Genomic DNA, 54,470 nt, shown 5'->3' with positions numbered 1-54,470 from the left:
GCCTGATCGACCTGGAGAGGGGCGGGACGGTGCCGCCGCTCAGAGGCGTCTCGGGCTACTACGACCTCGACTGGTGAAACCGGCCGCAGGAATGGTGAAGGCCCCGCCGGGCCGGGCGGGGCCTCGCGTAAGTCGGTTACGCGCAGTCACTCACGCGAGGGCTCAGAACAGCTTCTTGCCCTTGCCGTAGACGTACTTGCCGGTCTTCTTGCTGCGAGCGCACTCCTGCACCCAGAGGTGGCTGCTGTAGCTCGACTTCGCGCTGATCGACACGGTCGCCGCGCCGTCGTAGTTGTACTGGTTGCCGTTCCGGTCGATGCCGATGATCTTGTGGCGCGACCAGTACTGCTTGTTGCCCTCGGTGAACAGGAACCGCACGCAGGCCGTCCAGCCGTTGCGCTTCCCGTCGCGGAGGTAGCCCTTCACGTAGGTGGAGCCGCCGCTGCGGGAGTAGGTGCCCCACGCGCTGATGTTCGAGTACGAGTTGTACGGGGCCCAGCTCTTGGCCGCCGCCTCGGCGGGGGCGCCCACGGCCGCCATGCCGGCCATCAGGGTGCCGGCGGTCAACGCCACGGCTGCGATTCGCCGCATAGATCCCTCCATGATCAGTTTTACTCAGCGACGGTTAACCTAGCAGGGCCGACAAGATCATCTTTATCGTATTTTTAGGCGTTGACCAGGGAAGGTCGAAATCTTCGATCTTGCGAACCTGGACGCGGTCGAGCGCGTCCAACGGTCCGGGACGTCGTTCGCGGGCGTCCCGGCGGATCCGGTCCCCTGGCCTCGCGGGCAGTATCGGCGCCGTTACGGCGACGCGCGGACCCCGGCGGTGCCACCATGCCTGGCGTGCCTGGCCGTGCCCGGGGGCCCGCGATCCGCGCGGGCGTGCTCCTGCTGACGACCCTCGTCCTCGCGCTGCCCGCGCCCGCCGTCGCGGCGCCGGCACCGGCGCCGATGGAGATCATCCCGACCTACGACGTCGTCCTCACGCTGGGCGGGGACGGGGTGCTGTACGTCCGGGAGACGATCACCTACGACTTCGACCGGAGCGGGCGGCACGGGATCGTCCGGCGGGTGCGGTTCCGGCACGGCGACCGGGTGTACGACGTGCGGGACGTGCGGGCCGGGTCGTCCACGGGCGCGCCGTCCCGGGTCCGCACGACGCGGTTCCTGAACGACGTGCAGATCAGCGTCGGCGACCGGCGCCGCGAGGTGCGCGGCCGCCAGGCGTACGTGATCGAGTACGCCGTGGCCTGGGCCTTCACCCCGCGCGCCGACCACGACGAACTGGTCTGGGACGCGATCGGCACCGGCTGGAACGTCCCGATCGCCAACGCCGCCGTCCGGGTGGAGGCGCCGGTGCCGCTGCGCCGCGCGTCCTGCCGGGCGGGCGCCCCCGGCCGGACGACCCGCTGCCTGCGCGACCGCGACGGCCCCTACGCGGTCGACTTCACGCAGGGCGCGCTCGCCCCGCACGAGGGGATGACGATCAAGGTCCGGCTGCCCAAGCACGCGGTCGCGGTCCAGCCGCCGCGGTACGTCCCGCCGCACTGGACGGGCGGCTGGCCGGGCACCGCGCTGCTCGCGCTGTCGGTCGCGCTCGTGCCGCTGCTGGCGCGCCGTCCGGCGCCCCGCCGGGCGGCCGGGGCGGGGCTCGCCGCGGCCGGGTTCCTGCTGGTCGCGGCGGACGCGGGCGACGACGTCGCGGCGCACGGGGCGTGGGCGTTCTCGCTCGGCGACCGCTGCCTCGCCGGGCTCGGCCTCCTGATCGTCGGCGCGGGGATCCTGTGCGCGGACCGGTCCAGGATGGTGTGAGTCGGGGCGAACGGCCGCGGATGAGGACTACAGTTGGTCGGTCGCGACGTGAACAGATCGTTCCGGCGGTCCGTCTCCATGAGACGGGCCGTCGCAGGTGACGGTCCGCGCGTACGGGGCATCGCAACCGGACAGCGAAGGCGATCGGCGGAGGGAGGCGCTGGAGAGTGCGGGAATACCTGCTCGCCATCCTCGTCGCCGCGCTCGTCTCCTACCTGCTGACCCCCTCGGTGCGCAGGTTCGCGGTGTGGTTCGGGGCGCAGGCCGTGCCGCGCGAGCGCGACGTCCACGTGATCCCGACGCCCCGGCTCGGCGGCCTCGCGATGTTCGGCGGGATGGTGGCCGCGCTGGTGGTGGCGACCGGGCTGCCGGAGATGCGCAAGGTCCTCGCCGACGGCGACATCAACGTGACCAGGGCGTTCCTGCTGTCCGGCGGGCTGATCGTGCTGATCGGCATCGCCGACGACCGCTGGGAGGTGGACGCCCTCACCAAGTTCGCCGGCCAGGTCGCCGCCGCCGGGATCTTCATCATGCAGGGCATCCAGATCTACGCGCTCCCGCTGCCGACCGGGGAGTCGCTCACGCTGCCGCCCGCCTACGGGGTGCCGCTGACCGTCCTCGTCGTGGTCGCGACGATCAACGCCGTCAACTTCATCGACGGGCTGGACGGCCTCGCCGCGGGCGTCGTCGGGATCGCGGCGCTCGGCCTGTTCTCCTACGCCTACCTGCTGTCGCGGGTGAACGGGCTGACCACGCTGTCCTCGGCCACGCTCATCGCCGCGGTGCTGTTCGGGATGTGCGCGGGCTTCCTGCCGCACAACTTCAGCCCGGCCAAGATCTTCATGGGCGACACCGGCTCGATGCTGATCGGGCTGCTGCTCAGCGCGTCCACGATCATGCTGACCGGGCAGTTCGACCCGACGATCCTGACCAACGGGCTGTTCCCGTTCTTCGTCCCGATGCTGCTGGTCCCGGCGGTGGCCGCGATCCCGTTCATCGACATGCTGCTCGCCGTGTGGCGCCGCACCAACCAGGGCCGCTCGCCGTTCGCGCCGGACAAGCAGCACCTGCACCACCGCCTGCTGGAGCTCGGCCACTCCACCCGCCGCGCCGTGCTGATCATGTACCTCTGGGTGGGGCTGCTCGCGTCCGGGCTGATCGGCTTCGCCCTGCTCGACGCCGCCTGGAAGGTCCTCGGCATCACGGTCGCCGTCGCGGTCGTCGCCCTGCTGCTGATGTTCGGCAAGCCGCGCCGCCGGTCCGTCCCGCCGCCGGACGGGGAGCAGCCCGCCCAGCGTCCGGCGATGCGCGTCTGACCAGCGCTGACCGGCGGCCGCGTCCGGGACTGATCGACCTCCCGTTTCGTCCCGGATTTGCCGTGTTTGACCGCGCCTTGTGGCGGTAGGGGTTCGGATCGTCCTCCTCGGTAACCGTGGGCTGGACCCTCGGGCTGGGCTAGGGTCCGGGGGGACGGGTGTGACCCGGAGTAGCGCGTGGGAGCCCGCGCGGCGCATTACCTTCAGGGTAATTGTGGACATTCCGGACGCTTGTGATACCTTTCACGAACAAGAGACGACCACTGAACGTGACCAGCCGGAGCCCTCATGCATACCTCCGACGCCCGGATGCTCCGCGGCGCCGCGATCCCGACCTCGGCCGTCGGGGTGGGCGCCGTACTGATCGGCCTGCTGGCCGCCGGCGCCAAGGGCGCCCTCGCGGCGGCACTGGCCACCGTCGTGGTGATCGCCTTCTTCTCGGTCAGCGCGCTGGCGGTCTCCTGGGCCGGCAAGATCTCCGCGCAGACCATGATGATGGCCGCGCTCGCGAGCTACGTCGTGAAGATCCTCGTCATGATGGTGCTGGTCACCGTGGTGGCGGAGGTGACGATCTGGAACACCACGGTCTTCGGCTGGACGGTGATCGCGCTCGCGATGCTGTGGATCGCCGCCGAGTTCCGGGTGGCCCTCCAGCGCAGGCCCTACATCGACGACCCCCGGACCGCCGCCCCCCGGGCCGACGGATCCGAAGCCCGCGGCAGCCGATCCGGTGAGTCGCGGGACGACGACGCCGCCGAGCCGTCGAACATCTTGGACCGGAGTCCATGATGACCTCGCCACGGACGGTGCGGCGCCCCTTCGGGGACTACTCCAATATGACCACCGCAGGCATGGCCTGCTATCGTCCGGAGCGCGATGAGCGAGCAGAAACGTCGGCCGGAGGACGGCCAACGGGAATTCGCCGACGCCGCCTGGTCCGTGCCCAGCTACCTGCTCTCCGGGATCATCATCTGGGGCGGTCTGGGGTGGCTGCTGGCCGAATTGACGGACCAGACCTGGCTGATCCCGGTCGGCGTGGTCATCGGTGCCGGGCTCGCCATCTACCTGGTCTACCTGAAGTACGGTCGCCACTCCTCCTGAGCGGCGCCGCCGCCGAGGAAGCCTTTGTGACACATCACAACATTGATGAAGGGAACGCCGCGTGAACGCGCTGACGGTCCTCGCCTCCGGAGGGGATAAGTTCGAGGCCCCCGGGACGGAGCTGTTCGACTTCCCGCCCCTCTTCCCCGGCGGCCCCGCCTGGCTCACCAAGCCCGTCTTCTTCTCGGTGTTCGGCGCGCTCGTGGTGTGCGTCGTGTTCTGGATGGCCTTCGCCAAGCCGAAGCTCGTGCCCCGGGGCATGCAGAACGTCGGCGAGGTCGGCTACATGTTCGTCCGCGACCAGATCGCCCGGCCGTTCCTCGGCAAGAACACCGAGCAGTGGATGCCGCTGCTGATGACGCTGTTCTTCGTGATCTGGATCTGGAACATCTTCTCGGTCGTCCCGATCATCCAGTTCCCGATCGCGTCGCACATCGCGTTCCCGGCCGTGCTGGCGATCTTCGTGTACTGCGTCAAGGTGTACCTGGGCTTCAAGCACCAGGGCCCGGTGAAGTACTTCACGAACATGATCCCCAAGGGCCTGCCGCTCCCGGTCTACTTCCTGCTGGTGCCGATCGAGTACCTCTCGACGTTCATCATCGCCCCCTTCACCCACGCCGTCCGGCTCTTCGCCAACATGTTCGCCGGGCACATGATCCTGGCCTTCTTCAGCCTGGTCGGCTTCTGGTTCCTGTTCGAGAAGCCCACGGTCGCAGGGTTCGGCATCGGCATCGTCGGCGTGGTCGTCACCATCCTGCTGACCGCCTTCGAGCTGCTGATCCAGTTCCTGCAGGCGTTCCTGTTCGCGATGCTCGCCGCCATGTACATCCAGAGCGGGCTGCACGCGGAGCACTGAGCCCCAGGGTCGTGCGGCGCCCCCTCGGCGCCGGGCCCGTCCGACAACCTCGTAAGCCAGACCGGCGGAGACTCCGCCGGCCGACAGAAAAGGAAAGAACCCATGACGGGAGCCGTCCTCGCCGCCGGACTCGAAGGCAACGTCACCGCGATCGGCTACGGCCTCGCGGCCATCGGCCCGGGCATCGGCATCGGCATCATCTTCGGCCAGGGCGTGAACGCGATCGCCCGCCAGCCCGAGCTGACCGGCGTGATCCGCACCAACATGATGCTGGGCTTCGTCCTCACCGAGGCGCTCGCCCTGATCGGCCTGGTCGCGCCGTTCATCTTCAAGAGCGTCTGATCACGCTTCCCACCCGAGGAGGGCTGTAGGCATGATCGAAGCAGCTTCCGTCCTTGCGGCGGAGAACAACAACCCTCTGCTTCCGCATCCGTTCGAGCTCGTCGTCGGCATCTTCTCGTTCCTCGTCGTCCTCATCGTGGTCGGCAGGATCCTCGTCCCGCGGCTGCAGCAGACGCTGGAGGAGCGCACCCAGGCCATCGAGGGCGGCCTCGAACGCGCCGAGCAGGCGCAGAAGGAAGCCCAGCAGGTCCTTGACCAGTACAAGGCCCAGCAGAAGGCGGCCGCGGTCGAGGCGTCGAACGAGCGGCGCAAGGCCGAGGAGCAGGGCGCGCAGATCATCGCCCAGGCCAAGGAGCAGGCCCAGGCCGAGGCGCGCCGGATCGTCGAGAACGCCAAGGCGCAGATCGAGGCGGAGCGGCAGCAGGCGCTGCAGTCGCTGCGCGCCGAGATCGGCGCCCTGTCGGTCGAGCTGGCCGGACGCGTCGTGGGCGAGTCCCTGGAGGACAGCGCGCGGCAGAGCCGGGTCGTCGACCGGTTCCTTGAGGAGCTGGAAGAGCGGGCCCGCACGCAGGAGCAGATCACATCATGACCATCACGGGAGCGGTGAGCAGGGCGTCGCTGGCCGAGGCCAGGGAGCGGCTGGAGGCCGTGATCCCCTCCGCCGACCTGGCCCGACTCGGCGGCGACCTGTTCGCGGTGCTGCACCTGATCGACCGCGAGCACGGGCTGCGGCGGGCGGTCTCCGACCCGGCGCGGGACGGGGCCGACAAGGCGCAGCTCGTCCAGATCCTGCTGGAGGGCAAGGTGTCGCCGGCCGCTCTCGGGCTGGTCGCCGACGTCGTCCGGCTGCGCTGGTCGTCCCCCTCGGAGCTGTCGGACGCGGTGGAGGCCCTCGCGGTCACCGCCGAGGCCGCCCGCGCCGAGGCCGACGGGCGCATCGACGACCTGGAGGACGAGCTGTTCCGGTTCTCCCGCGTCGTCGAGGGCGAGCCCGAGCTGCGCGGCGCGCTCGCCGGGCCGTCGCTGCCCGACGACCGCAAGCTCGGCCTGGTCAACGCGCTGCTCGACGGGAAGGTCACCGACGCGACGCTGACGCTGGTCACCGAGCTGGCGCTGCGTCCGCGAGGACGTAGCCTGGAGACGGGGCTCGCCGAGTACGGCAAGCTCGTCGCCCAGCGCAGGCAGCGGCTGGTCGCGCTCGTGCGGACGTCCGCCGAGCTGCCGGAGGCGCAGCGCACGCGGCTCGCCGCGGTGCTCGCCGCGGCCTACGGCCACGAAGTACACCTGAACATCGAGATCGACCCCACGGTGATCGGCGGCCTGTCGATCGAGATCGGGGACGAGATCATCGACGGCACCATCGCCGGACGGCTGGACGACGTCCGCCGGCGGCTCGGCACCGGCTAAGACCGGTAGAGCTGACTCTAGGGAGCAAGAGAGGAATCATGGCGGAGCTGACGATCCGTCCGGACGAGATCCGGAACGCGCTGGAGCGCTTCGTCCAGTCGTACGAGCCCGAGGCCGCCGCGCGCGAAGAGGTCGGCACCGTCGTCGATTCCGGCGACGGTATCGCCCACGTCGAGGGCCTGCCCTCCGCGATGGCGAACGAACTCCTTGAGTTCGAGGACGGTACCCGTGGCCTGGCTCTGAACCTGGACGTGCGCGAGATCGGCGCCGTTGTCCTTGGCGACTTCAGCAAGATCGAGGAGGGCCAGAAGGTCCGCCGGACCGGCGAGGTGCTGTCCGTCCCCGTGGGGGACGGCTTCCTCGGCCGCGTCGTCGACGCGCTGGGCAACCCGCTGGACGGCAAGGGCCCGATCGAATCCACCGAGCGCCGCGCGCTCGAACTGCAGGCCCCCACGGTCGTGCAGCGCCAGTCGGTCAGCGAGCCGCTGCAGACCGGCATCAAGGCCATCGACGCGATGACGCCGATCGGCCGCGGCCAGCGCCAGTTGATCATCGGTGACCGGCAGACGGGCAAGACGACCGTCTGCGTGGACACCATCATCAACCAGAAGGAGAACTGGGAGTCCGGCGACGAGACCAAGCAGGTCCGCTGCATCTACGTCGCGATCGGCCAGAAGGGCTCCACGATCGCCAACGTCCGCCGCTCCCTGGAAGAGGCGGGCGCGCTGGAGTACACCACGATCGTGGCGGCGCCCGCGTCCGAGCCGGCGGGCTTCAAGTACATCGCCCCCTACACCGGGTCGGCGATCGGGCAGCACTGGATGTACCAGGGCAAGCACGTCCTGATCATCTTCGACGACCTGTCGAAGCAGGCCGAGGCCTACCGCGCGGTGTCGCTGCTGCTGCGCCGCCCGCCGGGGCGCGAGGCGTACCCGGGCGACGTGTTCTACCTGCACTCCCGGCTGCTTGAGCGCTGCGCGAAGCTGTCCGACGAGATGGGCGCGGGCTCGATGACGGGCCTGCCGATCATCGAGACCAAGGGCAACGACGTGTCGGCCTACATCCCGACGAACGTCATCTCCATCACCGACGGGCAGTGCTTCCTGGAGACGGACCTGTTCAACCAGGGCGTCCGGCCGGCGATCAACGTCGGCATCTCGGTCTCCCGGGTCGGCGGCGACGCGCAGATCAAGGCGATGAAGCAGGTCGCCGGCACGCTGCGGCTCGCGCTGTCGCAGTTCCGCGACCTGGAGGCGTTCGCCGCGTTCGCGTCCGACCTGGACGCCGCGTCCCGCGCGCAGCTCGACCGCGGCGCCCGCCTCGTGGAGCTGCTGAAGCAGCCGCAGGGCAGCCCGTTCCCGGTCGAGCAAGAGGTCGTGTCCGTGTGGTCGGGCACGTCCGGCGAGCTGGACGACGTCCCGGTCGCCGACGTCCGCCGCTTCGAGCGGGAGTTCCTCGACTACATCGAGCGGGAGGAGAGCGGCCTGCTCACCTCCATCCGGGAGACCGGCAAGCTCTCCGACGACGCCCTGCAGGCCCTGAAGAACGCCATCACGGACTTCAAGAAGGGCTTCCAGACCAGCGAGGGCGAGCTGCTGGCCGAGGAGCCGGTCGAGCCGCTCGCGGACGAGGAAGTCGAGCAGGAGACCATCACCAGGGTCAAGAAGGACTGACGGCGATGGCCCAGATTCGCCAGCTCCGGCAGAAGATCAAGTCGGTCAAGTCGACCGCCAAGATCACTCGTGCCCAGGAGATGATCGCCACCTCGCGGATCGTCAAGGCCCAGCAGGCGGTGGCGGCGTCCAAGCCGTACGCCGACCAGATCACGCAGGCCCTGAGCGCGCTGGTGAGCCATCATGTCGGGATCGACCATCCGCTGCTCCAGGAGCAGCCGGCCGACAACCGCAGCGCGGTCCTGGTCATCACGAGCGATCGCGGGTTCTGCGGCGCCTACAACGCCAACGTGATCCGCGAGGCGGAGGCGCTGATCGCGCGGCTGCGGGAGGAGGGCCGCGAGCCCGTCCCGTACGTCATCGGCAACAAGGGCATCACGTGGTACCGGTTCCGCGGCCGCGAGGTCGCGGAGACCTGGCACGGGTTCACCGACCGTCCGGACTTCGCGAGCGCCGAGCGGATCGGGCGGCGCCTCACCGAGGACTTCCTCAAGACGGACGCGGACGGCGGCGTCGGCGAGATCCACGTCGTCTACACCCAGTTCGTGTCGATGCTGACGCAGGAGGTCCAGGTCAGCAGGCTGCTGCCGCTGGAGATCGAGGAGTCGGCCTCCGAACGCGTGCCGCCCGCCTACGAGTTCGAGCCGTCCGCCGCGGCGGCGCTCGACCTCCTGCTGCCCAACTACGTCGAGAGCCGCATCTTCCACATGCTGCTCCAGTCGGCGGCGTCGTTCCACGCCTCGGTGCGGCGGGCGATGAAGTCGGCTACGGACAACGCCAACGAACTGGTCGGGGTCTACACGCGCCAGATGAACCAGGCGCGGCAGGCCGCGATCACCCAGGAAATCAGCGAGATCGTCGGTGGCGCTGACGCGCTCGCCGAGTCTGGCGGGGAGTGAGAATGACTGCTCAGGTAGAGACGGCGACCGCGACCGGGCGCGTCGCCCGGGTCATCGGCCCGGTCGTCGACGTGGAGTTCCCCGCGGACGCCATCCCGGACATCTACAACGCCCTCACGGTCGAGGCGAACCTCGGCGGCGAGACGCAGACCCTGACCCTGGAGGTCGCCCAGCACCTCGGCGACAACATGGTCCGGGCCATCTCGATGAAGCCGACCGACGGCGTCGTCCGCGGCGGCCCGGTGGTCGACACCGGCGAGTCCATCGCGGTGCCGGTCGGCGACGTCACCAAGGGCCACGTGTGGAACGCCCTCGGCGAGGCGCTGGACGTCCCGACCGCGTCCCTTGAGGTGAACGAGCGCTGGGGGATCCACCGCAAGGCCCCCGCGTTCGACCAGCTGGAGTCGAAGACCGAGATGCTGGAGACCGGCATCAAGGTCATCGACCTGCTGTGCCCGTACGTGAAGGGCGGCAAGATCGGCCTGTTCGGCGGCGCCGGCGTGGGCAAGACGGTCCTCATCCAGGAGATGATCCGCCGTGTCGCCCGCAACTTCGGCGGCACCTCGGTGTTCGCCGGCGTCGGCGAGCGCACCCGCGAGGGCAACGACCTCTGGGTGGAGATGGCGGACGCGAACGTCCTGAAGGACACCGCGCTCGTGTTCGGCCAGATGGACGAGCCGCCGGGCACCCGGCTCCGGGTGGCGCTGTCGGCGCTGACGATGGCGGAGTACTTCCGCGACGTCCAGAACCAGGACGTGCTGCTGTTCATCGACAACATCTTCCGGTTCACCCAGGCGGGCTCGGAGGTGTCGACGCTGCTCGGCCGCATGCCGTCCGCGGTGGGCTACCAGCCGACGCTGGCGGACGAGATGGGCGTGCTGCAGGAGCGGATCACCTCGACGCGCGGCCACTCGATCACCTCGATGCAGGCGATCTACGTGCCCGCCGACGACATCACCGACCCGGCGCCGCACACCACGTTCGCGCACCTGGACGCGACGACCACGCTGTCGCGCGCGATCACGGAGAAGGGCATCTACCCCGCGGTGGACCCGCTCGACTCCACGTCCCGGATCATGGACCCGCAGATCCTCGGCAACGAGCACTACGACGTCGCCCAGGAAGTGATCCGGATCCTGCAGAAGTACAAGGAGCTGCAGGACATCATCGCCATCCTCGGCATCGACGAGCTCTCCGAGGAGGACAAGGTCACCGTCCAGCGGGCGCGGCGCATCGAGCGTTTCCTGTCGCACCCGATGTACGTGGCCGAGCAGTTCACCGGCCAGCCCGGCGAGACGGTCCCGAAGGACGAGACCGTCGCGTCGTTCAAGGCCATCGCGGAGGGCAAGTACGACCACCTGCCCGAGCAGGCGTTCTTCATGTGCGGCGGCATCGAGGACGTCGAGAAGAAGGCCCGGGAGCTGGCGAAGTAGTCCGCTCGGCCCGGGGCCGCCCGCGCGGCGGCCCCGGCCGGGTCGTGGGAGGCCGTGGGAGGAAGCAGACGTGGCAAACCTGAAGGTCGGCCTGGTCTCGCCGGAGCGCGAGATCTGGACCGGCGAGGCCAGGATGGTGGTCGCCCAGACCGTCGAGGGCTCGATGGGCATCCTGCCGGGGCACGCCCCGGTGCTGGGCATCCTCCTCGACGGCAGCGTGGTGAAGATCGAGCCCGCCGACGGCGGCGAGCCGATCTCGGCGATGGTCGGCAGCGGGTTCTTCTCCGTCGCCGCCGACGAGGTGTCGGTGCTGGCCGAGCAGGCCGAGCTGGGCGAGGAGGTCGACGTCCCGGAGGCGCGGCAGGCGCTGGAGGACGCGCTCGCCGCCGAGGACGAGGACGCGACGCGGGAGCGTCGGGCCCGCGCGCGGCTGCGCGCCGCGGGCATCGAGGCCTGATCGAGGTATAGGCGCCCGGCGCGGCGGCACGACGGACGGCGGGGGATTTGGGCGAACACCTGGCACTCGACGCGGGCGGGGTGCTCGCCGCGGTCGTCCTGCTGGCCGCGCTGCTGTTCGTGTCGATGGCGGTGCGCCGCCGGCTGTTCACCCGCGGCGGCGGCGCCGTGGAGTGCTCCCTCCGGGAGCTGTCCCTGGAGGGCGGAGCCCCCGGAGTGTGGCGGCTCGGCATCGGTCGCTACAAGGGCGACGTGCTGCATTGGCACCGCGTGTTCGGATTCCGGACGAGGCCCCGGCAGGTGATCCACCGCCGGGGCCTCGTCGTGTCCAACCGGCGCGACCCGGACCCGGAGGAGGCGGCGGGCCTGCCGCCGGACGTCAGCGTGATCGAGGTCAGGAACGGCGACCTGGTCGTGGAGCTGGCGATGGGCGCGGCGGCGCTGACCGGGTTCCTCGCGTGGCTGGAGGCGGCGCCGCCCGGCCTGCCGGTGGAGCTGCACCCGCCGGAGTGACGCGGGCCGGGAGACGCGGGCGGGCGGCCGCGTCAGGAAGCGGTAAGGCGGCGGTATCGAAACGGCGTGGACGCCGTGCCGCCGCTTGAGGAGATGGGCCCTGACCAGCAGGATCGCTGCTGCCCAGCTCCGTCTCCGACCGCAGGAGTGCATGTGCGCAAGCTGCTCACCGGCGCCGTCGTGGCGTTGCCCGCCGCCGTTCTGCCCGCCGCCCTCGTCCCGGCGGCGTCGCCCGCGTCCGGCGCCGCGCCGGCGCGTCCCGACCTCGCGGCGCTGGTCACGGTCAAGGACGCCGAGGTGCACCTGCGCGCGTTCCAGGAGATCGCCGACTACAACGGCGGGAACCGCGCGGCCGGGACCCCCGGCTACGACGTGTCGGTGAACTACGTGGCCGGACGGCTCCGCAAGGCGGGCCTGACGCCGACGATCCAGAGGTTCTCCTACCCGTACTGGGCGGAGCGGTCGGACCCGGTGCTGGCGCGGACGGCGCCGTCCAGGGCGTCCTACCGGGTGGGCGACGACTTCGTGACGCTCGCGTACTCGGGCGCCGGGGACGTGACCGCGCCGGTGGCGGCCGTCGACCTCCCGGCGCGCGGGGAGGGGACGAGCGGCTGCGAGCAGGACGACTTCCGGGGCTTCCGCAAGGGGTCGATCGCGCTCGTCCAGCGCGGGACGTGCACGTTCGAGACGAAGGCGGACCGGGCGCGGGCGGCGGGCGCGTCCGCCGTCGTGGTGTTCAACGGGCCGGGCGAGCGGGGGCCGGTGCGGGGGACGGTGAACCGGCCGGCGGCGATCCCGGTGGTCGGCCCGAGCCACGCGGTCGGCGTCGCGCTGGCGCGGGCGGCGGCGCGCGGCGGGCTGAGGCTGCGCGTGCGGACCGACGCCGTCCAGGGCAGGCGGACGACGTCGAACGTGATCGCCGACACCGAGCAGGGCCGCCAGGACAACGTGGTGCTGCTCGGCGCGCACCTCGACAGCGTCCCGGCCGGGCCGGGGATCAACGACAACGGCACCGGCGCGGCGGCGCTGCTCGCCGTCGCCGCCAAGATCGAGAAGCTGGGCGAGAGCGGCCTGCGCAACCGGGTCAGGTTCGCGTTCTGGGGCGCCGAGGAGGAGGGCCTGCGCGGCTCGACCCACTACGTGGCGTCGCTGCCGGCGTCCCGCCGCCGCCACATCGCGCTGAATCTGAACTTCGACATGCTCGGCTCGCCGAACGGGGTGCGCGGCGTGTACGACGGGGACGGCTCGACGCGCACCGGCGGCCGCGCGCCCGCCGGGTCGGGCGCCATCGAGCGGATGTTCCGGCAGTACTTCGCCGGGCGCCGCCTCCCGACCGCCGAGAGCGAGTTCAACGGACGGTCCGACTACGGCCCGTTCATCGAGCACGGCATCCCGTCCGGCGGCATCGACACCGGCGCGGACGGGGTGAAGACGGCGGCGGAGGCGAAGGCGTTCGGCGGCCGGGCGGGCCGGGCCTACGACCCGTGCTACCACGCCAAGTGCGACCGGCTGCGGAACGTCGACTCCAAGCTGTTCGACACGGCCCTGGACGGCGTCGCGTACGTCACCCAGCACCTGGCCCGCACGACCGTCGCCGTCAACGGCGGCGCCCGGCTGGGCGCCGCCCGCACGCCGTCGTCCGGCCTGGAGCGGCGCGGCCCCTACCTGGTCCGCTAGGCGGGCGCGACGGTCAGCGCGCCGTCGCCGCTGCGCAGCTGGATGGTGCGCGTGGACCGCGAGTCCTGGTGGACGGCCGGGTCGATCCGCTCGGGCCCGTTGCCGCTGGTCAGCGTGATCGCATAGCCCTCGCCGCGCGGCACCCGGACGCGCACCGGCCCGTTCCCGCTGGTCGCGCGGACGTCCGTGGGCGCGGCGGCGAACCGCAGGTCGATCGGCCCGTCGCTGGTCCGGGCGGTGATCCGGTCGGTGGTGAGGCCGCGCGCGTCGATGCCGCCGTTGGAGGTGCGGACGTCGGCGACGGTCACCCGCCCGGCGATGCTGATGCGCCCGTCGCTGGTCCGCGCGGTCAGCGTGTCGGCGATGAGGCCGGTCGCGGTGATGCGGCCGTTGTCGCTCTGCAGGTCGGCGGTCCCGGTGCGGCCGGAGACCTCGATGGAGCCGTCGTCGGAGCTGAGGTTCACCGACGTCGCGCGCAGGTCGGTGACCTTGAGCGCGCCGTTGTCGGTGTGCAGCTTGACCGTCCCGCCGAGGCCGGACGCGACGATCCTGCCGTCGTCGTTGTCGACCTCCACGGGCGTTCCGCGCGGCACCTGGATCCGGTAGGAGACGCCGCAGCCGGTGCCGCTGAGCCCGACGACGACCTTCGCGCACTTGGACGTCAGCGCCAGCGTCCCGCCCTCCGTCACATGGCGCGGCTCCGGCTTGTTCTTGTCGTTCGACCAGGTCAGCCGCTCCCGCACCTTGATCCCCGGCGAGTCGGATCCGGTGATCTCCACCCGGCTGCCGTTCGACCGGATCTTCAGGGCGGTGACGCCGGCGGGCGCGCTGTAGGTGCGGTCCTCCTGGTGCGCGCCGTAGCTGAGGTTGCCGCAGCCGACCAGCGCCGCCGCGGCCGCCGTCAGCACGGCGGTGAACGTCAGGGTCCTCACGTGGTCACTCCCCGTTGTAGCAGTGCGCCCTCAGGGAACCAGCCTGCACCGCGGGGGGATGCCGTCACCAGGAGGCGAACCGGTCATCCGGGGGTAGGGCTAACCCCACCCCCGGGGCGGCAGCGCGGCGTCAGCGTTCGCCGCCGGGCTTCCACAGGACGTCGCCGTGCTCGGCGTTCGCCACCCGGCACAGGATGAACAGCAGGTCGGACAGGCGGTTGAGGTAGCGGGCGGTGAGCGGGTTCATACCGCCGGCGGGGGCGTCCGGGTCGTCCGCGGCGGCGGCGCCGTGCGCCTCGATCGCCGCCCAGGCGGAGCGTTCGGCGCGGCGGCAGACCGTCCGGGCGACGTGCAGCAGCGCGGCGCCGGGCGTCCCGCCGGGGAGGATGAAGCTGCGCAGCGTCGGCAGCGCCGCGTTGTGCTCGTCGCACGCCGCCTCCAGCCGCTCGACGTAGGACGGCTCGACCCGCAGCGGCGGGTACTGCGGATCGGGGACGACCGGGGCGCACAGGTCGGCGCCCACGTCGAAGAGGTCGTTCTGGACGCGCGCCAGCACCGCCGCGACGTCCGCCGGGAGCGCGCCGAGGGCGATCGCCGCGCCGATCGCGGCGTTGGCCTCCTCGACGTCGGCGTAGGCGGCGAGCCGCGGATCGGTCTTGCGGGTCCGGGACGCGTCGCCGAGCGCGGTGGTGCCGTCGTCGCCGGTCCGGGTGTAGATCTGCGAGAGCACGACGGGGGTGTCCCTGTTCTTCGCCATGGCGATCACACTAGCGCCGGGCGCTGAAGCCCGTTCGGTAGGGTTTCCGGAAATACTCCCGGAGGGCGCCGTGTACGACTACATCATCGTGGGAGCGGGCAGCGCGGGCTGCGTCCTCGCCGCCCGGCTGACCGAGGACCCGTCCGCGAAGGTCCTGCTGCTGGAGGCGGGCCCGCCGGACGACGCCCCCGAGATCCACATCCCGGCGGCGGTGGCCGCGCTGATCAAGGGCCCGTACGACTGGGACTACGCGACCGTCCCGCAGGAGCACGCCGCCGGGCGCAGCGTGTACTGGCCGCGCGGGCGGACGCTCGGCGGCAGCTCGTCCACCAACGCGATGATCTACATCCGGGGCGCCCGGTACGACTACGACACCTGGCGCGACTCGCACGGCTGCGCGGGCTGGGGCTATGAGGACCTGCTGCCCTACTTCCGCCGCGCCGAGGACCAGCAGCGCGGCGACATCCCCTACCACGGCGTCGGCGGCCCGCTCCGCGTCGAGGACCCGCGCTACCGGCACCCGCTGACCCGCGCGTGGGTGCGGTCGGCGAAGGCGTACGGCCTCGCCGCGAACTCCGACTTCAACGGCGCCGAGCAGGACGGCGTCGGCTTCTACCAGGTCACCCACCGGCGGGGGCGGCGCTGGTCGACCGCCGCCGGGTACCTGCACCCGATCGAGCACCGGCCGAACCTCACCGTCGTCACCGACGCGCTCGCCACCCGCGTCGTGATCGAGGGCGGCCGCGCGGTCGGCGTCCGGTACGAGGCGCGCGGCGAGACGATGTCGGCCCGCGCGGGCACCGAGGTGATCCTGTCCGGCGGCGCGGTGAACAGCCCGCAGCTCCTCATGCTCTCCGGCGTCGGCCCCGCCGACCACCTGCGCTCGCTCGGCATCGAGGTCGTCGTCGACTCCCCGGTCGGGCAGGGGCTCCAGGACCACCCGTTCGTGAACGTCATGTTCGCCACGCCCCGCAGCAAGGCCCTCTGGGAGCTGGCCAACGCGCGGACGTTCGCGCTGTACCAGGCGCTCGGACGCGGGCCCTACGCGTCCAACGTCGCCGAGGCGGGCGGGTTCGTCCGGACGGTCGAGGGCCTCCCCGCGCCCGACCTCCAGTACCACGTGCTGCCGACGCCGTTCGTCGACCAGGGGCTCACCGAGTCGTCCGAGCGGGTGCTGTCGGTCCTGGTCACGGCGGTCGCGGTCGCCAGCCGGGGCGCGCTCACGCTGCGCTCGGCCAGCCCGTACGCCAAGCCGCTGATCGACCCGGCCTACCTCGCCGACAAGGCCGACCTGGACATCCTCGTCGCCGGGGTCCGGCAGGCCAGGGAGATCGCCGCGACCGGCCCGCTGGCCGCGCTGACCGGCGGCGAGTGGGCGCCGGGGGAGCAGGTCGACGACGACGAGGCGCTGGTCGCCTACGTCCGCCGCGAGTGCGCCACGCTGTTCCACCCGACGAGCACCTGCGCGATGGGCGGGGACGGCGCCGTCTGCGACCCGGAGCTGCGCGTCCGCGGCGTCGAGGGGCTGCGGGTGGTGGACGCGTCGGTCATGCCGTCCGTCCCGCGCGGCAACACCAACGCGCCGACGATCGCGATCGCCGAGCGCGCCGCCGACCTGATCCGCGGCCGCGCCCCGCTGAAGCCCGCCAACGCGGACAGGTGAACGTCCCCGGAAACGAGTGACGCCCCCGTCCTGGAGGACGGGGGCGCCTGGTCGGCACAGGGCGGCGGGGTCACCGCTTCAGCGCCTTCGCGATGCGGACGCGGCGCGCCTGCTTCGCCTCCTTCCGCAGCACCTGTACTCGGTCCTTGATGATGACGTTGCTGAACTCCGGGCGGATCATCTGCTTCTCCTCGTCGCCGCCGGGCCCTCGTGGCCCGACATGTACAAGGTTCGTCCTAAGGCCCCGCCCCCCACATCGGGACGACGCCTTATCTCAGCGCCTTAGCCCGCCTTAGACGGAGGCGTGGCGTCCTAGGCGGACCGGCCCGCGTCCTAGGCGGGCGGGGCGGGCGCCGTCCTCAGTCCGGGAGGAACACCGCGTGCTTCTTGAGGACGGGGGTGAGGTGCGGGGGCAGGTCGGCGAGCATCGCGAGCTCCTCGGCCGAGGTGAAGCCGCCCGTCTCCCGCCGGAGCCGCACGATGCGCCTGACGTGCTCCTGCGTCAGACCGGGGACGGTCCTGAGCGCGGGCGCGGGTGCGTGGTTGACGTCGACCACGCCGCCGTCGTCGAAGGACCGTTCCAGGTCGGGCCGGCCGATCCCGAGCTCCACCGCCAGCTCGGGAGTCGCGCGGGCGATCTCGACCGCGCGGGCGCGCAGCCGGCGGCGGCGCTCCGCCTCCTGGACGGCGTGTTCGAGGGTGCCGGGGAGGGCGGGCTCGGGGAACACGCGCGCCTTGAGGGCGAACGCCTGGATCGTGGCGGCCGGGCCCGACAGGAGCAGCGCCAGGATGAACCCGCCGTCGGCCATAAAACTGGTCTCGTCGACGGGCAGGAGCATGGACGCGACGAGGACGAAGTAGAAGACGACCGTCGCCCAGACCCACGCGGATCTCGTGCGTAGCGCCGCGTAACCCATCGTGACGGGCGTGGCCAGCCCCAGGGTGATGGTCGGACTGAGCGCCCACGCGTAGCCGACCACTCTGCGCACGGCACGGTCTTCCGCCATGAACCACCCCTGATCGATGACCATGGTACGCGCGCCGCCGTCGATCCGGCGGCCGTGCCCGCCCGCGTTCAGGGGACCTCGACGAAGCCGAGGTCGCGGTAGAGGCGGCGGGCGCGGTGGTTGCGGCGGGTCACCGCGAGGGTGAGCGTGTCGTGGCCCTGTTCGGCGAGGGCGTGCATGACGGCCTGGACCAGCGCCCGCCCGAGCCCGTGCCCGGCGTGGGAATGGGCGACGAACAGGAACGCCAGGAGCGGGACGTCGCGGTAGAGGGTGACGAGGGCGCCCGCGACGGGACGCCCGCCGTCCCCGGCGACGAAGGACGCGGCGGGCAGGAACGTGCCGTACGCGCCGTCCAGGGTGAGCCGCACCTCGCGCGCCGCGCCGAGGAGGCTGCCGACGTCGGGCTCGTCGGGGGTGCCGCGGTAGGCGTCCCACATCGGGGCGGCGAGCGCGGGGAGGTCGCCGCCCGCGAGCGGCCGGACGCCGGGCGCGGGCGGCGGCGGCGTGCCGAGCGCCGCCTGGAGGCGGCTGCGCACGGGCGTCCCGGAGGTCATGGCGGCGGGGTCAGCGCTTGTAGCGGCGGCCGTGGATCATGCTGATCATGCCGAGCACGCGGGCCATCTCCTTCTCGCTCCGGCCGAACGAGGTGAGGTTCATGGTCGCGAACCGCTGCCGCGTGATCGCCTTCGGCCGGGTGAACTCGCGCAGCCCGTCCGCGCCGTGGATGCGGCCGAAGCCGGACTCGCCGACCCCGCCGAACGGCAGCGCGGCGACCTGCGCGAACGCGGCGAACGCGTTGATCGACGTCATGCCGGAGCGCATCCGGCGGGCGACGTCCATGGCGCGGGAGCGGTCGCCGGAGAAGATCGTCCCGGCGAGGCCGTAGCTGGTGCGGTTGGCCTTCTCGACGGCCTCGTCCAGGTCCTTGACGCGGTGGACGGTGATCGTCGGGCCGAACGTCTCCTCGCACACGGCGGACGCGTCGTCCGGCACGTTCGTCAGGACGACCGGCTCCACGTACGGCTTGCGCACCGACTCCGCGCCGCCGACGACGGCCTTGCCGCCCTTGGCGAGGGCGTCCTTGATGTGGCGTTCGATGACGTCGAGCTGGCCGGGCATCGTGATCGGGCCGTAGGCGGCCTCGCGGTCGAAGCCGGGCCGCAGCCCGGCGGCCTTCTCGGTGAGCTTGCCGAGGAACTTGTCGTAGGCGTCGTCCACGACGTAGATGCGCTCGACGCCGATGCACGTCTGGCCCGCGTTGGACATGGCGCCCCACAGCGCGGCGTCGGCGGCCGCGTCGAGGTCGGCGTCGGAGTCGACGATGCAGGCGTCCTTGCCGCCGCACTCGGCGACGAGCGGGGTGAGGTTCTCCGCGCACGCGGCCATCACGCGCTTCGCGGTGCGGGCCGAGCCGGTGAAGGCGAGCTTGCCGAGGCCGGGCGCGGCGGCGAGCGCCGCGCCGGTCTCGCCGAACCCGGTGACCGTCTGCAGGACGGGGTGCTCGGGCACGACCGCCGCGACCAGCTCCGCGAGGTACTCGCCGACGCCGGGCGTGAACTCCGACGGCTTGAACACGACGGTGTTCCCGGCGGCGAGCGCGTAGGCGATCGACCCCATCGGCGTGAAGACCGGGTAGTTCCACGGGCCGATCACGCCGACGACGCCGACCGGCTGGTACTCCAGCACGCACTTCTGGTTGATCGCCATGATGCCCGGGTAGACGCTGCGCGGCCCGAGGACCTTGCGCGCGTTGCGGGCGGCCCAGTCCAGGTGGGTGATCGCCATGATCGTCTCAAGCTGGGCGTCCTGCACCGGCTTGCCCGTCTCCTGGTGGACGAGCTCGGCCATCCGGCTCAGGTTGCGGGTCAGCGACCCCTTGACGTTCAGCAGCCGGAGCCTGCGCTCCTTCCACCCGAGGGCGCGCCACCAGCCCGCCGCCTCCCGGGCGCGCTCGACCGCCGCCGCCACGGCGGCCGCGTCATGGACGGGGTGCTCGGCGATGACCTCGCCGGTGGCCGGGTTCAGCGACCCGAACGTCTCGGTGTTCTCCGTGGCCACGGACATGCGGGACCTCCCGGGAGGAGCCTGGCGTAAGTGACTGCTTGCGGCGGGGTACTGGCTAGTAAACCACCCTATGCCGCTCAGTTGTTCCACCACCGGAACAGGGAATGCCCGACCTGGATCGGCAGCTCGTCGAGGCCCAGCGCGCCCGTGATGTGGTAGATGAAGGAGAAGAACGCCTCGTTGATCGGTCCGAGCCAGAGCAGCGCGATCAGGATGAGGAACGCGTAGCCGCCGACGGACGCGGCCTGGTCGGCCCAGCGGCGCGGCAGGTACGGCTCGATGATCCCGAAGCCGTCCAGGCCGGGGATCGGGAGCAGGTTCAGCACGGCGGCCGTGACCTGGAGGAACGCCAGGAACGCCACGCCCAGCCAGAAGATCCCGTGGTCCTGGTGCGCGTAGTTCTCATACAGCGCCGCGAGGACGATCGCGAACAGCACGTTCGACAGCGGCCCCGCCGCCGAGATCAGGCTGTGCCGGATCCGGCCGGGGATGACGTGCCGGTCGATCCAGACCGCGCCGCCCGGCAGGCCGATCCCGCCGAGCATGATGAACACGACCGGGATCAGGAAGCTCAGCACCGCGTCGGAGTACTTCAGCGGGTTCAGCGTCAGGTAGCCCTTCGCGACGACGCTGCGGTCGCCCGACCGGTACGCCATGTACGCGTGCCCGAACTCGTGCAGGCACAGCGACAGCATCCACGCCGCGAGGACGAACCCGAACAGCGCGATCCGCGCCTGCTTGGACGGGTTCTCCCCGTACCGCCACGCCATCAGCCCGAACAGGACCGTCGCCGCCACGATCACGAGGAAGACCGGGCTCGGCCGGACCGCCGCTCCGCCGCGCGTCCCGCGCGCAGTACCCGTCATCGTCTCCGGCCCCTCATCGTCTCCGGCCCCTCTCGCCACGCCGCCCGCGCGGGAGCGCCGTCCCGCCTGATCCTCGCCGCCATTCCGGAAGCTACCGTCTCCCCGGAGTCATGGCGCCGCGATGACCGGAACGACATAGGTGCGCAGGAAGCGGCGCAGCCCGTCGTCGTCGCGGCCCCGGTCCATGACGATCAGCGAGGTGATGACGCGGAAGAGGAACTCGACCGTCCCCTCCACGTCGATGTCGGGGCGCAGCGTCCGCTGCCGCTGCGCCCGCTCGAAGTGCGGCCGGACGTAGTCGCAACAAAGCGCGAGCACGTGCTCCGACGCCCCGGCCACGGCCGCCTGCATGTGCCCCGCCGCCTCCGGGACGAGGAAGTGCGCGACCGCCGGCACCTCCCGGACGTACCGGACGGCGTCCAGCGTGCCCTCCACGATCGCGTCCGGCACCGCCCGCTCCCGGCGCAGCCGCTCGGCGAGCCGGTCGAGGAACCGGCGCAGGTCGCGCATGACCACCGCGAGGATCAGCTCCTCGCGGCCGCCGGTGACGCTGCGGTACACGGTCGCGCGGGACAGCTTCGCGGCGGCGGCGATGTCCTCCACGGTGGTCTTGGCCACGCCGCGGCGGCCGAAGCAGTCCGCGGCCGCGTCGATGATCCGCTCGCGTGTCGCGTCGGTGGTGGCGGGGGGCATGCCGCTACGTTACCGGCCGTCGCCTCGTCCGATGTCCGACGTGTCGTGCCTAGTCCAGGGTGTACTCCAGAGTCCACGTGTGCGCGCCGTCGGCGCCGACGGTGATCTGGCCGACGCCGCGGATGCCCGCGAGCTCCCCGCCGCCGGACGTCGGGACGATCAGCCAGCGCAGCCACTGGGTGTCCGGCGTGCCGTCCTCGCTGCCCGCGCTGTGCTGCAGGACGAACGTCCCCTCCCGGCCGTGCAGGATGCCCTCGACGTGCTCGACCCCCACGTAGGCGACGGGCCCGGCGGCGGACTCCACGGTGATCAGTTCGCTGCTGCTCGTCCCCACGAGGTCGCCGTGGAACGTCTTGCCGACGTGGACCCGGGTCAGCTTGGCGCCGCCCCGCTCGTCGAAGGGCTTCCCGGCGTCCCACGCGTCTATCTCGAAACTGCCGCTGGCTTGGAAGGTCATGGGGAAATCCTGGCCCAGGAGGACGACCTCCCGGAACCCCCGCGACGGGTGTCAGAAGAGGGTTCCCTCGTGCTCGATGCCGCGCAGCGCGTCGTAGTCGAGGGTGACGCAGTCGATGCCGCGGTCGGCGGCGAGGACGCGCGCCTGCGGCCTGATCTCCTGCGCCGCGAAGACCCCGCGGACGGGCGCGAGGTGCGGGTCGCGGTTCAGCAGCTCCAGGTAGCGGGTGAGCTGCTCGACGCCGTCGATCTCGCCGCGCCGCTTGATCTCGATGGCGACGGTGGCGCTCGCGGCGTCCCGGCACAGGATGTCGACGGGGCCGATCGCGGTGGGGAACTCGCGGCGGATCATCGTCCAGCCGTCGCCGAGGGTGGTGATGTGCTCGGCCAGCAGCTCCTGGAGGTGCGCCTCGACGCCGTCCTTGCGCAGGCCGGGGTCGACGCCCAGCTCGTGGCTGGTGTCGTGCAGGACCTCCTGGATCGTGAGGATGAGCCGTTCGCCGGACTTGCCGTGGGTGACCGTCCAGCGGGCGACGGCGCCGTCCTCCTCCAACGGCTCCTCGCGCAGCGAGCAGGGCGGGTTCATCCAGTTCAGCGGCTTGTAGGCGCGGTCGTCGGCATGGACGCTGACGCTCCCGTCCGACTTGATGAGGATCAGCCGGGGGGCCATCGGGAGGTGGGCGGTGAGCTTGCCGGCGTAGTCGACGCTGCAGCGGGCGATAACGAGACGCACGCCGACCAACCCTAGTGCGGCCGACCGGCTAAGACGTCCGGGTGCCCGATATAAGGCGTCATGCCGATGTGGGGGAGGGGGCCTTAGGACGAGTCTCTTGGATGTCGGGCCATGCGGTTTGGCCCGGTGGGGGGATCTGGGAGGAACCGTGTACCACCACGACATCATGCGATCGATCAGCCGCGAGCGCGCCCGCGACCTGCGGGCCGAGGCCCGGGCCGCGCGCGACGCGCGGCTGGCGCGGCGGGCCCGCGAGTACTGGGCGGAGCTCGCCGAGCGGACCGCCCGGCCGCCGCGCCGGCGCCGCGCCGCCGGCCGGGACGCCGCGACCGCCCGCTGAGCCGCCCCCGGCCCGTCCGGGGGCGGCCGGGGGCCGAGAAGCGCCCACTCTGGCGGCGGGGCCAGAACCGGGGCACCTAGCGGAATGAAAACCTTTGTCAAGCCTGGAAATCTCCGGGGGCCGTGGTTAGCGTCGAGGGCATCCAGCGTCAGCGAAAGGACTCCCGCAATGTCTCTTGACGTGACCCCGGAACTCCTGGAGGCGGCGAAGCAGGGCGAGGTCGACGACGCGGCGTTCGTCGAGTGCGTGCGGACGTCCCTGCCCTACGCGTGGGACATGATCAGCGGCCTGGTGGCCCGGCTGCACGTGGACGGCGGCGAGTTCGCCGACAACACGACGCCGCCGCCGGACGAGCAGGCCCGCGGCCAACTGCTCAGGGTGCTCGCGAGCGACGCCATGCGCGGCGCGCTGGAGCGCTGGTTCGGCGTGCGGCTGGCCTTCCAGAACTGCCACCGCGTCGCCGTCTTCCCCGACGGCGCGTCCGACACCTACCGCGCGTTCGTGACCGCCCGCGAGCAGATCCTCAACCAGTCCCCGGAGTTGCGCGACTGCTGACCCGCCGTCGCCCGGGGGGCGCGGCGCGCTTCGGCGCGCCGCGCCCTTTCACGCGAGGGCGGCCCGGACCTTCGGCAGGACGTCCGCGCCGAGCCGGGCGATGTTGTCCAGCGTGGCGCCGCGCGACCCGGCGCCCTCGACCAGCAGGATCAGCCGCCGGACGCCGGTGCGCTCGGCGGCCGTGACGAGCGACTCGACGCAGTCGTCCGGCGAGCCGACCGGATGCAGGTCGCACATGCGGCGCGTGTAGCCGACGGGGTCGCGCGGCGGGCGCGGACGGTCGTCGACGGCGACGTAGCCGTCCAGGCCGGGGCCGAGCCAGCGCGGCATCTCCGCCATCAGCGTGCGCACGGCCCGCTCGCGCGTGTCCGCGACCTGGGCGACGTGCGCGGAGACGTGCGGGAGGTCCGGCAGCCCGTGCCGGGCGACGGCGGCGGCCTTCTCCTCCGGCCCGACGTGCATGCCGAGGAGCATCGGCAGCCCGCGCTCGGCGGCCAGCCGCTCCGTCGCGGGCGACGTGCACGCGACCGTCACCGGCGGCGGGACGGCGGCGCGCGGCACGACCGGCACCTCCCGGAACCGGAACTCTTCGCCGGACCAGGCGAGCCGGTCCGACCGCAGCCACGCCAGCAGCAGGTCGAGCGACTCGGCGAAGCCGCGCTCGTAGCGGGGCAGGCCGGTGCCGAACACCTCCAGCTCGCGCCAGGGGCCGCCGCGCCCGACCCCGAGCTGGAACCGGCCGCCGGACAGCAGCGACAGCATCGCCGCCTGCTCGGCCACCGCCACCGGGTGCTGGCTGGACAGGACGCTCACCGCCGTCCCGACCCCGACCCGCGCGGTGACGCCGAGCAGGTGCCCGGCGAGGACGGTCGCCGACGGCACCACCCCGTACGACATGAAATGGTGCTCGGCCAGCCAGACGTCGTCGAACCCGGCGCGCTCGGCGGCGACGGCGGCCTCGACGGTGCGGGCCAGGGCGGCGGCGTCGTCCTGACCGGGGAAACGGGCGGCGAGAAGGAAGATTCCGAGGCGCACGCTCCCCGTCCTACCCGGGATCGAGGGCGCGCCGCCGCTCTGCGAGACTGCCCTCCATGACCGAGAGTTCGTTCAGCAGGGTCGGGGTAGTCGGACTGGGGACGATGGGCGCGGGCATCGCCGAGGTGCTGGCCCGCGGCGGGCTCGCCGTCGTCGGCGTCGAGGTGGACCAGGACGCGCTGGACCGCGGCCGCGGCCACCTGGAGGTCTCCACCGGACGCGCGGTCAGGCGCGGGCGGCTCACCGAGGAGGCGCAGCGCGAGATCCTCGGCCGGACCGTCCTTTCCGTCGACTTCGCCGAGCTGGGCGACTGCGACCTCGTGATCGAGGCCGTCCCGGAGCGGCTCGACCTGAAGCGCCGCGTGTTCGCCGAGCTGGACCGCGTGTGCCGGGACGACGCCGTCCTCGCCACCAACACCTCGTCGCTCTCGGTCACCGACATCGCGGTGAGCACCGGCCGTCCCACCAAGATCGTCGGGGTGCACTTCTTCAACCCGGCGCCGGTGATGAAGCTGGTCGAGGTCATCCGGACCGTGCTCACCGAGCCGGACGCCGTCGCCCGCGTCGCCGGGCTCGTCGAGGCGCTCGGCAAGACGCCCGTGACGGTCGGCGACCGCGCCGGGTTCGTCGCGAACCGGCTGCTGTTCGGCTACCTGAACCAGGCCGTGGCCATGCTGGAGTCCGGGCACGCGACCCGCGACGACATCGACGCCGCGATGACGGCCGGGGCCGGGCTGCCGATGGGCCCGTTCACCCTCATGGACCTGATCGGCCTCGACACCTGCCAGGGCGTGCTCGACGCGATCCACGCCGAGACCCGGGAGCGGCGGCACGCCGCGTCCCCGCTGCTCCGCGAGCTCGTCACGGCCGGGCTGCTGGGCCGCAAGACCGGGCGCGGCTTCTACCCGCACGACGGCACGGCGGCCGACGCGCCCGCGGCGCCGTCCGGGCCGCCGCCGGTCGTCGGCGTCGTCGGCGTCGGCCCGCTCGCGGACGCCGTCGCCGCGCTGTGCGAGCGCGCGGGCGCGCCCGTCCGCGACTCCGCCGCCGACCTCGCGAGCTGCGAGCTCATCGTGGAGGCCGCCGAGGACGCCGAGGCGGGCCGCGCGCTGCTGTCCGCCGCCGCGCGGGCCGCGAAGCCGGGCACGCCGCTCGCCGTCACCTCCACCGGCGGCTCGGTGATCGGGCAGGCGATGGCGGTCGGCCGTCCCGCCGACGTCGTCGGGCTGAGCCTGCCCGACCCGGCGGGGACGCTCGCCGAGATCGCCGTCACCGTCGCCACCGCCCCCGACGTCGCCGACCGGGCGCTGGACGCCGTCCGCCGCCTCGGGCTCACCGCCGTCCGCTGCCGCGACCGCGCCGGGTTCATCGTCGACGCGCTCCGCTTCCCCTACCTGAACGACGCCGCCGCCATGCTCGGCGCCGGATACGCCGACGCCGACTCGATCGACGCGGCGATGACGCTCGGCTGCGGCTACCCGTCCGGCCCGATCGCCGACCTGGACCGCCTCGGCCTCGACCGCGCCGTCACCGTCCTGACCGCCCTCCACACCGAAACCCGCGACCCGTCCCTGGCCCCCGACCCCCTCCTCACCGAACACGCGACCGCAGCCAAGCGGTTGCGCGCTTAGCCCAGGGAGACGACCCCCTGGAACCCCCGTCACGGGCCCATATCCTGGAGGCATGAGCCCCCGCAAGAACCGCCGTGCCGAGTCCGGGCCTTCGCGTGCGGGCGGTGGTGGGGCGTGGGCTCAGGAGACCGAGGACGCGCCGGACGGGGAGTGGGTCGTCCGGTCCGTCTCCGGGTCCGGCGCGGTGAAGGCGTACCGGTGCCCGGGCTGCGACCAGGAGATCCCGCCCGGCGTCGCGCACGTCGTCGCCTGGCGGACCGACGACCGCGGCGGCGATGACCGGCGGCACTGGCACCGCCCCTGCTGGCGGGCCCGCGCCCGGCGCTCGCCGCGCGTCCTGCGCGGCCGGAACGCCCCCCGCTACTGAGCAACCCCCGCGAGCACCCCCGAGGTAAGGAGACCCATGCCGGAGATCAGGGCGGCGACGGTGCTGCCGGCGCGGCGCGAGGAGATCACGCTGCACACCTCCGACGGGCTGGAGCTCGTCGGCGAGCTGGCGCTGCCGCCGGACCGGCCGCCGGCCGCGACGCTCGTCTGCCTGCACCCGCTGCCCACCGCCGAGGGCATGATGGACAGCCACGTCCTGCGCAAGGCGTCCTACCGGCTGCCCGCGCTCGCCGGGCTCGCGGTGCTGCGGTTCAACACGCGCGGGACGACGTCGGCGCGCGGCACCAGCCAGGGCGAGTTCGGCGAGGGCGAGACCGAGCGGTTCGACGTGGCCGCCGCGCTGGAGTACACCGAGTACCACGACCTGCCGCGCCCGTGGCTGCTCGGCTGGTCGTTCGGCACCGAGCTGGCGCTGAAGTGGGGGCGCGACCCGCTGGTGGAGGGCGCGATCCTGCTGTCCCCGCCGCTGCACCGCGCCACCGACGCCGACCTGGACGCGTGGGCCGCCGACGGGCGCCCGGTCCTCGCGCTCGTCCCCGAGTTCGACGACTACCTGCGGCCGGACGAGGCGCGGGAGCGGTTCAAGCGCGTCCCGCAGGCCGAGGTGGTCGCGGTGCCGAACGCCAAGCACCTGTGGGTCGGCGAGCCGTACGTCCGGACCGTCCTGAACGAGATCGTGAAGCGGGTCGCGCCGGACGCGGCCCCGCTCCCCACCGAATGGGACGAAACGGCCGGATAGTCCCACGCGGCCGGTGGCGGCCACCCGCGTCACGCCCGCCCCGGGAGCGGGTACCGATGTGCCTATGACCGTGCGGCTGTACGCGAGGGACATCGGCTCCGGCACGGCGATCGTCCTACTGCACGCGTTCCCGCTCTCCTCGGCGATGTTCCTCGCCCAGCGCGAGGGCCTCGCCCGGCGGTTCCGGGTCGTCACCCCCGACCTGCGCGGCTTCGGCGGCTCCGAGCTGGGCGACGACGAGCCGTCGGTGGACGCGATGGCCGACGACGTCGCGCGGCTGTGCGGGCGGCTCGGCGTCGGGCGGGCGGTGGTCGGCGGGCTGTCCATGGGCGGTCAGGTGGCGCTGGCGCTGTGCCGCCGGCACCCGGACCTCGTCCTCGGGCTGGTGCTCGCTGCCACCCGCGCCGCCGCCGACACCGAGCCGGTCCGCGCGACCCGGCTGCGCCAGGCCGACCTTCTGGAACGTGACGGATCGACCCGCGTCCTGCTGGACGAGGTGCTCCCCACCCTCGTCGGGCCGACCACCCTCCGGCAGCGCGCCCTCGTGTACGGGCGGGTGCGCGGGCTCGTCCAGGCGACGCCGCCGCGGGCCGCCGCGTGGGCGCAGCGCGCCATGGCCGCACGCCCCGACGCGTCCGGGACGCTCCGCGCGCTGCGCGTGCCCGCCCTCGTCATGGTCGGGGACGAGGACGCCCTCGCCACCGAGGCCGAGGCCCGCGCCATGGCGGACGAAACGCCGAACGCCGAACTGCTGGTCGTCCCGCGCGCCGGGCACCTGTGCGCGGTCGAGCAGCCGGACCTGTTCAACCAGGCCGTCGCCGAGTTCGCCGCCGCCCTGGCCCGGACGTCCCGCTGAGCGTGCCCGGCCGCTACAGCGTCTCCTGGCGCGGGATCACGACCTCGCGGACGAGAAGCGAGATCGCCGCCGCCGTCGGGATCGCCAGCAGCGCGCCGACGACGCCGAGGAGCGCCCCGCCGATCAGCGCCGCGACGATCGTCACCGCGGGCTGCACGTCGACCGTCCGCTTCATCACCCTCGGATAGACGAGGTAGTTCTCCACCTGCTGGTAGACGAGGTAGAAGATCACGCAGACGATGAGCTTGGTGACGTCCCCGGTGAGGAACGCGACCAGGCACACCACCACCGCGCCGATGGTCGCGCCGATCAGCGGGATGAGGTCGGTCACCGCGACGATCAGCGCGAGCGCGAGGGCGTACTTCACCCCGAGGACCGACAGGAATACGAACGAGCACACGCCCGCGATGAACGCGATCGTGAACTGCCCGGCGACGTATCCGCCGATGCGGTCGAGTATCTCGTCGCCCAGCAGGGCCACGCGGGCCCTCCGGGACCGCGGCGCGAGCTTGTAGAAGAACGTCTTGATCTGCGGCAGCGAGCTCATGAAGTAGAGCGTCAGGATCAGGATCGTGATCGTCTGGAAGATCCCGTTGACCGCGACGTTGCCGATGCCGGTGGCGATGTCGGTGAGCTGGTTCTGGAAGCCGTCGCTGTTGACCGTCTTCTCGGCACGCTCCAGCAGCCCGTACCGCTTGTCCCACTCGGCGAGGCGGTCGTTGTGCTGGAGCTGGTTGACGTAGTCGGGGATGTTCTCGCGCAGGTTCGTGACCTGCTCGGACACCGGTTTCACCAGCGACGCCACGAACCCGGCGAAGAACAGGATCACGGCCAGGAACACCGCCGCGACCGCCGCGCCGCGCGGCAGCCCGAACCTGCGCAGCCGCTCCACCGCCGGGTTCAGCCCGACCGCGAGGAACATCGCCACCACGATCATCACGATCACGGACTTGGCGTTCGTCGCGGCCCTGACCAGCATCCACGCGGTGATGACGCCGAGCGCCGCGGTGAACCCGAACACGAACGGGTGCGCCCGGCCGAACGGCTGGCCCGGACGCCCGAACGGGAAGCGGTGGTCGACGCCCGCCTCGCGCCTGCGCTGCTCGACGTCGTGCGCCGGGTCGGGCGCGCCGGGGTCGGGCTCCACCTGCTCCGCGGCGTCCGCCGTCGCGGGCAGCCGGACGGGCGTCCCGGTGGACGGGTCGCGCTCCCCGGCCGCGGGCTCCTCGATCTCCTCGGGCCGCAGCGCCCCGCTCGGCGCGACCGCCTCGCCGCCCTCTTCCCCCGCCGCGGCGGGCTCGCCCGGTTCCGCGGCGGGGGCCGCGTCGTCCTCGTCGTCGGCGGGACGGGAGGGGGCGGGCACCGCGCGTCCGGTGGCCGGGCGTCCCGTGCCGGGGGACGCGTCGGGCCGGTCCTCGTGGGGGGTCTCGTCGGGCACGCCGCTTCTCCTCTTCCGTCCGTCCGCGGTGGCCGCGTCGGCCGCCGGGCCGGGCCCCGATCAGCGCCACCACGGGGGTGAGACGTAGGAAAGCCTAGAGGCGTTTCGGCCTCTAGGCTTTCCCGTCGTTCGTCGACCGCGTCACACGGTCAGCCAGGCTGGCTCACTCCTGCCACCAGTCCTCGTCGTCCTCGTCGGACTTCTTGGCCTGGCCCTGCTTGGCGGCGGCCTTCGCGGCGGGCTGCTGCTTCGGCTGGGCCTGCGGCGCCGGGGCCGGCTTCGGCTCGGCCGCCGGGATGGCGGCCTTCTCCGGCGGCGCGGCCAGCTCGGGGTCGGCGCCCATCGTCGGGGCGACGCCGCCGATGAGCTGGCGGAGCTGGTTGAGGTGGCTGGTGATGCTGTCGCGCTGCCGGGTGAGCTCGTCGACCTGGCGCTGCGCCGCCGTCCGGACGCGGTCGGCCTCGGACTTGGTCTCGGCGAGCAGCTGCTCGGCCTGCGACTTCGCCTCGGCGATCACGTTGTCGGAGTTCTTGCGCGCGTTCGCCATGAGCTGCTTGGCGTGCGAGTCGGCCTCGCGCCGGGTCTGCTCGGCCTGCTGGGTGGCCTTCGCCGCGCGCTGCTCGGCCGACGCCGCGCGCTGCTCGGCCTCGGCGACGAGCTTCTGCGTGGCGGCCTGGGCGGCGGCGTGCCGCTCGGCGTCCTGCCGGTCGGCCTCCTCGCGGCGGGCGGCGAGCTGGATCTCGAACTCGGCCTCGGCCTGGGCGCGCTGGGCCTCGCTCTCCTCCAGGATGCGCTGCGCCTGCGCGCGCATCTCGTCGGCCTGCCGCTTGGCCGTGGTGAGGATCTCGTCGCGCTCGCGCTTGGTGGACGCGCGCAGCTGCGCCACCTCGCGCTCGGTGGTGGTGCGCAGCTTCGCGATCTCGCGCTCGGCGCTGGCGCGCTTCTCGGCGACCTCGTGGTCGGCGGTGGCGCGCAGCTTGGCGACCTCGCGCTCGGTCGTGGAGGTCAGCTCGTCGGCCTCGCGGCGGGCGGAGGTGCGCACCTCCTCGGCCTCGCGCTCGGCCGCGCCCCGCATGTCGTCGCCCTCGCGCTGGGCGTTGGCACGCAGTTCGGCGGCGTCGTTCTCGGCGTTGGCGCGCTGCTCGGCGGCGTCGACCTTGGCCGCGGCCTTGATCTCGTTCGCCTCGGACCGGGCGGCCTGGACGAGCTCGGTGGCCTGCTCCTCGGCCAGCCGCAGCAACTGCTCGATCCGGGCGCCGAGGCCCGAGTAGGTGGGGCGTTCCTGTTCCTGCAACTGACGGTGGGCGTCCGACAGCTCCCGCTGCAGGGCCTGCGTCTGCTCGCGGGTCTGCCGGACCTCGTTGTCGAGCGACTTGATGTGCTCGTCGACCTGGTGCCGGTCGTAGCCGCGAAGCACCACGTCGAACTCGCGCGGGGGCGTGTCTTCAAAGAAGTTGCTGAGCTGGGCGTCGATGTCGGACTGCATGTGGCTCAATCCTGATGTGACGGGGCTACGGGTGGTTCCGGGGACCGGTCGATTCCTGGCATGACGGGCTCCGCGACGGGCTCAGTGCCCCAGACGTGCCCTAGACCTCTTCCGGCGAATGAAGCCTACTCCGGACACTGCCGTGTTGGGGGTTCATCTTGACGCGCTGCGTGGTTTGTCCGGTTTGCAATTTTGCCTTCCGGGCCTCCGGTAGCCCAGGTAGGCGCGGTACAAATCCACCAGATGTGTCTGAACGGTCACAGAGGGGCGGTCGCCGCCCCGCCGTCCGCGATCGGGATATCGAACGCGTCACGATCCGGTCGCGCCCGGGCGGCGGCGGCCCTGGAAGATCATGCGGGGTCCGGACGCTTCTGCACGAGCTCCGTCAGGACGCCGTGGCAGTCCTTCGGATGCAAAAAGTTGATCAAGGATCCCATGGATCCGTTGCGCGGCGCGTCGTACAGGACGCGCACCCCCTTGCCCGCGATCCCGGCCGCCTCGTCGGCGACCGTCCCGTCCGTCCCGAACGCGATGTGGTGGACGCCCTCGCCGTTCTTCTCCATCCACTTCGCGACCGCCGAGTCGTCCCGGATCGGCTCGATGAGCTGGAGGTAGCTCGCCGCCCCGTCGCCGGTCTCGTTGATCTTGAGCATGCACTCCCGGACGCCCTGCTCCTCGTTCACCTCGAAGTGCGCGTCGGTGAAGCCGTAGGTCGCCTTGTAGAACTCGACGGTGGCGTCGAGATCACGACAGGCGATGCCGATGTGGTCGATACGGGTCAGCATGGGCTTTCTCCCTACTCACGCGGCCAGGCGGGGGCGAATCGAACCGGTCGAGGTCCCCGTGGGTATCGTGGCAAACGTCGCCGAGCACCATTCTGGAGGCCCCTCATGACCGCCACGTCCGTGATCGTCGCAGGAGCGCGCACCCCCGTCGGGCGGCTGCTCGGCTCGCTGAAGGACTTCTCCGCGGCCGACCTCGGCGCGCACGCGATCAAGGCCGCGCTGGAGCGCGCCGGGGTGTCCGGCGACCAGGTGCAGTACGTGATCCTCGGCCAGGTGCTGCAGGCGGGCGCGGGGCAGATCCCGTCCCGGCAGGCGGCGGTCAAGGCGGGGATCCCGATGAGCGTCCCGTCGATCACGATCAACAAGGTGTGCCTGTCCGGGCTGGACGCGATCGCGCTCGCCGACCAGCTCATCCGCGCGGGCGAGTTCGACATCGTCGTGGCGGGCGGCATGGAGTCGATGACACAGGCCCCGCACCTGCTGCCGAAGTCGCGCGGCGGCTACAAGTACGGCTCGGTCGAGGTACTCGACCACATGGCCCTCGACGCGCTGACCGACGCGTTCGACGGCGTCTCGATGGGCGAGTCGACCGAGCGGTACAACACCAAGCTCGGCATCACCCGCGAGGAGCAGGACGAGTTCTCCGCCCGCTCCCACCAGCGCGCCGCCGCCGCGATCAAGAACGGCGTGTTCGACGAGGAGATCGCTCCCATCGAGATCCCGCAGCGGCGCGGCGAGCCGATCGTGTTCGCGACGGACGAGGGCGTGCGCGGCGACACCACCCCCGAGGTCCTCGCGAAGCTGCGCCCCTCGTTCAGCAGGGACGGGACGATCACCGCCGGCTCGTCCTCGCAGATCTCCGACGGCGCCGCGGCCGTGGTCGTGATGTCCAAGGCCAAGGCAGAGGAGCTCGGGCTGCCGTGGCTGGCGGAGATCGGCGCGCACGGCAACGTCGCCGGGCCCGACAACTCGCTCCAGTCGCAGCCGTCCAACGCGATCAAGCACGCGCTCGGCAAGGCGGGCCTCGGGGTGGACGACCTCGACCTCATCGAGATCAACGAGGCGTTCGCGTCCGTCGGCGTCCAGTCCATGCGCGACCTCGGCGTCGGCCCGGACAAGGTCAACGTCAACGGCGGCGCCATCGCCATCGGGCACCCGGTCGGGATGTCGGGGGCGCGGATCGTCCTGCACCTGGCCTACGAGCTGAAGCGGCGCGGCGGCGGCGTGGGCGCGGCGGGCCTGTGCGGCGGCGGCGGCCAGGGCGACGCGCTCATCCTCCGGGTGCCGTCCAGCTGACCGGCGCTCACTGGGCGCCGAGGCTGACGGTGACGGTCTCGAACCCCAGCGCCTTGAGCATGTTCTCCAGCATCGTCTTCGTGTTGGCGTCGGCGCGTTCGGTCAGGCCGCTCTGCCCGGCCGCCGTCTGGATCTTCTGCGACGCCAGCACGTAGAGCTGCTGCTGGTTGTTCGGGTTGCTGCTGAAGAAGTCGCCGAAGCGGTCGAGCAGGCCGCGCTCGGTCGCGTAGACGTAGCTGTTCTTCGTGTCCAGGTTGGTGGGTTCGAGCTGGGCGCGGGGGAGGGTGATGGCGGCGGACGTCCGGTCCGAGTTCACCTTCACCGCGCCCGCGCCCAGTTTCGAGAAGTCGACGTAGGCGTCGACGGACCCGTTGCCGACGAACAGGGTGCGCTTGCCGCGCAGCGCGCCCGGCAGGAACCTCGCGTCCTTCTCCAGGTCGACCACCACCTGGAAGTTGCCGCTCGCCGCCTCGTACCGGTGCAGGTCGCGGATCGACTTGAGCAGGACGGGCCCGCTCCGGTCCTTCGTGTCCTCGGCGAACGGGTTCAGCCAGCCGGGCAGGCCGCGCAGGATCTGCTGCCCGGCCAGGACCACCGCGACGGTCGCGACGATGATGAGCAGGGGCCCGGCCACCCCGCGCCGCGGCCGGGGGGCATATGACTTCGGGGGCGCGTCTTTCTTCGCGTCCGAGTTCTTCGTCTCGGCGTTCTTCGTCTCGGCGTTCTTCGCTTCGGAGCGAGCCATGTACGGGACTTTCCCGGCATGCCCGTCCCTTACCTAGCGGACCGGTTAGGTCGATGTGAGGCCGTGTGCCCCGCGTGCTCGGCGAGCACGGGGCGGTGCGGCCGCTCCGTCCGGAAGTCGGCCGGGCCCAGCGCGCACGCCCGGTAGGCGGTGAAGTGCCGCCGCAGCCACGCGCGCCGCCCGGCCTCGCTCCAGGACGCGAACCGCCGCGCGGCGCCCGCGTCGGGGACGGCGGGCGGCTCGTCGTCCAGGAGCCAGGCGTCGACGAGGGCCCGGTACTCGTTCGGCGGGGCGGCGCAGGTCGTCCCGTCCTTGAGGCTGTCGCTGATCTGCCGGACGGCCCGCGCCGCGTACCCGCCGGACAGCTCCTCGTCCAGATGGACGGTCGCCACCCCGCCGTTCACCGCGACCGGCACCCACATCGGCCGCTGCTCCAGCGCCGTGAACGCGCCGGGCGTCCCGTTCAGCCGCGCGGCGACGGGGGTGGCCGCCGCGACGAGCCGGGGCAGCGCCTCCCGCAGCGCGGGGTGGACGCACACGGTCAGCGGCCATTCGCGGCACACCGGCTCGGGCGCCACGGGCGTGACCGTCCCGCCGCCGGTGCGGTGCAGCCCGAGCGTCGCGGTGACCGTCGCCGCCAGCGCCACCGCCAGCGGCAGGACGAGCAGGAACCGCCGCGTCGCCCACGTCACGTAGCCGAGGATCAGCGCCGTGGTCAGGCCCGCCGCCCAGGTGACCTGGTCGGCGAGCACCTCCGGGCGCAGCGCGGTGAACAGCGCGATGCGGTCGAACGCCGCCGGGGGGAGCAGGCTCCACCACGACACGCCGGGGACGCGCGCCGCCGCCCACACCGCCGTCAGGCCGAGGACGAAGCCCGCCGTCGCGCGGTGCGGGACGAGCCGTCCCGCCAGGTACCCGGCGACGACGTGCAGGACGAGCGCCCCCGCACCGGCGGCGACACCCATCGGGTGCGCGTGGCCCGCCTCGTCGCGCGCGAACGTGGCGGCGACGACCACCGCCGTCACCGCGCCGTAGGAGACCAGCGCCGCCGCCGCGAGGAGCAGCAGGTCGAACAGCACCCCGGTCGCGGGCGAGCGCGCGGTGAGGTCGCGCAGGTAGTCGAGCGGGCGTTCGCGCACCGCCGTCCACGCGGCCAGCGCCGCCGCGACCGGGCCCAGCAGGCGGACGGCGTTGACCAGGGCGACGACGGTGTTGTCCCAGTAGGCGACCGACGGGCACAGCGACAGCCCGGCCGCCGCCGTCCCGACGACGGTGAGGAGCGGCACCGAGACGAGCAGTGCCGTGCGGCGGGCGTCCAGCCGGAGCACCCGTCCGAGGTCAGACACCGGTGGCGCTCCCGGCGGGCGGCCGCCGCGCGAGGCGCGGCAGCGTCAGCCGCGGGAGGGGCACCTCGGCCAGCGGGCGCCGGACGGCGCGCCGCCGCGGCGCCGCCGGGCGGCGGCCGGACGCGAGGATGGCCTGCGGGACGGCGCCCCGCGGGTCGAGCGCGTCCGCGCCGCGCCGGTCGGCGGCCGACCGGCCGCGCCGCGCGGTGGCCGAGTGCGTGGGCTGCTCGGTGAGCCGCCCGCGGGCGAGGGTGAGGAGCCGGTCGCACCAGCCGGTGAGCGTCTCGGTGGCGTCGGCGGTGACGACCACCGTGGGGGCGAGGGAGCGGAGCACCGGGACGAGTTCCGCCATCGCGGCGGTGAGCGCGTGGCCGCCGGGCCCGGCGGCGCCGGTGGGCCACGGCTCGGCGGCGGCGCACAGCTCGCCGAAGGGGTCGTCGAGGAGCACGACGTCCGGCCCGTGGACGCACGCGGCCGCGAGCCCGGCGCGGAGGCGGACGTCGGGCGGCAGCAGCGCCAGTTCGGTGCGGGCTGCCTCGGTGAGGTCGAGCCGCCGCGCCACCGAGCGCGCGGCGGACACGCTGGTCCGCTTGTAGTAGGCCGCGTACTCGACGAACTCGCCGGCCGTCATGTGGTCCGCCCGGGCGAACCGGGCGGGCAGGTAGCCGATGGCGGCGCGCGCGGCGCGCTGCCCGGCGGCGTTCGTGATGTCGTGTCCGAGAATGTGCAGCGCGCCGGCGTTAGGCCGGCGCAAGGTCGCGAACGTGGCCAGCAGAGTGGATTTACCGGCGCCGGGTGGTCCGGCAAGGCCGACCACGCCTTCGGGCACCCCGAAGGTCACCGGGCGCAGGAGCCACCGGCCCCCGCGGCGGACACCCATTCCTCGGGCCACGATCACGGAGTGCTCCGCGATCACAAGATTCCCCCCATAGCTCGTCATGCGGTCGCGGCGGCCGGTGCGCGTCCGGTGCGCGGGCCCGCCGGTGGCCTCGGTCCCCCAACCCTGCCACTCGGCGTCCGCCGTACCGGGCCTCCGCCTTGGGCGGGCCCGGCGTGCCGGTCGCTTTTGCCGTGCCGCGATGCATCGACAGCGTGACTATAACCGGGCTTGGTGATGGCTGTCAGCAATCTTTTTGCCTTTAACGCCGGTCCGCCTGGATTCTTTGCCGACCGCGCCGAATCGGAGAATTAGAAAAAGGCGGACAATTGCCGAACCGTACCTTTGGGCGGGACGTGCCGGACGTCCGACCGGGCCGGTGACCCCGCCACACGCTCAGCTCCCAGCGGACGGGCGCGCAGGCACGGGCGCTCATGGGGCAGGATGGACCCATGCCTTCTCGGGACTTTTCGTTGCACGGGGCCATCGACCTGGGGGCGCGCCAGGCGGCCGCCAGGAAACAGCAGGAGCGCCGGGCCCAGGGCGGCGGCGCGTCCGCGGGCGCGGGCGGGGCGGCCGGCCAGTACGTCGTGGACGTCACCGACGAGACGTTCAACACCGAGGTGGTGGAGCGGTCGCAGTCCGTCCCCGTCCTGGTGGACTTCTGGGCCGAGTGGTGCGGGCCGTGCAAGCAGCTCGGCCCGATCCTGGAGAAGCTCGCCACCGAGGCGGCCGGGAAATGGATCCTGGCCAAGGTCGACATCGACGCCAACCCGCAACTCGGCGCGTACATGCAGCAGATGGGGGTGCGGGGCATCCCGTTCGTCGCGGCGGTCGTCGCCGGGCAGCTGCTGCCCTTCCTGAACGGCGCGGCGCCCGAGCCGCAGGTGCGCCAGGCCATCGACCAGCTCTTCGAGGCGCTGCGCAAGGAGGGCATCCTGCCGGACGCCCCCGCGGGCGCCGAGCAGGCGGCCGACGCGGCGGGCGGCCCCGCCCTCGACCCGCTCTCCCAGCAGGCGGAGGACGCCCTCCAGAGCGGCGACCTCGACGCCGCCAAGACCGCGTTCGAGCAGCTGATCGCCCGCGACCCGCGCGACGTCCAGGCCAAGCAGGGCCTCGCGGCGGTCGAGCTGAGCCTGCGCGCCCGCGGGCTGGACGCCGAGCGCGTCCTGGGCGAGGCCGCGGAGAAGCCCGGCGACGTCCAGGCGCAGATCGGCGCGTCCGACGTGGAGATGGTCTACGGGCGCGTGGAGCAGGCGTTCGAGCGGCTGCTCAACGCCGTGCGGAGCAGCGCGGGCGACGACCGCGACGCCGCGCGCCGGCACCTGCTGTCGCTGTTCGAGGTCCTGCCACCGGACGACCCGCGCGTCGCGAAGGCGCGCCGCTCCCTCCAGGCCGCGCTGTTCTGACGGGCTCGCGGCGCGGCGGGGCGGGCGCGGCACGGGCGCAGGACGAGCCGGGACGACCGCGACACCCGACCGCGCCGCGGAGCGTATGCTCGGTTGACGCGGCGGGAGCGGGCTGACCGGGGCGTGCTGAGCCGCGAACGGGGTGTCACCCCTACTAGAGGGAGCAGTTTCGTGGCGAGCGTGCCTAGCGTGTCGTACTCGATCACCGTCCGGCTGGAGGTTCCGGCGGGCGGCCGTGCCGTCAGCCAGATCACCCACGTCGTGGAGAACGCGGGCGGCATCGTGACCGCGCTCGACGTCAACACCGCCGGGCACGAGACGCTGCGCATCGACGTCACGATCGCGACCCGCGACACCCAGCACGCCGAGTCGATCGCGGCGGCGCTGGAGGGCATCGAGGCCGTCAAGATCCACAAGGTCAGCGACCGGACGTTCCTGATGCACCTCGGCGGCAAGATCGAGATGCAGTCGAAGGTGCCGCTGCGCAACCGCGACGAGCTGTCGATGGCCTACACGCCGGGCGTCGCGCGGGTGTCGCTCGCCATCGCCCGCAACCCCGAGGACGTCCGGCGGCTGACGATAAAGCGCAACAGCGTCGCCGTCGTCACCGACGGGTCGGCCGTGCTCGGCCTCGGCAACATCGGCCCGGAGGCCGCGCTGCCGGTGATGGAGGGCAAGGCCGCGCTGTTCAAGCGGTTCGCCGGGATCGACGCCTGGCCGATCTGCCTCGACACCCAGGACACCGACGAGATCGTCCGGACGGTGCAGATCCTCGCGCCCGCGTTCGGCGGCATCAACCTGGAGGACATCTCCGCCCCGCGCTGCTTCGAGGTCGAGGCGCGGCTGCGCGAGCTGCTCGACATCCCGGTGTTCCACGACGACCAGCACGGCACGGCGATCTGCGTGCTGGCCGCGCTGACCAACGCGCTGCGCGTGGTCGGCAAGGACATCGGCGCCGTCCGGATCACGATGGCGGGCGCGGGCGCGGCGGGCAGCGCGATACTGAAGCTGCTGATCCACGCGGGCGCCCGCGACCTGGTCGTGTGCGACTACCGGGGCGCCGTCCACAAGGGCCGCGACGACCTCGACGACTCGCTCCGCTGGATCGCCGAGCACACCAACGCGTCCGGCTACGCGGGCGACCTGCGCGGCGCGGTGAAGGACGCGGACGTGTTCGTCGGCGTGTCCGCGCCCGGCATCCTGAACGGCGACGACATCGCGACGATGAACGACGACGCGATCGTGTTCGCGCTCGCCAACCCCGAGCCCGAGGTGTCCCCGGACGAGGCCCGCGAGCACGCCGCCGTCGTCGCGACCGGCCGCAGCGACTACCCCAACCAGATCAACAACGTGCTGGCGTTCCCGGGCGTCTTCCGCGGGCTGCTGGACGCGCAGGCCGACGGCGTCACCCTGGAGATGCTCGCCGCGGCGGCCACCGCGCTCGCCGAGGTCGTCACGCCGGACGAGCTCGGGCCGAACTACATCGTCCCGAGCGTCTTCCACCCGGACGTGGCCACGCGGGTCGCGGGCGCGGTGCGCGAGGCGGCGGGCGGCCGTCCCCGCACCGAGGCCTAACCCGCGCGGCGCCCGGGGCCGGGCCGGTCAGTTCTTCTTGGCGAACATCTGGTCGCGGCGGCGCGGCCAGATCCCGCCGTACCAGAAGATGATCGCGCCGGTGAGGATGATGCCGACGCCGGTCGCGGCCCGCGCCCAGAGCATGGTGTCCGGGCCGGTGTGCGGCAGGCTGGTCGGCGGCGGGGTCTTGGACGGCGCGGGCGCCGCCCCCGCCTTCTTGCAGTTCGCCTTGAGCGTCCGGGTCTCGATGCGCTTGTTCGCCCAGTTGACCGTGACGCGGGTGGCGCGGTCCTCGCGGAGCTTGACGGCGATCGTCCGGGTGGCCTTCGGGCGGATCTCGCCGGGGATCGCGGCGGTGTCGTCGTTCTTCTCGATCCCGAAGTCCTCGTTCTGGGTGCCGGTGTTCCGGACGGTGACGTTGACCGTCCGCGCCGGGCAGGACACTGTCCCGATGGAGGCCGACACCGGACGCGCCGGATCGCCGGTCGGCGTCCCGGACGGCCTGGTCGCCGTCGAGGTCGGCGAGGTGGTGGCGGACGCGGCCGGCTCCGAGTCCGGAGACACGGCTCTGACCAGGGCCGGAATCGCGATCAGGGCTCCGATCACGAAGAACACGGCGGCGATGACGACCCTGGGCAACTGCATCGCTGTCCTCCCCGGCCCGTAGTTCACACGGGTGGCAGATGATCCTAGATCATTCTTAACCTAGGTTCTTGTGGTGCCGATATCCCCATCGATAGGAATGCGTAACAGGCTAACGAGCGGGGGGACGTGCCGCCGGAGGTCCGCGCAACGCATGATGGAACCCATGGAAGACGGCATCAGGGTAGGGCTGCTGCTGGTGGCGACCCCCCAACTGGAGGACCCGAACTTCAGGCGCAGCGTCGTCCTGCTGGTCGAGCACGACATCGACGGCGGCACGCTCGGGGTCGTCCTCAACCGGCCGACCGAGATACCGGTCGACCGCGTCCTGCCGCCGTGGGCGGAGCTCGTCACCGGGCCCGCGGTGGTCTTCCAGGGCGGCCCGGTCGCGCTGGAGAACGCCCTCGCCCTGGCCCGTCTCCCGGGCGAGGACGAGCCGCTCGGCTGGCGCGCGCTGGACGGCGGCGCCGAGGTCGCGCGGGTCGGCCTCGTCGACCTGGAGGCCCCGCCGGGCCTGCTCGCGGCGGAGCTGCTGCAGCTGCGCGTGTTCGCCGGGTACGCGGGCTGGTCGGCCGGGCAGCTGCGCGCCGAGATCGAGGACGGCTCCTGGTACCTGGTCCCGGCCGAGGCGGGCGACGTCTTCGCGGGCGACCCGAAGCGGCTGTGGCAGCACGTCCTGCGCAGGCAGGGCGGCGACCTGGCGTTCGTCTCCACTTTCCCCGAGGACCCGACGCTGAACTAAGGTGAGCGACGTGAGTACGAAGATCCTGCCCGACGGCGACACCCAGACAGATGTGCGGCCGGACCTCTCGCACGGTGACGGGGACCACGAGCGGTTCGCGCACTACGTGAAGAAGGCGAAGATCACCGAGAGCGCGGTGTCCGGCACGCCGGTGATCGCGCTGTGCGGCAAGGTCTGGGTGCCGAACCGGGACCCGAAGAAGTTCCCCGTCTGCCCGGAGTGCAAGGAGATCTACGAATCCATGCAGCCGGGCCGCGAGGGCGACGAGTGACCTGATCCGGGGCTGATCTGATCGGACCGGCCGCCGCTCGGCGGCCGGCGTTCCGCGCCGGGCGGGGGGCCCGGCGCGCACACTTTCACGGGGGATGAATTGCGGCGGCTCGCCGGGATTTCGTTGTGCGCACTGTTGGTTACGGTGTGTGGTGCTTCAGGTGCGATGGGTGAGAGGACGCGGGTCAGGGCCGTCCCGGCCGCCGCGCGGGGCGACGGGTGCGATCGGGGGAGCGCGGCGGCCCGCCGCGCCCGGCCGGGGGACCGCGCCGATCTTCGCGGCGACGAGTCCGCCGCGCTGCTCGCCGACCTCCGGCGGGCGCTCCTCGGCAGGTTCGGGACGTCGGACGAGCAGCGCCTCGACATGTCGCTGCGCAGGGCGCGGCTGGTCGTGCCGGTGCGGTTCCACGTCGTCCACAGCGGGAGCAGGGGGCGGGTGTCGGGGGCGGTCGTCCGGCGCCAGGTCGCCACGCTGAACGCCGCCTACGGAGGACGGCGGGGCGGCGCCGACACCGGCGTCCGGTTCCGCCTGGCGGGCGCCGACTGGACGAACGCCTCCGACTGGTTCAACGATCCGCAGGAATACGAGTCCCCGATGAAGAAGCGGCTCCGGAGGGGCGGGCGCGGCACCCTCAACGTCTACACCGCCGCCGTCGGAACCGACGTCCTCGGGTTCTCCACGTTCCCGCAGTGGTACCGCAAGCACCCGAGGCTCGACGGCGTCGTCATCGACTACCGCGCGCTGCCGAAGAACGCGGGCGGGCCGTTCGACCGGGGGTACACGGCCGTCCACGAGATCGGGCACTGGCTGGGCCTGCTGCACACGTTCCAGGGCGGCTGCAACCCGCCGGGGGACGGCGTGGCCGACACACCGTACGAGGCCGACCCGGCGGAGGGCTGCCCGACCTACCGCGACACCTGCCCGCAGCGCGGCCGCGACCCGGTGCACAACTTCATGGACTACGGCCACGACACCTGCATGCGCGAGTTCACCGCAGGTCAGGGCCGCCGGATCCGCGCGGCGTGGGCGGTCTACCGGGCCGGGCGGCGCGGCCACCGGCACGCCGATCCGGCCGCGCGGCGGGCGGACCGCGGTGTGGATCTCGGCACACGTGCGCCCGGAGCGGCCCGATCTGTCGGCGGGTCTCGGTAGCCTTCGATGACCGTGAGCACCTTCGCAGCGTCGAGCATGCCTCCCGCCTTCCCCGAGCGGGCCGCCTGGGGGACGGCGTCGTCCCTGCGCGCCTGGCAGCAGCAGGCGCTGGAGGCCTACTTCGGGGCGGACGGGCGGCAGCCCGGCCCGCGTGACTTCCTCACGGTCGCGACGCCCGGCGCCGGGAAGACGACGTTCGCGCTCCGGCTCGCCCGCGAGCTGATGGAGCGCCGCGTCGTCTCGGCGATCACGATCGTGTGCCCGACCGAGCACCTGAAGCGGCAGTGGGCCGAGTCGGCGGCCCGCGTCGGCATCAAGATCAACCCGGAGTACCAGAACGGCGACGGGCCGGTCGGCAAGGACTTCCACGGCATCGCGGTCACCTACGCGACGGTCGCGGCGCGTCCGGCGCTGCACCGCAACCGCACCGAGTCCCGCAAGTCGCTGGTCATCTTCGACGAGGTGCACCACGCGGGCGACGGGCTGTCGTGGGGTGACGCCGTCCGGGAGGCGTTCGAGCCCGCGACGCGGCGGCTCGGGCTGTCGGGCACGCCGTTCCGCACCGACATCAACCCGATCCCGTTCGTCCAGTACGACGAGGGGCCGGACGGCGTCCGCCGCAGCCGCGCCGACTACACCTACGGCTACGGCCCGGCGCTCGCGGACGGCGTCGTCCGGCCGGTGATCTTCCTGGCGTACGCGGGCGAGATGCGCTGGCGCACCCGCGCCGGGGACGAGATCACCGCGACCCTCGGCGAGCCCCTCACCCAGGACCAGACCGCCCAGGCGTGGCGCGCCGCGCTCGACCCGAAGGGCGACTGGATCGGGCAGGTGCTCGCCGCCGCCGACCGCCGCCTCACCGAGCTGCGCCGCGTCATCCCGGACGCGGGCGGCCTCGTCATCGCCACCGACCACGAGACCGCCCGCGCCTACGCCAAGATGCTGCGCGGCGTCACCGGGCAGGCCGCGACGGTCGTGCTGTCGGACGACCCGTCCGCGTCCAAGAAGATCAAGGCGTTCGCCGAGACCGACGACCGGTGGATGGTCGCCGTCCGGATGGTGTCGGAGGGCGTCGACATCCCGCGGCTGTGCGTCGGCGTGTACGCGACGTCCACCAGCACGCCGCTGTTCTTCGCGCAGGCCATCGGGCGCTTCGTCCGCGCCCGCAAGCGCGGCGAGACGGCCTCGGTGTTCCTGCCGTCGGTGCCGACGCTGATGGGGCACGCCGCCGAGATGGAGACCGAGCGCGACCACGTCCTCGACCGGCCCGTCCGCGAGGACGGCCTCGACGACGACCTCCTCGCCGAGGCCAACCGGCAGCAGGACACCCCCGACGCGGTGGGGGAGGAGCTGCCGTTCGAGACGGTCGAGGCGTCCGCGACGTTCGACCGCGTCCTCTACGACGGCGGCGAGTTCGGCATGCACGCCCAGCCCGGCTCGGCCGAGGAGGAGGAGTACCTCGGCATCCCGGGCCTGCTGGAGCCCGAGCAGGTGTCGGCGCTGCTGCGCAAACGGCAGGCCGACCAGCTCGCCAACGAGCGGCGGCGCAAGACCGGCGACCCCCGCGAGGACCGCGCCGACCGCACCGCCGCCGAAGACCTCGCGGCCCTGCGCCGCGAGCTGAACGGCCTGGTCAACGCCTGGAACCACCGCACCGGGCAGCCGCAGGGCGTGATCTACAACGAGCTCCAGCGCACCTGCGGCGGCCCCCCGGTCGCCCAGGCCAGCGCCGCCGACATCCGCAAGCGCATCGCCAAGATCCGCGACTGGGCCGCCAAACGCCGCCACTAGAGGCTCATGTGGTGACCCTCTCAGCGCGGCCTTGACCGCCACCAGGGCGTCGGTCGCGTGGTCGGCCTCACAGATCCAGGAGACCCCTTCCGCTTGCCCGCCGGTCGCTCGTCGTCGGAGCGCCGACGCTGAACGGTTGGTGCGCGGCCTAGAAGAACTCGTCGGTGGGGAGGACGCTTTCGAGTGGCGTGGGAATGGGGAGGTCTTCGCCGAAGGCGACCGAGGCGCTGTGGGTGTATTCGTTGCCTCGCGGCTCGGAGAAGATCGTGGCCTTTCCCTCCAGCCGGTCGATCAACAGGTACAGCGGGATGCCGGCGGCGGCGTACCCCTGGCGCTTGGGCCCCCGGTCGCGTTCTGCCCCCTTGCGGTCTCCCCGCCGGCCGGAAGTGACTTCCACGACCATGACCACGCCGTCAGGCTTGCTGTGCCAGTCGCGCCCAGCGAATGTCCCCTTGGGGGCGGCGATCCCGTCGGGTACGTACTCTCCTTCAGGGCTGATCAGCGTCAGATTGCTGTGCAACCGTAGGTCATGCGTGTCGCGCAGCCAGTCGTAGATCGCCACGACGATGGTCTCGTGCCGCCCGTCGGGGGTCGGCGACACGATGATCTCTCCATCTATGAGTTCGGCCCGGAAGCCGGGCATCACTTCGAGCGCGGCGAACGCCTCGCGCAGGTCTTCACGGACGAACGACGGCTCCTCAGGCATGGCCCCGTCCGGCATCGCCGTCATCGGAGTTCTCCTCGTGGGTTCGACGGTGGTGGCGTCGTATTCCCCAACCTAGCAGCGGCATCGTGGCGTGAGAGGTCGGAGAATTCCCCTCGGCGGAGGCTAAGCGCGCCGGTGCCCGGGGACGAGGTCTAGGGCGGTGAGGATTCGGGTGACCGTTTCTTCTGGGGTGGCGGTCACGGGGAGGATGAGGACGTGCTCGTCTGGGGACGGGCGTTCGAGGGCGGCGAACTGGGTGTCGAGCAGGGCGACGTCGAAGAAGTGGCCCTCGCGGGCGCGCATCCGGGCGGCGATCGTGTCGCGGTCGCCGTCCAGCATGACCATCCGGACGCCGGTGCGCCCGTCCACCAGCAGCTCGCGGTAGCGGCGCTTGAGCGCCGAGCAGCTCACGACGCCGGGACGGCCCGTGGCGAGCCGGTCGTCGATCCACGCGGCGATGGCGCGCAGCCAGGGGAACCGGTCGGCGTCGGTGAGGGGGTGCCCGGAGCGCATCTTCTCGATGGCGGCCTCGGTGTGGAAGACGTCGGCCTCGGCGTAGTCCCAGCCGAGCCGCTCGCCGAGAATCCTGCCGACCGTGGTCTTTCCGCTTCCCGCTACTCCGGCGACGATGATTACTTTGGGGGGCGTCATCGTGGTCAGGTGGCCACTACGGGGGCGCCGGAGAGGGTGACGCCCTCGTCCGCCAGTTCCTCCAGGGCGCGGTCCACGGTGGGCTTGGCCACCCCGGCGGTGAGGTCGAGCAGGACGGTGGTCCGCAGGCCGAGCCGGGCGGCGTCCACGGCGGTCGCGCGGACGCAGTGGTCGGTGGCGATGCCCGCGACGTCGACGGCGTCCACGCCGCGGGCGGCGAGCCAGTCGGCGAGCGGCCGCTCGTCGTCGGAGACGCCCTCGAAGCCGCTGTAGGCGGCGCTCTCCCGGCCCTTGCTGAACACGGCCTCGATGGGCGCCAGGGCGAGGTTCGGGTGGAAGTCGGCGCCCGGCGTCCCGATCACGCAGTGCGGCGGCCAGGTGTCGACGAAGTCGGGCGCGGCGGAGAAGTGGCCGCCGGGGTCGAGGTGGAAGTCGCGGGTCGCGACGATGTGCGCGTAGTCGGACCGGTGCCCGGCGACGTACCCGGAGATCGCGGTGGCGACGTCCGCGCCGCCCGCGACGGCGAGCGAGCCGCCCTCGCAGAAATCGTTCTGGACGTCAACGATGATCAGCGCCTTCTTGCCCATGACCGCTCCCCAGAGGATGAAAAGAGGGCTCACTGGGGACCGTACCCCAGCGGCGCGGATTCCTTCCTGAAGAGCGCGGGTCAGTGGCGCGGGCCGCCGTCGACGAACTCGGTCGGGACGGCGGGCTCGCCCTTGGACAACTGCGTCGCCGTGGGGGGCAGTTCCGCGACGGCGCGGGCGTGGCGCTCCCGGGCGGCGGCGAGCGGCTCGCGCCCGACGACCTCGCCGTCCCGGACGAGCGGCACCTGCAGGACGCGGTCGCGCGGCCCCGCGCCCGGCTCCCCGGTGGAGATCGTCTCGGCGTAGGCGGTGCCGTGCCCGTCCACCCGCCGGACGGCGGTCTTGCGCCCGCCGCGGCTCGGCTTGCCGGTGGACCGCTTCGCGACCGGGCGCATGGGGGCGTCGTCCTCGGGGCCGTCCGCGCGGGCGACGAGCTTGTAGACCAGCGACGCGGTCGGCGCGCCCGAGCCGGTGACCAGGGACGTCCCGACCCCGTACCCGTCGACGGGCGCGGCGGCGAGGGCGGCGATGCCGTACTCGTCCAGGTCGCCGGTCACGACGATGCGGGTGTCGCGGGCGCCGAGCGAGTCGAGCTGGTCGCGGACGCGCCGGGCCACCACGCCGAGGTCGCCGCTGTCGATCCGGACCGCCCCGAGCGACGGCCCGGCCAGCTCCACGGCCGTGCGGACGGCCCGCTCCACGTCGTAGGTGTCCACCAGCAGCGTCGTGCTCTCGCCGAGCGAGGCGAGCTGCGCCTCGAACGCGTGCCGCTCGCTGTCGTGCAGGAGGGTGAAGGCGTGCGCGCTCGTCCCCGCGGTCGGGACGCCGTACCGCCGGCCCGCCTCCAGGTTGGACGTGGTCGCGAACCCCGCGATGTGGGCGGCGCGGGCGGCGGCGACGGCGGCGCGCTCGTGCGTGCGCCGCGACCCCATCTCGATGATCGGGCGCCCCTGCGCCGCCCGCACCATCCGGGACGCGGCCGACGCGATCGCGCAGTCGTGGTTGAGGATCGACAGCGCGAGCGTCTCCAGCAGGACGGCCTCGCCGAACGTCCCCTCCACCACCAGGATCGGCGATTCCGGGAAATAGCAGTCGCCCTCGGCATAGCCCCAGACGTTCCCGGTGAAGCGGTACTTCTCCAGCCACCGCGCGGTCGGCTCGTCGACGATGCCGTTCGCGGACAGGTACTCCAGCTCGTCCGGGTCGAACCGGAACGCGTCGAGGGCGTCGAGGAGGCGTCCCGTCCCGGCGACGACGCCGTACCGGCGCCCGGCGGGCAGGCTGCGCGCGAACACCTCGAAGACGGCGCGGCGGCCGGCCGTCCCGCTGCGCAGCGCCGCCTGGAGCATGGTCAGCTCGTACCGGTCGGTCAGCAGGGCGGTGCCGTCACCAAGGTCCACAAGTGGAACCCTAAGGCCCACTGTGGGCACCATGGTCGTGCAGGCCGTCACACCCGGGGGAGCGCGCATAGCATCGGGTGCGGTGGGCGGACCGACCTGACGAGAGAGGGGGCACGCGGAATGAGCGCCATGAGCGCGCGCGCAACGACCGTCGTGGGCACGACGACCGCGATGGGCACGGCGCCGGCGCCCGTCGAACTGGAGCGGCCGGACGTCGAGGAGGACGTGAGCGCCGACCGTCCCTGGCTGGCCATCGTCTGGAACGACCCGATCAACCTGATGTCGTATGTCACGTACGTGTTCCAGGCCGTGTTCGGGTACGCGAAGCCCAAGGCCGAGAAGCTGATGCTCGACGTCCACCACAAGGGCCGGGCCGTCGTCGCGAACGGCACCCGCGAGGAGATGGAGCGCGACGTCGAGATCCTGCACTCCTACGGCCTGTGGGCGACCGTGAGGCGGGACGACTAGCCGTGAGCAACGTGAAGCGGACCAGGCAGGGCGTCAGGGTCCGGCTGGAGGCCGAGGAGGTCGCGCTCCTGCGCGCCCTCATGGAGCAGCTCCTCGCCCTGCTCGGCGACGCCCCCGGCGCGGACGACGAGCTGGCCTCCCTGGGCATCGCGCGGAACGCCACCACGCCGGACGACCCCGTCCTCGCGCGGCTGTTCCCGGACGCCTACCGCGACGACGGCGAGGCCGCCGAGGAGTTCCGCCGCTACACCGAGATGGGGCTGCGGGACGGCAAGCGCGAGGCGGCCGGGGCCGTGCTCGCCTCCCTTGAGGGCAAGGGCGACGTCCTCCTGGACGAGGAGCAGGCCCAGGCGTGGCTGCGGGCGCTGAACGACGTCCGGCTGGCGCTCGGCACCCGGCTCGACATCACCGAGGAGTGGTACGAGGAGGCCGGGCGGATGACCGCGGACGACCCGCGCGCCCCCATGTTCGCCGCCTACGACTGGCTGACGGTGCTCCAGGAGAACCTGGTCCGCGTCCTCTGGTGAGGGGCCCGCCGGGTAGCCTTCGGGGCATGCTGACGATCGAACGTGCCCTCGTCGACAAGATCATCGCGCACGCCCGCGCGGACCACCCGGACGAGGCATGCGGAATCGTGGCGGGCCCCCAGGGCTCGGACCGCCCGACCCGGTTCATCCCGATGACCAACGCCGAGCGCTCGCCCACCTACCACCGGTTCGACGACCAGGAGTGGTACTGGGTCGACCGGGAGATGGACGACAACGACGAGGAGCCGATCGTCCACTACCACTCCCACACCTCGACCGAGGCGTACCCGTCCCGGACGGACATCGACTACCTGCGGTCGTCGCTGGCGGACCCGCGCATCCACCGGGTGCTCGTCTCCACCCGCGCCCCGGACGAGGTGGAGTTCCGCTCCTACCTCCTGGTCGACGGCGAGGTCGTGGAGGAAGAGGTCGAGATCGTCGAGTCGTACGGCTGACGGCGGCGGGGACGGCGGGGCCGCGCCCGGTAAACTGGGCGGCATGTGGACAACCGGGCGGCTGGCGTGCGGCGTGCGGCGCCGCGCCGGTTCCGCGCCCGTGCCACCCGTGCAGAGCTTCCTGTTCGGGCATTCGCGCGCCGAGGTCGTCTACGACTGTCGCTGACGCGCCGCCGGTTCCGCCCGGCTCCCCGGGAGGACGCCCGGAGCGGCCCCCGGAACCAGCCTTGGAATCATCCCGCCGCCCGCCCGGTTGTGTGCAGGGGGCGGGCCAGCCCCGTACGACGTAGAAGGAGATCACCGCGATGGCGATCGAGGTCCGGATCCCGACGATCCTGCGCAACCTGACCGACGGCGCGAAGGCCGTCGAGGGCAAGGGCGGCACGCTCGACGAGCTGTTCGCCGACCTGGACACCCGGCACGCCGGGCTCCGCGACCGGCTCGTGGACGACAAGGGCCTGCGCAAGTTCGTCAACGTCTACCTGAACGACGAGGACGTCCGCTTCCTCGGCGGCCTGGAGACGGCGGTCGCCGACGGCGACAGCGTCACCATCCTGCCCGCCGTGGCCGGCGGCTGAGCCGGTCTGGACGCCCCCGCATGCGCTTCGACTCGCTGCTGGACTCGCTCGGCCGCACGCCGCTCGTCGGCCTCCCCCGGCTGTCGCCGGGGGGCGACGTCCGGATCTGGGCCAAGCTGGAGGACCGCAACCCCACCGGCTCGGTGAAGGACCGCCCCGCCTTCTTCATGATCGAGAAGGCGGAGAAGGAGGGCCTGCTCACCCCCGGCTGCACGATCCTGGAGCCGACGTCCGGCAACACGGGCATCTCCCTCGCCATGGTCGCCAAGCTGCGCGGCTACGAGATGGTGTGCGTGATGCCGGAGAACACCTCCGCCGAGCGCCGCCAGCTGCTGGAGATGTGGGGGGCGCGGATCATCTTCTCCCCGGCGGCGGGCGGGTCCAACGAGGCCGTCCGGGTCGCGAAGGGGCTGGCGGCGGAGAACCCCGAGTGGGTGATGCTCTACCAGTACGGCAACGAGGCCAACGCCCTCGCGCACTACGAGACGACCGGCCCGGAGATCCTCGCCGACCTGCCGACCGTGACGCACTTCGTCGCCGGGCTCGGCACGACGGGCACGCTCATGGGCGTCGGCCGGTTCCTGCGCGAGCGGGTGCCGGACGTGAAGATCGTCGCGGCCGAGCCCCGGTACGGCGACCTCGTCTACGGGCTGCGCAACATCGACGAGGGCTTCATCCCCGAGCTGTACGACGACTCCGTGCTGACCACGCGCTTCTCGGTGACGTCCGGCGACGCGCTGCGCCGCACCCGCGAGCTGCTGGAGCAGGAGGGCATCTTCGCCGGGATCTCCACCGGCGGCGCCCTGCACGCGGCGATCGGCATGGCGAACAAGGCGGTCAAGGCGGGTGAGCGCGCCGACATCGTGTTCGTCGTCGCGGACGGCGGCTGGAAGTACCTGTCCACCGGCGCCTACGGCGGGACGCTCGAAGAGGCCGAGGCCCGGCTCGAGGGCCAGCTCTGGGCCTGACCCGTCCGGCCGCCGGAGCCGCGCGGTAGAGTGCGTTCTCGAACGTGGTTCTAGAACCGTCGCGGGGGTGTGCAGGGATGACCGGGTTCGGCGAGACGGTGACCGGGTTCGGCGAGGCGACGGCCGTCCAGCGGGTGGGGGACGGCCGGTACGAGGCCGACCTCGACGGCGGCTTCGCCATCGGCGAGGCGCTCAACGGCGGCTACCTGATGGCCGTCCTCGCCCGCGCCGCGATGGACGCGTCCCCGCACGCGCACCCCGTCTCGACCGCCGCGAACTTCCACCGCGTCGCGAAGGCGGGCCCCGCGCGGGTGCTCGTCGAGCCGCGCAAGGCGGGCAGGACGGCCGCGTCCGCGCTGGTCACGCTCGTCCAGGACGACCGTCCCGCGGTGGACGCGCTGATCGTCACCGGCACGCTCGACACCGCCGCCGAGCCCGGCTACACGGGTGACCGGCCCACCGGCCTGCCGCCCCTGGACGGCTGCACCGAGTACCTCCCGCCGGACGGCTCGCGCGGCTTCGCCGACCAGGTCGACATGCGGTTCGACCGGACGACGATGGGCTGGCTGGACGGGCGGCCGAGCGGCCGGCCCGAGGTCCGCGCCTGGTTCCGGCTCCGCGACGGGCACGAGCCGGACGCCTGCTCGCTCGCCCTCGCCGTGGACGCCCTGCCGCCCGTCGCGCTGAACCTCGGCGCCCAGGGCTGGGCCCCGACCGTCGAGCTGACCTGGCACATGCGGGCCGTCCCCGCGCCCGGCTGGCTCGCGCTCCACGGCACCGGGCGGCTCCTCGCGGACGGCTGGTTCGACGAGGAGGTCGAGGTCTGGGACTCGGCCGGACGCCTCGTCGCGCAGAGCAGGCAGCTCGCCCGCGTCCCCCGGGCCTGACCGCGCCTCACCCTTGAACCGGAGCGTCCCTCCGCCGGACGGGGCCGCCGCACGTGCGTGACGGTGTGATGTCGAACGCATGACGCGCCCGTGCACGGCCGTGTCGCCTAGCCTTGTGCACCATGCCGCACGCATCCCGATCGCATTACCCGCCGCTGACCGGCGTCGTCTCGTATGTCGCGGGAGAGCGGGTCACACTGGTGTCAAGCGCCGCCCTGAACAAGGCTCTGACCGCCTGATTCCTCGGGGACACTAAGGAGGAGTGAGCGTGCGGGTCACCGTGATCGGCTGTTCCGGCAGTTTTCCGGGGCCGGACAGCCCCGCGTCCAGTTACCTGATCGAGGCCGAAGACTACGCGCTCGTCCTCGACCTCGGCAACGGCGCGCTCGGGTCCCTGCAGCGCTTTCGCTCCCTCTATGAGATCGACGCCGTGTGCATCTCCCACCTGCACGCCGACCACTGCCTCGACCTCTGCGGATACTGGGTGGCCCGCACCTACCGGCCGAACGGCCCGGCGCCCCGCATCCCCGTCCACGGCCCCGAGGACACCGCCCGGCGGATGGCGCAGGCGTACGACCTCGACCCGGAGCCCGGCATGTCCGGGGCCTTCGACTTCCGGACGCTGCGCCGCGGCCCCTACGAGATCGGCCCGTTCCGCGTGACGACCGCGCTGATGCCGCACCCCGTCGAGGCGTACGCGTTCCGCATCGAGTACGGCGGCCGGACGCTCGCCTACTCCGGCGACACCGGCGCGTCCGAGACGCTGATCGAGCTGGCCCGCGACGCCGACCTGTTCCTCTGCGAGGCGTCCTTCCTGGAGGGCCCCGGCCTCCCGCCGGGGCTGCACCTGACCGGCCGCGAGGCGGGCGAGCACGCCGCCCGCGCGGGCGCGGGACGCCTCGTCCTCACGCATCTCGTGCCGTGGAACGATGCCGACGTGTCGCTCAAGGAGGCCAGGGACAGCGGCTACGACGGGCCCATCGACCTCGCCGAGGTGGGGGCCCGGTACACCCTGTGAACCCCGCTAGGGTGTTGCGCATGCCCCGTCCCGATGATCGCGCCAATGACCAGCTCCGTCCCGTCCGGATCCAGCGCGGATGGCTCGACCACGCGGAGGGGTCGGTGCTCGTCGAGTTCGGCGCGACCCGGGTGCTGTGCGCCGCCTCCGTCCAGGAGTCGGTGCCGCGCTGGCGGCGCGACAGCGGGCTCGGCTGGGTCACCGCCGAGTACGCGATGCTGCCCCGCGCCACCAACACCCGCAACGACCGCGAGTCGGTCCGGGGCCGGATCGGCGGCCGCACCCACGAGATCTCCCGGCTGATCGGACGCTCCGTCCGGGCCTGCGTCGACTTCAAGGCGCTGGGGGAGAACACCGTCCAGCTCGACTGCGACGTCCTGCAGGCCGACGGCGGCACCCGCACCGCCGCGATCACCGGCGCCTACGTGGCGCTCGCCGACGCCGTGTCGTGGATGCGCGGCCGCAAGCTGCTCCGCGGCAACCCGCTGGTCACGTCCGTGGCGGCGGTCAGCGTCGGCGTCGTGGACGGCGAGCCCCGCCTCGACCTCTGCTACGAGGAGGACGGCGCCGCCAACACCGACATGAACGTCGTCTGCACCGGCGACGGCCGGTTCGCCGAGGTGCAGGGCACCGCCGAGCGCGCCCCGTTCGACCGCGCCGAGCTGGACGCCCTGCTCGACCTCGCCGCCGCGGGCTGCGCCGAGCTGACCGGCCTCCAGAACGAGGCCCTTGCCCGATGACGCGGATCGTCCTCGCCACCCACAACAAGGGCAAGGTCGCCGAACTGCACCGCATCCTCGGCCCGCTCGACGTCGTCGGCCTCGACGCGTTCCCCGGCGCCCCCGACGTCGCCGAGACCGAGCTGACGTTCGAGGGCAACGCGCTGCTGAAGGCCCGCGCGATCGCCGCGTTCACCGGGCTGCCCGCCGTCGCCGACGACTCCGGCCTCTGCGTGGACGCGCTGAACGGCATGCCGGGCGTCCTGTCCGCCCGCTGGTCCGGCCGGTTCGGCGCGGCCACCGGCGACCGCGACACCGCCAACCTGCGGCTCGTCCTCGACCAGCTCGCCGACGTCGCCGACGACCGGCGCGGCGCGGCGTTCGTGTGCGCGGCCGTGCTGGTCGTGCCGGGCGGCGTGGAGCACTGCGTCGAGGGCCGGCTGCGCGGCACGGTGATCCGCGAGCCGCGCGGCACCGGCGGATTCGGCTACGACCCGGTCTTCGTCCCGGACGGCGGCACGCGCACCACCGCCGAACTCTCCCCCGAGGAGAAGGACGCCATCAGCCACCGCGGCCGGGCGTTCCGCGCCCTGGCCGAGCTGATCCCGCAGGCGCTGGTCTAGCACTTCACGTGCAGGCGGACGAACGTGCCGTCCCAGCCCGCGCGGAGCTCCATCAGGTCGACCAGGAGGCGGACGGTCCACAGCCCGAAGCCGCGCTGGAGGGCGGAGTCGGGCGGGATGAACCCGGTCAGCGGGCTCGGCCCCGGACGCCAGAAGCCGTTGTCGCCGATCTCGGCGATCAGCGTGCCGCCCTCGCGCCACAGCCACAGCCCGATCGGGGGCGTGCCGTGCTGGAGGGCGTTCGCGGCGACCTCGTTGACCGCGGTGACGAGGTTGCGCGCCGGCTGCCCGGCGAGCCCGCAGCGGTGGGCGTGCTCGCCCACGAACGACCGGAGCTTGTGCAGGTCGTCGCCGTCGATCGGGAGGTAGTCGGCGCCGCGCGGCCGGTCGAACCGGACGCGCCGGTCGCACCTCGACCCGAACGTCTCGGGGTCGACGTACTCCTCGCTCGGGGCGCTGTCGCCGTCCGCGAGCAGCAGCGGGTGGGTGCGGCGCGCCTCCGCGACGACCCGGGGCGGCAGCGTCCGGGTGTCGTAGGGGCACAGCGCGCGCGCCCCCGAGCCCTCGAACACGACGTTGATCAGGGACTCGTAGCGGACCCATTCGAGGAGCTGGCGCTCGTCCCAGCCGTCCCAGACCGGTTCGGCCAGGGCGCGGACGGTGCGCGGCTCGCTCTTCTTCACGATGGCCTGGTAGTCGCGCAGGGTGTGGACGGGATGCCGGTAGAACTCGGCCGAGTCGCGGTACAGGACCGGCGTGCCCGCCGTGCCGAGCACGTCGCGCAGCGCGGACAGGTTGGGTTCGCGGGCGACGGCCACCACGACCTCGTCGCGCTCGAGGCCGGACGCCAGGAACGGGACGGTCACGGCGAGGAACTCGTCGACGTCGCGGTACAGGAAGGCCCTGTGCTCCAGGCTCATCGGGCTCCGCCTCTCCGAAGGACGTCCCCCAAGGTTCCCAGAGCGGGCCCCCGAAAACCCTTGTTTCGCCGACGTCACCGGGGTGCCTCCTCTCCGTCCGCGGCGGTCCGTTCGGCGCCGCGGGTGAGGCCGGGGAGGCGGTGCCAGCCGACCATCTCGATGACGTGCTCCACGTTCGGCGTCAGGTGGTCGAGCACCAGCGGCTC

62 protein-coding genes (1 of these 62 running past the window's edge) are annotated in these 54,470 nt (G+C 72.6%); 39 read left to right on the top strand and 23 right to left on the bottom strand.

Annotation, left to right across the window (positions count from 1 at the left end; genetic code table 11):
• Window positions 1–77: the end of a beta-propeller domain-containing protein gene (locus ACH01S_RS36560; protein ID WP_067903213.1), read on the top strand. The gene continues 1,135 nt to the left of window position 1, outside the view; the window shows 77 of its 1,212 coding nt (coding positions 1,136–1,212); its start codon lies off the left edge, out of view; the stop codon is at window positions 75–77.
• A gap of 85 nt (window positions 78–162) precedes the next feature.
• Here ACH01S_RS36560 and ACH01S_RS36555 read toward each other — a convergent pair whose 3' ends face one another.
• A complete protein-coding gene (locus ACH01S_RS36555) occupies window positions 163–591 on the bottom strand; it encodes a hypothetical protein (RefSeq protein ID WP_148343998.1) in 429 nt (142 codons plus the stop codon).
• A 255-nt stretch (window positions 592–846) separates the two neighbouring features.
• On the opposite strand from ACH01S_RS36555, the gene ACH01S_RS36550 reads away from it, so the two are divergent.
• The 14 genes from ACH01S_RS36550 (at window position 847) to ACH01S_RS36485 (ending at window position 13,488) form a co-directional block, all read left to right on the top strand.
• Window positions 847–1,815 (top strand): DUF2207 domain-containing protein, encoded by a 969-nt coding sequence (locus ACH01S_RS36550; protein WP_169809418.1) that lies wholly within the window; start codon window positions 847–849, stop codon window positions 1,813–1,815.
• 167 nt (window positions 1,816–1,982) lie between these two features.
• Complete coding sequence (locus ACH01S_RS36545) at window positions 1,983–3,131, top strand: glycosyltransferase family 4 protein (protein WP_067903205.1); 1,149 nt, start codon at window positions 1,983–1,985, stop codon at window positions 3,129–3,131.
• Between the two features lie 288 nt (window positions 3,132–3,419).
• The gene (locus ACH01S_RS36540; protein ID WP_067903202.1) at window positions 3,420–3,920 is read left to right on the top strand and encodes a Cg1360 family ATP-synthase-associated protein; all 501 of its coding nucleotides are present in this window, start codon (window positions 3,420–3,422) and stop codon (window positions 3,918–3,920) included.
• Between the two features lie 87 nt (window positions 3,921–4,007).
• On the top strand, window positions 4,008–4,232 hold the full coding sequence (locus tag ACH01S_RS36535) for a hypothetical protein (protein ID WP_067903199.1): 225 nt from the start codon (window positions 4,008–4,010) through the stop codon (window positions 4,230–4,232).
• 61 nt (window positions 4,233–4,293) lie between these two features.
• Window positions 4,294–5,088: a F0F1 ATP synthase subunit A gene (gene atpB, locus ACH01S_RS36530; protein ID WP_067903196.1), complete on the top strand. Its 795-nt coding sequence runs from the start codon at window positions 4,294–4,296 to the stop codon at window positions 5,086–5,088.
• A 102-nt stretch (window positions 5,089–5,190) separates the two neighbouring features.
• Window positions 5,191–5,430, top strand: coding sequence for an ATP synthase F0 subunit C (atpE, locus tag ACH01S_RS36525; RefSeq protein ID WP_067903193.1), 240 nt, complete (start codon window positions 5,191–5,193; stop codon window positions 5,428–5,430).
• A 31-nt stretch (window positions 5,431–5,461) separates the two neighbouring features.
• Window positions 5,462–6,019 (top strand): F0F1 ATP synthase subunit B, encoded by a 558-nt coding sequence (locus ACH01S_RS36520; RefSeq protein ID WP_067903190.1) that lies wholly within the window; start codon window positions 5,462–5,464, stop codon window positions 6,017–6,019.
• The gene (locus ACH01S_RS36515) at window positions 6,016–6,837 is read left to right on the top strand and encodes a F0F1 ATP synthase subunit delta (RefSeq protein WP_067903187.1); all 822 of its coding nucleotides are present in this window, start codon (window positions 6,016–6,018) and stop codon (window positions 6,835–6,837) included. Before ACH01S_RS36520 ends, ACH01S_RS36515 begins: the two co-directional genes overlap by 4 nt.
• A gap of 38 nt (window positions 6,838–6,875) precedes the next feature.
• Window positions 6,876–8,510: a F0F1 ATP synthase subunit alpha gene (gene atpA, locus ACH01S_RS36510; RefSeq protein ID WP_067903184.1), complete on the top strand. Its 1,635-nt coding sequence runs from the start codon at window positions 6,876–6,878 to the stop codon at window positions 8,508–8,510.
• A 5-nt stretch (window positions 8,511–8,515) separates the two neighbouring features.
• Window positions 8,516–9,409 carry a F0F1 ATP synthase subunit gamma gene (locus ACH01S_RS36505; RefSeq protein ID WP_067903181.1) on the top strand — a complete coding sequence of 298 codons (894 nt, stop codon included), beginning with the start codon at window positions 8,516–8,518 and terminating at the stop codon, window positions 9,407–9,409.
• Between the two features lie 2 nt (window positions 9,410–9,411).
• A complete protein-coding gene (atpD, locus tag ACH01S_RS36500) occupies window positions 9,412–10,842 on the top strand; it encodes a F0F1 ATP synthase subunit beta (protein ID WP_067903178.1) in 1,431 nt (476 codons plus the stop codon).
• A gap of 70 nt (window positions 10,843–10,912) precedes the next feature.
• On the top strand, window positions 10,913–11,299 hold the full coding sequence (locus ACH01S_RS36495; protein WP_067903175.1) for a F0F1 ATP synthase subunit epsilon: 387 nt from the start codon (window positions 10,913–10,915) through the stop codon (window positions 11,297–11,299).
• 47 nt (window positions 11,300–11,346) lie between these two features.
• Window positions 11,347–11,811 (top strand): DUF2550 domain-containing protein, encoded by a 465-nt coding sequence (locus ACH01S_RS36490; protein WP_067903172.1) that lies wholly within the window; start codon window positions 11,347–11,349, stop codon window positions 11,809–11,811.
• 153 nt (window positions 11,812–11,964) lie between these two features.
• Window positions 11,965–13,488 (top strand): M20/M25/M40 family metallo-hydrolase, encoded by a 1,524-nt coding sequence (locus ACH01S_RS36485; protein ID WP_067903168.1) that lies wholly within the window; start codon window positions 11,965–11,967, stop codon window positions 13,486–13,488.
• Here ACH01S_RS36485 and ACH01S_RS36480 read toward each other — a convergent pair.
• Both ACH01S_RS36480 and ACH01S_RS36475 read right to left on the bottom strand, forming a co-directional pair.
• Window positions 13,485–14,420 carry a DUF4097 family beta strand repeat-containing protein gene (locus tag ACH01S_RS36480; RefSeq protein WP_067903165.1) on the bottom strand — a complete coding sequence of 312 codons (936 nt, stop codon included), beginning with the start codon at window positions 14,418–14,420 and terminating at the stop codon, window positions 13,485–13,487. The genes ACH01S_RS36485 and ACH01S_RS36480 overlap by 4 nt on opposite strands.
• A 130-nt stretch (window positions 14,421–14,550) precedes the next feature.
• Entirely contained in the window at window positions 14,551–15,177 is a 627-nt protein-coding gene (locus tag ACH01S_RS36475) for a cob(I)yrinic acid a,c-diamide adenosyltransferase (protein WP_067903256.1), read from the bottom strand.
• Between the two features lie 70 nt (window positions 15,178–15,247).
• Here ACH01S_RS36475 and ACH01S_RS36470 point away from each other — a divergent pair, with 70 nt between their 5' ends.
• Complete coding sequence (locus ACH01S_RS36470; protein WP_067903154.1) at window positions 15,248–16,840, top strand: GMC family oxidoreductase; 1,593 nt, start codon at window positions 15,248–15,250, stop codon at window positions 16,838–16,840.
• Between the two features lie 359 nt (window positions 16,841–17,199).
• On the opposite strand, the gene ACH01S_RS36465 is transcribed toward ACH01S_RS36470, so the two are convergent.
• The 7 genes from ACH01S_RS36465 to nucS all read right to left on the bottom strand — a co-directional run bounded on the left by ACH01S_RS36465 (window position 17,200) and on the right by nucS (window position 22,659).
• The gene (locus ACH01S_RS36465) at window positions 17,200–17,847 is read right to left on the bottom strand and encodes a helix-hairpin-helix domain-containing protein (protein ID WP_174564939.1); all 648 of its coding nucleotides are present in this window, start codon (window positions 17,845–17,847) and stop codon (window positions 17,200–17,202) included.
• A gap of 68 nt (window positions 17,848–17,915) precedes the next feature.
• Complete coding sequence (locus ACH01S_RS36460) at window positions 17,916–18,401, bottom strand: GNAT family N-acetyltransferase (RefSeq protein WP_067903147.1); 486 nt, start codon at window positions 18,399–18,401, stop codon at window positions 17,916–17,918.
• Between the two features lie 10 nt (window positions 18,402–18,411).
• Window positions 18,412–19,911, bottom strand: coding sequence for an aldehyde dehydrogenase family protein (locus ACH01S_RS36455; RefSeq protein ID WP_067903144.1), 1,500 nt, complete (start codon window positions 19,909–19,911; stop codon window positions 18,412–18,414).
• Between the two features lie 77 nt (window positions 19,912–19,988).
• Window positions 19,989–20,777 carry a site-2 protease family protein gene (locus tag ACH01S_RS36450; RefSeq protein ID WP_067903141.1) on the bottom strand — a complete coding sequence of 263 codons (789 nt, stop codon included), beginning with the start codon at window positions 20,775–20,777 and terminating at the stop codon, window positions 19,989–19,991.
• A gap of 108 nt (window positions 20,778–20,885) precedes the next feature.
• A complete protein-coding gene (locus tag ACH01S_RS36445) occupies window positions 20,886–21,470 on the bottom strand; it encodes a TetR/AcrR family transcriptional regulator (protein ID WP_067903139.1) in 585 nt (194 codons plus the stop codon).
• Between the two features lie 49 nt (window positions 21,471–21,519).
• Window positions 21,520–21,927, bottom strand: a complete 408-nt coding sequence (locus ACH01S_RS36440; protein ID WP_067903136.1) for a DUF3224 domain-containing protein — start codon at window positions 21,925–21,927, stop codon at window positions 21,520–21,522.
• 51 nt (window positions 21,928–21,978) lie between these two features.
• On the bottom strand, window positions 21,979–22,659 hold the full coding sequence (gene nucS / locus ACH01S_RS36435; RefSeq protein WP_067903252.1) for an endonuclease NucS: 681 nt from the start codon (window positions 22,657–22,659) through the stop codon (window positions 21,979–21,981).
• 166 nt (window positions 22,660–22,825) lie between these two features.
• Here nucS and ACH01S_RS36430 point away from each other — a divergent pair, with 166 nt between their 5' ends.
• Both ACH01S_RS36430 and ACH01S_RS36425 read left to right on the top strand, forming a co-directional pair.
• Window positions 22,826–22,999, top strand: a complete 174-nt coding sequence (locus ACH01S_RS36430) for a hypothetical protein (RefSeq protein ID WP_157406353.1) — start codon at window positions 22,826–22,828, stop codon at window positions 22,997–22,999.
• A 168-nt stretch (window positions 23,000–23,167) separates the two neighbouring features.
• Window positions 23,168–23,554, top strand: coding sequence for an SCO5389 family protein (locus ACH01S_RS36425; protein ID WP_067903130.1), 387 nt, complete (start codon window positions 23,168–23,170; stop codon window positions 23,552–23,554).
• A 48-nt stretch (window positions 23,555–23,602) separates the two neighbouring features.
• Here the strand turns inward: ACH01S_RS36425 and ACH01S_RS36420 are convergent, their stop codons facing one another.
• Window positions 23,603–24,589, bottom strand: a complete 987-nt coding sequence (locus ACH01S_RS36420) for an LLM class flavin-dependent oxidoreductase (protein WP_067903128.1) — start codon at window positions 24,587–24,589, stop codon at window positions 23,603–23,605.
• A gap of 56 nt (window positions 24,590–24,645) precedes the next feature.
• Between ACH01S_RS36420 and ACH01S_RS36415 the strand changes: the two genes are divergently transcribed.
• The 4 genes from ACH01S_RS36415 to ACH01S_RS36400 all read left to right on the top strand — a co-directional run bounded on the left by ACH01S_RS36415 (window position 24,646) and on the right by ACH01S_RS36400 (window position 28,202).
• Window positions 24,646–26,220: a 3-hydroxyacyl-CoA dehydrogenase family protein gene (locus ACH01S_RS36415; protein ID WP_067903123.1), complete on the top strand. Its 1,575-nt coding sequence runs from the start codon at window positions 24,646–24,648 to the stop codon at window positions 26,218–26,220.
• Window positions 26,221–26,272: 52 nt separating this feature from the next.
• Window positions 26,273–26,587, top strand: a complete 315-nt coding sequence (locus tag ACH01S_RS36410; RefSeq protein WP_067903120.1) for an Rv1322 family protein — start codon at window positions 26,273–26,275, stop codon at window positions 26,585–26,587.
• Window positions 26,588–26,623: 36 nt separating this feature from the next.
• The gene (locus ACH01S_RS36405) at window positions 26,624–27,346 is read left to right on the top strand and encodes an alpha/beta hydrolase (protein WP_067903116.1); all 723 of its coding nucleotides are present in this window, start codon (window positions 26,624–26,626) and stop codon (window positions 27,344–27,346) included.
• A gap of 64 nt (window positions 27,347–27,410) precedes the next feature.
• Window positions 27,411–28,202 carry an alpha/beta fold hydrolase gene (locus tag ACH01S_RS36400; RefSeq protein WP_067903113.1) on the top strand — a complete coding sequence of 264 codons (792 nt, stop codon included), beginning with the start codon at window positions 27,411–27,413 and terminating at the stop codon, window positions 28,200–28,202.
• Window positions 28,203–28,215: 13 nt separating this feature from the next.
• On the opposite strand, the gene ACH01S_RS36395 is transcribed toward ACH01S_RS36400, so the two are convergent.
• The 3 genes from ACH01S_RS36395 to mce form a co-directional block, all read right to left on the bottom strand.
• Entirely contained in the window at window positions 28,216–29,640 is a 1,425-nt protein-coding gene (locus tag ACH01S_RS36395) for an AI-2E family transporter (RefSeq protein WP_067903110.1), read from the bottom strand.
• A gap of 163 nt (window positions 29,641–29,803) precedes the next feature.
• On the bottom strand, window positions 29,804–31,126 hold the full coding sequence (locus tag ACH01S_RS36390; RefSeq protein WP_067903107.1) for a DivIVA domain-containing protein: 1,323 nt from the start codon (window positions 31,124–31,126) through the stop codon (window positions 29,804–29,806).
• Between the two features lie 350 nt (window positions 31,127–31,476).
• Complete coding sequence (mce, locus tag ACH01S_RS36385) at window positions 31,477–31,911, bottom strand: methylmalonyl-CoA epimerase (protein WP_067903105.1); 435 nt, start codon at window positions 31,909–31,911, stop codon at window positions 31,477–31,479.
• A 105-nt stretch (window positions 31,912–32,016) separates the two neighbouring features.
• Here mce and ACH01S_RS36380 point away from each other — a divergent pair, with 105 nt between their 5' ends.
• Window positions 32,017–33,207, top strand: coding sequence for an acetyl-CoA C-acetyltransferase (locus ACH01S_RS36380; RefSeq protein WP_067903101.1), 1,191 nt, complete (start codon window positions 32,017–32,019; stop codon window positions 33,205–33,207).
• Between the two features lie 7 nt (window positions 33,208–33,214).
• On the opposite strand, the gene ACH01S_RS36375 is transcribed toward ACH01S_RS36380, so the two are convergent.
• From ACH01S_RS36375 to ACH01S_RS36365, 3 genes are read right to left on the bottom strand one after another with little or no spacing between them, the layout of a single operon-like run.
• Window positions 33,215–33,952 (bottom strand): DUF4230 domain-containing protein, encoded by a 738-nt coding sequence (locus ACH01S_RS36375; RefSeq protein ID WP_083981549.1) that lies wholly within the window; start codon window positions 33,950–33,952, stop codon window positions 33,215–33,217.
• A gap of 29 nt (window positions 33,953–33,981) precedes the next feature.
• Window positions 33,982–35,298 carry a hypothetical protein gene (locus ACH01S_RS36370; protein ID WP_174564938.1) on the bottom strand — a complete coding sequence of 439 codons (1,317 nt, stop codon included), beginning with the start codon at window positions 35,296–35,298 and terminating at the stop codon, window positions 33,982–33,984.
• Window positions 35,291–36,178, bottom strand: coding sequence for an ATP-binding cassette domain-containing protein (locus tag ACH01S_RS36365; protein ID WP_067903095.1), 888 nt, complete (start codon window positions 36,176–36,178; stop codon window positions 35,291–35,293). The genes ACH01S_RS36370 and ACH01S_RS36365 overlap by 8 nt, the downstream gene beginning before the upstream one ends.
• A gap of 449 nt (window positions 36,179–36,627) precedes the next feature.
• Between ACH01S_RS36365 and ACH01S_RS36360 the strand changes: the two genes are divergently transcribed.
• Window positions 36,628–37,584 carry a tetratricopeptide repeat protein gene (locus ACH01S_RS36360; protein WP_067903092.1) on the top strand — a complete coding sequence of 319 codons (957 nt, stop codon included), beginning with the start codon at window positions 36,628–36,630 and terminating at the stop codon, window positions 37,582–37,584.
• A gap of 171 nt (window positions 37,585–37,755) precedes the next feature.
• Entirely contained in the window at window positions 37,756–39,159 is a 1,404-nt protein-coding gene (locus ACH01S_RS36355) for an NAD-dependent malic enzyme (RefSeq protein ID WP_067903089.1), read from the top strand.
• 27 nt (window positions 39,160–39,186) lie between these two features.
• On the opposite strand, the gene ACH01S_RS36350 is transcribed toward ACH01S_RS36355, so the two are convergent.
• A complete protein-coding gene (locus tag ACH01S_RS36350; protein WP_067903086.1) occupies window positions 39,187–39,603 on the bottom strand; it encodes a hypothetical protein in 417 nt (138 codons plus the stop codon).
• Between the two features lie 7 nt (window positions 39,604–39,610).
• On the opposite strand from ACH01S_RS36350, the gene ACH01S_RS36345 reads away from it, so the two are divergent.
• The 5 genes from ACH01S_RS36345 (at window position 39,611) to ACH01S_RS36325 (ending at window position 43,757) form a co-directional block, all read left to right on the top strand.
• A complete protein-coding gene (locus ACH01S_RS36345) occupies window positions 39,611–39,826 on the top strand; it encodes a hypothetical protein (RefSeq protein ID WP_148343997.1) in 216 nt (71 codons plus the stop codon).
• A 141-nt stretch (window positions 39,827–39,967) separates the two neighbouring features.
• Window positions 39,968–40,543 carry a YqgE/AlgH family protein gene (locus ACH01S_RS36340; RefSeq protein WP_067903081.1) on the top strand — a complete coding sequence of 192 codons (576 nt, stop codon included), beginning with the start codon at window positions 39,968–39,970 and terminating at the stop codon, window positions 40,541–40,543.
• Between the two features lie 10 nt (window positions 40,544–40,553).
• A complete protein-coding gene (locus ACH01S_RS36335) occupies window positions 40,554–40,814 on the top strand; it encodes a DUF3039 domain-containing protein (RefSeq protein ID WP_174564937.1) in 261 nt (86 codons plus the stop codon).
• Window positions 40,815–40,979: 165 nt separating this feature from the next.
• Window positions 40,980–41,966, top strand: a complete 987-nt coding sequence (locus tag ACH01S_RS36330; protein WP_067903075.1) for a zinc metalloprotease — start codon at window positions 40,980–40,982, stop codon at window positions 41,964–41,966.
• A gap of 36 nt (window positions 41,967–42,002) precedes the next feature.
• The gene (locus tag ACH01S_RS36325; RefSeq protein ID WP_067903072.1) at window positions 42,003–43,757 is read left to right on the top strand and encodes a DEAD/DEAH box helicase; all 1,755 of its coding nucleotides are present in this window, start codon (window positions 42,003–42,005) and stop codon (window positions 43,755–43,757) included.
• Between the two features lie 148 nt (window positions 43,758–43,905).
• On the opposite strand, the gene ACH01S_RS36320 is transcribed toward ACH01S_RS36325, so the two are convergent.
• The 4 genes from ACH01S_RS36320 to ACH01S_RS36305 form a co-directional block, all read right to left on the bottom strand.
• Entirely contained in the window at window positions 43,906–44,487 is a 582-nt protein-coding gene (locus ACH01S_RS36320; RefSeq protein ID WP_067903069.1) for a Uma2 family endonuclease, read from the bottom strand.
• A gap of 99 nt (window positions 44,488–44,586) precedes the next feature.
• Window positions 44,587–45,114: a gluconokinase gene (locus ACH01S_RS36315; RefSeq protein WP_067903066.1), complete on the bottom strand. Its 528-nt coding sequence runs from the start codon at window positions 45,112–45,114 to the stop codon at window positions 44,587–44,589.
• Between the two features lie 5 nt (window positions 45,115–45,119).
• On the bottom strand, window positions 45,120–45,701 hold the full coding sequence (locus tag ACH01S_RS36310) for an isochorismatase family protein (RefSeq protein WP_067903246.1): 582 nt from the start codon (window positions 45,699–45,701) through the stop codon (window positions 45,120–45,122).
• 80 nt (window positions 45,702–45,781) lie between these two features.
• Window positions 45,782–47,134 (bottom strand): nicotinate phosphoribosyltransferase, encoded by a 1,353-nt coding sequence (locus ACH01S_RS36305; RefSeq protein ID WP_067903063.1) that lies wholly within the window; start codon window positions 47,132–47,134, stop codon window positions 45,782–45,784.
• A 138-nt stretch (window positions 47,135–47,272) separates the two neighbouring features.
• Between ACH01S_RS36305 and clpS the strand changes: the two genes are divergently transcribed.
• The 9 genes from clpS (at window position 47,273) to rdgB (ending at window position 53,344) form a co-directional block, all read left to right on the top strand.
• Window positions 47,273–47,569, top strand: coding sequence for an ATP-dependent Clp protease adapter ClpS (clpS, locus tag ACH01S_RS36300; protein WP_067903243.1), 297 nt, complete (start codon window positions 47,273–47,275; stop codon window positions 47,567–47,569).
• 2 nt (window positions 47,570–47,571) lie between these two features.
• Entirely contained in the window at window positions 47,572–48,096 is a 525-nt protein-coding gene (locus ACH01S_RS36295; protein WP_067903061.1) for a DUF2017 domain-containing protein, read from the top strand.
• A 26-nt stretch (window positions 48,097–48,122) separates the two neighbouring features.
• A complete protein-coding gene (locus ACH01S_RS36290; protein WP_067903058.1) occupies window positions 48,123–48,551 on the top strand; it encodes a M67 family metallopeptidase in 429 nt (142 codons plus the stop codon).
• Window positions 48,552–48,856: 305 nt separating this feature from the next.
• Entirely contained in the window at window positions 48,857–49,129 is a 273-nt protein-coding gene (locus ACH01S_RS36285; protein WP_067903054.1) for a MoaD/ThiS family protein, read from the top strand.
• Window positions 49,130–49,149: 20 nt separating this feature from the next.
• Window positions 49,150–50,097, top strand: coding sequence for a PLP-dependent cysteine synthase family protein (locus tag ACH01S_RS36280; protein WP_067903051.1), 948 nt, complete (start codon window positions 49,150–49,152; stop codon window positions 50,095–50,097).
• A 77-nt stretch (window positions 50,098–50,174) separates the two neighbouring features.
• Window positions 50,175–50,984, top strand: coding sequence for a thioesterase family protein (locus ACH01S_RS36275; protein ID WP_306303276.1), 810 nt, complete (start codon window positions 50,175–50,177; stop codon window positions 50,982–50,984).
• A 268-nt stretch (window positions 50,985–51,252) separates the two neighbouring features.
• Window positions 51,253–52,002, top strand: coding sequence for an MBL fold metallo-hydrolase (locus tag ACH01S_RS36270; RefSeq protein ID WP_067903049.1), 750 nt, complete (start codon window positions 51,253–51,255; stop codon window positions 52,000–52,002).
• Between the two features lie 20 nt (window positions 52,003–52,022).
• Complete coding sequence (gene rph, locus ACH01S_RS36265; protein ID WP_148343996.1) at window positions 52,023–52,742, top strand: ribonuclease PH; 720 nt, start codon at window positions 52,023–52,025, stop codon at window positions 52,740–52,742.
• The gene (gene rdgB / locus ACH01S_RS36260) at window positions 52,739–53,344 is read left to right on the top strand and encodes an RdgB/HAM1 family non-canonical purine NTP pyrophosphatase (RefSeq protein ID WP_067903046.1); all 606 of its coding nucleotides are present in this window, start codon (window positions 52,739–52,741) and stop codon (window positions 53,342–53,344) included. The genes rph and rdgB overlap by 4 nt, the downstream gene beginning before the upstream one ends.
• Here the strand turns inward: rdgB and ACH01S_RS36255 are convergent.
• Window positions 53,341–54,264, bottom strand: coding sequence for an anti-sigma factor RsbA family regulatory protein (locus ACH01S_RS36255; RefSeq protein WP_067903041.1), 924 nt, complete (start codon window positions 54,262–54,264; stop codon window positions 53,341–53,343). The genes rdgB and ACH01S_RS36255 overlap by 4 nt on opposite strands.
• Between the last annotated feature and the right edge of the window lie 206 nt (window positions 54,265–54,470).

This window comes from Actinomadura chibensis NBRC 106107 (assembly GCF_001552135.1).
Classification (GTDB): domain Bacteria; phylum Actinomycetota; class Actinomycetes; order Streptosporangiales; family Streptosporangiaceae; genus Spirillospora; species Spirillospora chibensis.
Note: the sequence above shows the minus strand (reverse complement) of the source record. Positions and strands in the feature narration are given on the sequence as shown.

Coding starts and splice junctions, on each gene's coding strand:
- ACH01S_RS36450 (WP_067903141.1), bottom strand. CDS start 20,777: ATGACGGGTACTGCGCGCGGGACGCGCGGCGGAGCGGCGGTCCGGCCG.
- ACH01S_RS36290 (WP_067903058.1), top strand. CDS start 48,123: ATGCTGACGATCGAACGTGCCCTCGTCGACAAGATCATCGCGCACGCC.
- ACH01S_RS36315 (WP_067903066.1), bottom strand. CDS start 45,114: ATGACGCCCCCCAAAGTAATCATCGTCGCCGGAGTAGCGGGAAGCGGA.
- ACH01S_RS36465 (WP_174564939.1), bottom strand. CDS start 17,847: ATGGCGGAAGACCGTGCCGTGCGCAGAGTGGTCGGCTACGCGTGGGCG.
- ACH01S_RS36380 (WP_067903101.1), top strand. CDS start 32,017: ATGACCGCCACGTCCGTGATCGTCGCAGGAGCGCGCACCCCCGTCGGG.
- rph (WP_148343996.1), top strand. CDS start 52,023: ATGCCCCGTCCCGATGATCGCGCCAATGACCAGCTCCGTCCCGTCCGG.
- ACH01S_RS36375 (WP_083981549.1), bottom strand. CDS start 33,952: ATGGCTCGCTCCGAAGCGAAGAACGCCGAGACGAAGAACGCCGAGACG.
- ACH01S_RS36320 (WP_067903069.1), bottom strand. CDS start 44,487: ATGACGGCGATGCCGGACGGGGCCATGCCTGAGGAGCCGTCGTTCGTC.
- ACH01S_RS36390 (WP_067903107.1), bottom strand. CDS start 31,126: ATGCAGTCCGACATCGACGCCCAGCTCAGCAACTTCTTTGAAGACACG.
- ACH01S_RS36515 (WP_067903187.1), top strand. CDS start 6,016: ATGACCATCACGGGAGCGGTGAGCAGGGCGTCGCTGGCCGAGGCCAGG.
- ACH01S_RS36360 (WP_067903092.1), top strand. CDS start 36,628: ATGCCTTCTCGGGACTTTTCGTTGCACGGGGCCATCGACCTGGGGGCG.
- rdgB (WP_067903046.1), top strand. CDS start 52,739: ATGACGCGGATCGTCCTCGCCACCCACAACAAGGGCAAGGTCGCCGAA.
- ACH01S_RS36540 (WP_067903202.1), top strand. CDS start 3,420: ATGCATACCTCCGACGCCCGGATGCTCCGCGGCGCCGCGATCCCGACC.
- ACH01S_RS36460 (WP_067903147.1), bottom strand. CDS start 18,401: ATGACCTCCGGGACGCCCGTGCGCAGCCGCCTCCAGGCGGCGCTCGGC.
- ACH01S_RS36255 (WP_067903041.1), bottom strand. CDS start 54,264: ATGAGCCTGGAGCACAGGGCCTTCCTGTACCGCGACGTCGACGAGTTC.
- ACH01S_RS36325 (WP_067903072.1), top strand. CDS start 42,003: ATGCCTCCCGCCTTCCCCGAGCGGGCCGCCTGGGGGACGGCGTCGTCC.
- ACH01S_RS36455 (WP_067903144.1), bottom strand. CDS start 19,911: ATGTCCGTGGCCACGGAGAACACCGAGACGTTCGGGTCGCTGAACCCG.
- ACH01S_RS36285 (WP_067903054.1), top strand. CDS start 48,857: ATGGCGATCGAGGTCCGGATCCCGACGATCCTGCGCAACCTGACCGAC.
- ACH01S_RS36440 (WP_067903136.1), bottom strand. CDS start 21,927: ATGACCTTCCAAGCCAGCGGCAGTTTCGAGATAGACGCGTGGGACGCC.
- ACH01S_RS36340 (WP_067903081.1), top strand. CDS start 39,968: ATGGAAGACGGCATCAGGGTAGGGCTGCTGCTGGTGGCGACCCCCCAA.
- ACH01S_RS36345 (WP_148343997.1), top strand. CDS start 39,611: ATGGAGGCCGACACCGGACGCGCCGGATCGCCGGTCGGCGTCCCGGAC.
- ACH01S_RS36400 (WP_067903113.1), top strand. CDS start 27,411: ATGACCGTGCGGCTGTACGCGAGGGACATCGGCTCCGGCACGGCGATC.
- ACH01S_RS36310 (WP_067903246.1), bottom strand. CDS start 45,701: ATGGGCAAGAAGGCGCTGATCATCGTTGACGTCCAGAACGATTTCTGC.
- ACH01S_RS36410 (WP_067903120.1), top strand. CDS start 26,273: ATGAGCCCCCGCAAGAACCGCCGTGCCGAGTCCGGGCCTTCGCGTGCG.
- ACH01S_RS36415 (WP_067903123.1), top strand. CDS start 24,646: ATGACCGAGAGTTCGTTCAGCAGGGTCGGGGTAGTCGGACTGGGGACG.
- ACH01S_RS36365 (WP_067903095.1), bottom strand. CDS start 36,178: ATGGGTGTCCGCCGCGGGGGCCGGTGGCTCCTGCGCCCGGTGACCTTC.
- ACH01S_RS36445 (WP_067903139.1), bottom strand. CDS start 21,470: ATGCCCCCCGCCACCACCGACGCGACACGCGAGCGGATCATCGACGCG.
- atpA (WP_067903184.1), top strand. CDS start 6,876: ATGGCGGAGCTGACGATCCGTCCGGACGAGATCCGGAACGCGCTGGAG.
- ACH01S_RS36505 (WP_067903181.1), top strand. CDS start 8,516: ATGGCCCAGATTCGCCAGCTCCGGCAGAAGATCAAGTCGGTCAAGTCG.
- atpE (WP_067903193.1), top strand. CDS start 5,191: ATGACGGGAGCCGTCCTCGCCGCCGGACTCGAAGGCAACGTCACCGCG.
- ACH01S_RS36555 (WP_148343998.1), bottom strand. CDS start 591: ATGCGGCGAATCGCAGCCGTGGCGTTGACCGCCGGCACCCTGATGGCC.
- ACH01S_RS36520 (WP_067903190.1), top strand. CDS start 5,462: ATGATCGAAGCAGCTTCCGTCCTTGCGGCGGAGAACAACAACCCTCTG.
- mce (WP_067903105.1), bottom strand. CDS start 31,911: ATGCTGACCCGTATCGACCACATCGGCATCGCCTGTCGTGATCTCGAC.
- ACH01S_RS36430 (WP_157406353.1), top strand. CDS start 22,826: ATGCGATCGATCAGCCGCGAGCGCGCCCGCGACCTGCGGGCCGAGGCC.
- ACH01S_RS36425 (WP_067903130.1), top strand. CDS start 23,168: ATGTCTCTTGACGTGACCCCGGAACTCCTGGAGGCGGCGAAGCAGGGC.
- ACH01S_RS36475 (WP_067903256.1), bottom strand. CDS start 15,177: ATGGCGAAGAACAGGGACACCCCCGTCGTGCTCTCGCAGATCTACACC.
- ACH01S_RS36535 (WP_067903199.1), top strand. CDS start 4,008: ATGAGCGAGCAGAAACGTCGGCCGGAGGACGGCCAACGGGAATTCGCC.
- ACH01S_RS36275 (WP_306303276.1), top strand. CDS start 50,175: ATGACCGGGTTCGGCGAGACGGTGACCGGGTTCGGCGAGGCGACGGCC.
- atpD (WP_067903178.1), top strand. CDS start 9,412: ATGACTGCTCAGGTAGAGACGGCGACCGCGACCGGGCGCGTCGCCCGG.
- ACH01S_RS36280 (WP_067903051.1), top strand. CDS start 49,150: ATGCGCTTCGACTCGCTGCTGGACTCGCTCGGCCGCACGCCGCTCGTC.
- ACH01S_RS36305 (WP_067903063.1), bottom strand. CDS start 47,134: ATGGTGCCCACAGTGGGCCTTAGGGTTCCACTTGTGGACCTTGGTGAC.
- ACH01S_RS36405 (WP_067903116.1), top strand. CDS start 26,624: ATGCCGGAGATCAGGGCGGCGACGGTGCTGCCGGCGCGGCGCGAGGAG.
- ACH01S_RS36330 (WP_067903075.1), top strand. CDS start 40,980: ATGGGTGAGAGGACGCGGGTCAGGGCCGTCCCGGCCGCCGCGCGGGGC.
- clpS (WP_067903243.1), top strand. CDS start 47,273: ATGGGCACGGCGCCGGCGCCCGTCGAACTGGAGCGGCCGGACGTCGAG.